The organism is Arthrobacter sp. MYb224, assembly GCF_002975455.1.
In the GTDB taxonomy this organism is placed as follows: Bacteria; Actinomycetota; Actinomycetes; order Actinomycetales; family Micrococcaceae; genus Glutamicibacter.
In genome coordinates this window covers 57,672-113,611 of sequence record NZ_PCPU01000004.1, presented here as the reverse complement: position 1 = coordinate 113,611, position 55,940 = coordinate 57,672, and the positions used below count along the sequence as shown (strand labels likewise).

Sequence of the window (55,940 nt, the reverse complement as noted above, 5' to 3'; positions counted from 1 at the left end):
CGCTGACCATGCGCCGCTGGTTGTCGCGTTCTTCGCCGCGGCTTTCATTGAACCGAATCGCCGCAACATTCCACGGCGGGAACTAATTGATGCTCTTGACGACGTGCTGTTTACGGTTCGTGAGGGACTGGGGGAAGGAAGCTTCCCACGCGCCGCAACGGAGTACCTTGATAACTGGGCCGCTCCGGAGAAAGCTTGGCTTCGAAAATTCTATATTGCCGGTCAGGACGACCCGATCTTCGACCTGACGCCTACCACCGAGGACGCGGTGCGTTGGGTTCAGGCGCTGCAAGGCAGAGAATTCGTCGCCACACAATCGAGGCTGACCGGGATATTTTCCCTGCTCAAGACACTCGTTCGCGGTTCAGAAACCGACCCTGAGGTCCGTCTGGCACAACTACGCGCCGAGCGCCTAGCGATCGATGTGAAGATCGAAGCGGTCGCTGCCGGTGATATGCCGGTAATGTCTGCTCCGGAAGCCCTAGACCACTACCAGCAATTGCGTGCTCAAGCCCAGGATCTGCTCTCTGACTTCCGCGAAGTCGAACAAAACTTCCGTGACCTAGACCGCCAAGTGCGTGAACGAATTTCCACCTGGGAAGGCACCCAAGGCGAGTTGCTGGATGCGATCTTCACGAATCAAGAAGATATCTCCGGATCGTTGCAGGGACGAACCTTCCAGGGTTTTTGGGACTACCTGATGTCGCCAGCGCAACGTTCTGAATTGAACGAGCTACTGGAACAGGCAACACAAATCCCTGCACTGCAGCGGATCGAAGGATTGGGCGAGATTCTGCATCTTCAACGCGACTGGTTGCCTGCGGTAGAACAGACCCAAGGCACGGTGCGTCGGCTGTCTCAGCAGATGCGCCGGCTGCTAGATGACAAGGTGTTTTTGGAGAACAAACGCATCATGCAACTGATCCGAAGCATCGAGTCGAATGCGTTGGTACTGCGCAACGAACCACCTAGCGGAATCATCGCCGAAATCCCTGCCCAACAAATTGAGGTAGTCCTGCCCTTCGAGCGGCCCCTGTATAAGCCAGGGACTCAAGTAGTAATCAATGATGAGGTAGAAATTTCCGAAGATAGCGAAGTCGATTCGAGCGCGCTTTTCGACCAGTTTTATGTGGATCGCAGCGAACTTCAATCGAATATCGAGGAGGCCTTGTCACAGGACTCGCAAGTGAGTTTGGAAGAGATACTTCAGTTGCATCCTTTAGAAAAAGGGTTGGCGGAGATCGTCACTTATTTCCAGATCGCGGCAGAGTCCAAATGGGCGAATATTGATGCGTCGCGGACCCAGACGCTGAGCTGGACGACAAATTCCGGTGCGCTGCGTGAAGCCACTGTGGAGCACATTACATTTGTGAGGGCTGACTAGAGATGACCGAAGCATTGCCATTCGATACCGACGCAGCAGCAACAGCAACCGCGGCCGCTCTGCCCACCGATTCGCTCTCCCTGGTGGTCACTCATCTGCTTAAAGGCGTGATCTACCGCGAGTCAGATGAAAAGTTGTGGCAAGAGCTAGGGGAGAACATCAGCTCGGCGCGGGATTACGTGGCGGTGCTTGGCCTAGAGCTATTCCATGATGATATCGAAGGCTACGCATTCTTGCGTTCGAAAGCCGCAGAAGACTCCAAGCTGCCACGATTGGTAGCTCGCAGGCAATTGACCTTTCACGTCTCCTTGCTGCTCGCGCTGCTGCGGGTGAGGCTGGCCGAATTCGACCAGCAGACCGCCGAAACGCGTCTGGTTATGACGCGCGAACAGATCGCTGAGCTGGTCTCGGTATTCATGCCCGAAACCAGCAATGAGGTCAGGATGTTCGATCAACTGAACGCCAGCATCAAGAAGGTGGCCGAGATGGGCTTCCTGCGTAAGCTTCGCGGCAGCGATGACAGCTTTGAGGTTGCGCGGATCATAAAGGCATTCGTCGATGCTCAATGGCTCGGGGAACTCGATGCACGCCTAGCTGATTACCGCACCGCCTTGGAGGAGAAATAATGGCATCGAAAAACACCTCGGATTTGCAAGACTCGCTCTTCAACTCCACACCCGATGTTGCCGCGGCGAAACCAGAGCCAACCAAGTCGAGCGAGCCCTTGCCCAAGGCGAACGGCCCACGCGTTGAACAGACCGAGACCTTGGAATTCGAAGGACATGACCCCGGTTTTCGATTGCGCCGGCTGGAGATCCTGAATTGGGGAACCTTCGATGGGGCGGTGCGTCGCTTTATTCTGGACGGTGAAAACAGTTTGCTGACCGGAGACATCGGCTCGGGCAAATCAACCGTCGTAGACGCGATCACGACTCTGCTGTTACCGGCCCATCGGATTGATTTTAATAAGGCCGCCGGGGCCCAGAAAAAAGAACGCAGTCTCATGTCCTACGTGCGTGGCTTCCATAAGTCAGAACGCGGTGGAGGAGACGCTTCAAAACCTGTAGCTTTGCGTAAACCTGGCAGCTACACCGTGGTACTGGGCATTTTCGGCAACGCCGAGATGGACAAGACCGTTAGCCTGGCGCTCACCTTATGGGCCACGCAAGAAGCCGGGCAACCTAACCGTTTCTATTCCCTTTCCGAGTCGGAGCAGTCAATCACCGGGAACTTCGCCGATTTCGGTGGTGACCCGCTGAAACTCAAACGACGGTTGCGCGGCGACGGCGTGACCGTCTTTGACACCTTCGACAGTTATGAATCGGCGTTTAAGCGACAGTTCGGCATTTCTGGTTCCCAAGCCATGGAACTGTTCCACCGCACGGTGTCAATGAAGCAGGTTGAGAACATCACCAGCTTCGTGCGCACAAATATGCTAGACGACGATGACGTGGCTGGTCGGTTGAAGAACCTGATCCTGCATTTTGATGATCTGAAGAAGGCCCACGATGCGGTGCGCCGGGCCAAAGACCAGATCGACATGCTTGTTCCGATTCGGGAACATGCTCAACGGCACCGGCAATTATCCGCAAAAGAATCCACGTACCGCTCGGTGCGCGAGGAACTGACCCCGTGGTTCATGTCCAGACAGCTGGAATTAAGCCTGGAACACCAAGCGGAGCTGGAACGTGCCGCGACCAGGCTTCGTCGGGATTCTGCTGCCAAGAAAGCCGGGGTTTTCAAAGCGCAGGAACAACTAGCTGTGATTCGCGAGGACATCAGAGTCCACGGCGGTGGCCGGCTGGCAACCATCGACAGCGAAATCCACGCGGCTACCGGTCGTCAAGAGTCCCAAAAGGCCAAAGCCGAATCCTATGCAAGCTCGGCTGCCCTGCTGGTGCTGCAGCCCGTCCGAGACCAAGTGGATTTCGATGCGAACGTGGCCGACTTACCTGAAGTTACCGTGCGATTGGAGCGGGAGGCTGCGGTACTCAATGACGGCCACGGAACGTTGCTGGCGTTAGTTGCGGAAGCCAAAGCCGAAGAACAGTCGCTGCACGAGGAACTCGCGTCCCTGCAGGCGCGAACGAACCTGCTTCCGCGCGAACAGCTTGAAATCCGCCGGCGACTTTGTGAGGCGACTGGGCTGGAGGAGACGAATCTGCCGTATATCGGTGAACTCTTGCGTGTGCGTCCCGGCGAACAGCTCTGGGAAGGCGCCGCCGAGTTGGCGCTGCGCGGGTTTGCACTGTCATTGCTGGTGCCCCAGCAGCATTATGCTGCGGTATCCGTTTGGGTAGACCGCAACAACCTTCGCGGGCGATTGGTCTACCGCAAGGTCGATTCGCAACCAATGCAAGCTGTGGAGCAACGTGCCGGAACGTTGGCGTCCAAGATTGAAATCAAGGTAGGGACGCAGTTCCGCCCATATCTGGCTGCACAGCTGAACACACGTTTCGACCACCACTGCTGTGAATCCCTGGATGAATTTCGTCGCCATGCCAAAGCCGTCACACCCAACGGCCAGTTAAAAACCGGTGGAGGGAGACACGAAAAAGATGACCGCCCTGCGCGCCGGGATCGGCGGAACTTCGTGCTCGGCTGGGATAACCACGAGAAAACCACCACGATCCGGCGGCTCGTGGATGAGGCGGTAGCCAAACGGCAGGGAATCGAACAGCGAATTGCTGTGGTGTTGCGGGAGCTTGGAAAACTTGGAGCGGCGCAGCGCGCGGTTGGCACGGTGGAGGCGGTTAAAACTTTCGCCGAAATCGGCTGGCAGCTCACCACCAGGGAAATCGACAGATTGGTGGCGGAGCACAGGCAGCTGTCTTCGGCCAATGACCAACTCGCATTGCTGGCCGAGAAAGAGTCCGAACTGGTGCTTGAGCTGAAAAAGCTGCAGGATCAGGCCGAACAGTTTGGCATTCGAATTGGTAAGAACGAGCAAGGGCTCGAGGATATCGCTGGGACCATCAGCTCATGCGCGAAATCCTTGGAGCTGCGTCCGGTAACCACCGATGAACAGGTACTGGCCGAGCTCGGGCGGCTTACGGGTGAGGCGTTGGGCGAGGCGGAACTGAGCTACAAGAACGTCCCGGGAATAGAAAGCTCGGTGAATAAACAGCTCACCGGACACATCGACAACCTGAACAAGCAGGTCATCAGGGCCGGTGAAAGAACCCTGAACTTGATGGGTGCTTTTCGGGCCAAGTACAAGGAAGAGTGCACCGAATTCGACGAGGCGCTGGAGGCTGCGGACGAGTTCATCGCGCTGCTCGAACGACTGCAGAAAGATGACTTGCCACGTTTCGCGAGCAAGTTCAAGGAAGCGTTGAACCAGAATACGATCAACGAGATTGTCGCGTTCAACGCCTTCCTCGATGCTCGGAAGACAGACATTACCGGCCGTATCGATCAGATTAATGAATCGTTGGCGCAGATCGAGTACGACCCGGCCCGGCACATTCAGCTCGAGCATCACCAGAGTTCGGACCAGGAGATTCGCGAATTCGTTGTCGACTTGCGGGCTTGCTCCGAAGGAGCATTGGGGGAAAGCGAGCAATACTCTGAGCTGAAATTCGCCCAGGTGTCCAAGCTGGTGGAGCGTTTCCGTGGACGTGACGGGCTTACCAGCCTGGATCAGCGCTGGACCGCGAAGGTCACCGATGTTCGCAACTGGTTTACCTTCAGTGCCTCCGAAAGGTGGAGCGAGACCAACGAAGAATTTGAGCATTTCACTGATTCGGGTGGAAAGTCAGGAGGTCAGAAAGAGAAACTGGCCTACACCATCCTTGCAGCGGCGCTGGCTTTCCAATTCGGGCTGGGCGGACGAAAGAGCGGGGGAACCGAAACCAAACGGAACTTCCGATTTGTCGTGATAGACGAGGCCTTCGGCCGAGGTTCGGACGCTTCGGCGCACTATGGCCTTCAGCTGTTCAAACGGCTGAAGTTGCAGTTGCTGATCGTCACCCCGTTGCAGAAGATTCACGTGATCGAGCCCTTCGTGGCGCATGTCGGATTCGTGGACAATCCTTCGGGACAGGCTTCGCAGCTGCGGAACATGACTATCGCAGAGTACCGGGCCGAGAAGGAACGCCGTGGCAACTAAGGAATCCGGGTGGACCACAGTTTCTGGCTTGCGGGCGGCGTCACTGAAAACCTGGGAGCGCGGACAGCTGCTGTGCGAGCTGCTGGAGCCAACGGGAGTTTATCCGCGCCGCAGGCCTTTGAAATCGCCAAATGCCGGGGAGTTGAGGCAGCGATTTGGCGAGGCGAAGAATTGGGTGAGCGAACTTCACCGGGCAGCTTCCCACTACCGCATTGAGTCCAAGAGCATCGGACACCAAAGCATTGGTGCCAACGATGTACCACAGGCGGCTTGGTTCGATACCGTGCACCAGGAGATCGCATTCCTGGGCAAGGGGCGGGAAGCTGCGGCATTCACGCATTTAGCCTCGGCACTATTGGGGAATGAACCGCAACTACGGCCCTGGGTGCTTGCTCGTCCCTTCCGGCTCGCGGCGTTGGGCTCCGAGTCGCTAGCCGCGGCAAAGGTGGCCCGATGGCTGGTGGAGAACCGCGAACCGGGAATTTACCTGCGACAACTTGCACTTTCCGGAGTGCACACAAAGTTTATAGAAAAGCATCTGCGCGAGATCGACGAGATGGCGGCGGTGCTCAGCGGCACGGTAACTCCCCGCAGTTCCACAATAAAGTCCTTCAAATTGCGTCACGGGTTCAAGCTGGAACCGGACACCGTGCGTGTTCGGGGGTTGGCCGAAACACTGGGCGCACCGGGTGGCGCCGAAGACCTTGAAATGACGGTCCAAGCCTTTGCCTCGATGTCACTTGCGGTGCGTACGGTTCTCGTGACCGAAAACCGGACCAATTTCCTGGCCATGCCGCTGATGCCGGAGAGCTTGGTCGTTTTCGGCGCAGGCTACGGGCTGGATGGACTGGCCGCAGCCGAATGGGTGAATGCCTGTGAGCTTGTGTATTGGGGAGACCTGGACACCCACGGTTTCGCAATTCTGAATCAATTGCGCTCGCACCACGGCCACGTTCGCAGTGTGATGATGGACCGGGAAACACTGGAAGCGCACCGCGAATTCTGGGGCACCGAAGGCAAACCGTCCAAGGCGCGGCTGGATCATCTCACTGCGGCAGAGGCTTCGCTCCTGGCAAGCCTCCGCTCGGATGCCGACAGCCCGCAGCTGAGGTTGGAGCAGGAACAGATTAATTGGAGCTATGCGGTGGAGGAGATTGCCAGGGCCTGCGGCTGGGATCTTTCCACCGTGGTCGAATAGCCGCCGCGGCTACCGCACCCTTGCGGGAACTTCGCAAATGAGGCTTGGCTACTCGTTCGCGTACTCATCCAAGACCTTCTTGCCGATCTTGAACGCGACATTCGCTGCCGGGACCGAACAGTAGATGGCGCACTGCAGGAAGACTTCCTTGATTTCCTCGGAAGTCATTCCGTTGCGCAGGGCGGCATGCACATGCATTTCAAGCTCTTCCCAGTAACCGCCGGCAATCATGGCGGTCAGCGTGATGGCGCTGCGCGTGGTGCGCGGCAAGCCGTCACGCGTCCAGATGGTGCCCCATGCGTAGCGGGTGATCATTTCCTGGAATTCGTCGGTGAACTCGTTTGAATTCTGGGTGGAGCGGTCCACGTGCTCGTTGCCGAGTACTTCGCGGCGAACCTCCATTCCCGCGTCGTAGGCATCGCCGGGCAGTCGTTGTGAATCAGGCATATCAGCGGCTCTCTTAATTAATTGGCCAGGAAGAACTCAGCCAGCAAGGCTGCGGTCTCTTCGGGTGCTTCGGCCGGGGCCATGTGGCCTGCGGAATCGATGACCGCCATAGATCCCTTTGGAGCAGTTTCAGCGATGAACTGAGCGTCCGCTGGAGGGCAGACCTGGTCCTGTGCGCCGTTGACGGCGATGATCGGATCGGTGGTTGCAATCAGCTGTTCGCGCACGTCGAAACCGGCCAGCGCGCCGCAGGCGTGTGCGTAGGCAAAGCGGTCCGCGTCCTGCAGGCTGTGCAGCAGGTCGGTGGAGATCACCGGCTCCTTCTCGATGAATCCGGGTGCGAACCAGCGTTCGGCGGACCCGGCGACCATGGTCGGGGTTCCGGCTTTGGCCACCAGTTCGGCACGTTCGGTCCAGCCCTCGGGGGTGCCGATCTTCGCTGCGGAGCAGATGGAAGACAGCGCGTTGAAGTAGCCCGGGTAGTCCACGGCCAGTTGCAGCGCGGTGGCGCCGCCGAGTGACACACCGGCGTAGTACAGCTTGCTGCCTTCGGCGATAATGCCATCGGCACGCAGTGCTTCGACTACCTTGGTGACACCGGTGGCCAGCTCAGACAGGGAGAATGCTTCGGTGGATGGCTTGCTTTCGCCATGCCCCGGAAGATCCCAGGCGATGACCTGGAACTTTTCCTTGAGGTAAGGCAATGCCGGGGCCCACAGCGGCAGGACGGCGGTGCCCAGCGACGGGCCAACGATGAGGGTGGGAAGTTCTTTGTTGGTGTGCAACAGGGAGGGGGTTAATTGTGGGACTGCCATAGTTCCTTCCGTGCCGAGTATTCGGCGAGTACGGTTTCGGTGAAACGATCCGCGGCACCGAGGTAGCCGGCGGGATCTAGTAATTCGAAGAGGTCTTGGTCGCTCAGATCATGCATTGGTATTTCCAAGCGCAATAGCTCGCGCAGGGAAATATCATCCTCCAGGCTGCGGCGCACCAGCGCCTGGATGGCGGGCTTGCCGCCGGAGACCAACGGTGCCAGAACGGTAGCGAGGCGTTCGGAGAGCACCGCATCCCCGCCCAGGGCGAGGTTCCGCTCGATGGCTGGAAGATTTACGATGAGCCCGTTGGCGAGGGAAGACCCATGGAACGCTGCGCCCGAAGCCAACCGGGCCAGTTCGCGCAGTGCGTTCCATTCGGAGTGCCAGCCGCCATCCGGACGTTCATCTACGGCGGTGCCGGCAGCGGTGAACAGCGTGGAGAGCAAACCGGGGGAGCTGAACGCAGCATTGCGCAGCAGTATCGAACGTACCGGATTCTGCTTTTGCGGCATGGCCGAGGACCCGCCCTTGCCGGCTTCGCGTGGTTCGGACAGCTCGCCGATTTCCGGCCGGGAGGCGGTAAGCACATCTGCGCCGAAGGTCCCCAGCGCGGCAATGGTTGCGGCCAGTGCTGAACCGATCTGCACAATGGGCATCCGGTTGGTGTGCCACGGGGTGCCCGGATCAGACAAGCCCATCAAGCGCGCCAAATCCGTGCCCAGTTGCTGGCTGGTCGCTGGTGCCCCGGTTCGGCTCGACAGGAACTGCTCGAGGGAAGCGAGGGTTCCCACTGCGCCGCCCCACTGCAGGGACAGCTGCTTCGATGCGGATTCCAGCTGCTGCTCGGCGCTGAGCACTGCCGACAACCAGCTGGCCGCCTTCCAGCCGAAGGTGGTTGGCAGCGCGTGCTGGGTCAGCGAGCGGGCAATGCAGATAGTCCCGCGATTGGCCTGCGCCAGGTGAGCCAGTCCCTGCGCGGCACGGCGCAAATCTGCCAACGTCTGGCCGGCAGTCTTGGACAGAACCAGCATCAAGGCGGTGTCGATGATGTCTTGGCTGGTGGCCCCGCGGTGCAATGAGGCACTTGCAGATTTTGGCGCACCATCGGCGTGGAGCAACTCGCGCATAGTGCCCAAGAGCGGGATCAAGGCATTGGCTCCATCAGGAGTTTTGGAAGCCAGCAAGGCCAGATCGTAGCGCTCTACCTTGGACACTGCCCGAACGGCCTGCGCGTCTTGGCCGGTGCACAGGCCTGCTTCAGCCTGGACTTGCACCCAACCGGCCTCAACATCCAGCATGGCCTGGACGAAAGCGGCATCGCTGGCCAGTGCCGCCACTGCGGTCCCGGCCCATGCGGGGGAGAGCACGCCGTAATCTGCGCCGTCCATTCGTTTCCTCGCTTCTTCTCTGCAAGGGCGCCTGCCCCTGCTCTAGAACTCTAGTGCCCTGCAACGGGCAAAACCCCGCGGGGTGCCCCGGCGCCCGTAACACTTCGGGCGTCGGGGCGAACCAGCGGGGTGTCGGCTAAGCCTTAGTTTTCGCGTGGGTAGGAGAGGAACACCGTTTCCAGATCTCCTTGCAGGCGAATATCAAAACGTAACGAACCATCTTCTTCGCGGGTTGCGATCAGCGTCTGGCGTTGTTCGTCATCCAGCGAGGCCAGCAGCGGATCGCTGGCCAGCGCCGCGGTGTCCTCGGGCAGGTAGATGCGGGTGAACAACCGGTTCAGCAGGCCGCGGGCGAAAACCGTGAGCATGATGAACGGCGCCTTGCCGGCCTCGGTGGCGCCCGGGTTCAGCGTGGTGAAGGTGTAGTGTCCGACGTTGTCCACCGCGGTGCGGCCCCAGCCGGTGAAGGTGTAGCCGTCGCGAACCAGCGAGCCGTCCTTGGAGACCACGTTTCCGTGCTCATCGGCCTGCCAGATTTCCAGCAGTGCGTCCGGGATGACCTCGCCCTTGCCGTCGGTGATGACCCCGTGCAAGCGGACGGAATTCGGGTTGGCCTGGTTGACCAGCTCGTTGTCGTTTTCGTATGGAAGCGCGTAGCCGTAGAACGGGCCGATGGTCTGTCCCGGGGTGGGGGCTAGCTTGAGTTCTGGTGCTTGAGACATTTAGTGATCTCCCTCTTCGTCTTCCATCCAGGTCCGGTTGGACCCGGTGAGCACGATGTCCCAGTTGTATCCGGTGGCCCATTCGTGGCTGGTGATCGAGTGGTCGTAGCTGGCGACCAGGCGGTCGCGGGCGTCCTTGTCCGTGATGGCCTGGTAGATCGGGTCCAGGCTGAAGAGCGGATCGCCCGGGAAGTACATCTGCGTGATCATGCGCTGGGTGAAGTCGGTGCCGAAGAGCGAGAAGTGGATGTGCGCCGGGCGCCAGGCATTGTGGTGGTTCTTCCACGGGTACGGTGCCGGCTTGATGGTGGTGAAGGAGTATTCGCCATTGGGTCCGGTGATGGCGCGGCCCACGCCGGTGAAGTTCGGGTCGATCGGGGCGGGGTGCTGGTCGCGCTTGTGGATGTAGCGTCCGGCGGCGTTGGCTTGCCAGATTTCCACGAGCTGCCCGGCGACCGGGCGGCCGTCGCCGTCGAGCACACGCCCGGCGACCACGATGCGCTCGCCGATCGGCTCGCCGTTGTGCTGGATGGTCAGATCCGATTCCAGGGCGTGCACGTCGCGCTCGCCGAAGGCCGGGGAGTGCAGCTCGATGGTTTCGGGATCCACGTGGTGCAGGTTCTTCGTGGGGTGGCGCAGCAGCGAGGAGCGGTAGGGCGCGAAGTCGATGCGCGGCTGCGTCTCGGCCTTCTTGCCCTCGACCACCGACTGGCGGTAGGCGGCGTGGATGTCGGTGATTTCCTGGCTGATGGATTCTTGCGAGAGCGTCGTGGCTGCGGGGTCCAGCACGTGCGAATCGTTGAACGTCTCGTTAGCTGTGGTTTCGGTGCTCACTGCGTGCTCCTTTCGAAGGGGGCGTACGGGTGTGGTGGAGAAAAGGCTGGGGTGAAGGCTAGGCGTGCGGCCAGCCGGTATAGGACTCGGCCAGGTACTGCATGCCATAGCGCGAGGAGGTCACGGTATCCAGCTCGCCGAGGGCGCGCCGGGCCATGAACGGATCGGCACCAACGGGGGTGTGCAGCATCGAGGTCATCCAGTAGGAGAAATTCTGTGCCTTCCAGACCCGCTTGAGGGCCAGCTCCGAATAGCCGCCCAGCAGCTTGTCGCTGCCGCTGGAGAAGTAGGAATCCAGCGCTTCGAAGAGCACCTTCACATCGGCAAAGGCGAGGTTCAGGCCCTTGGCCCCGGTGGGCGGAACGGTGTGCCCGGCATCGCCGATCAGGAACATCCGGCCGTGGGAGAGCGGCTCGCGCACAAAGGAGCGGAAGCCGAGCACGGTCTTATCGAAGATTTCCCCGGTCTGCAGCTGGAAGTTGTCCGGGCCAGCAACGCGGCGCTGCAGTTCGGACCAGATCCGGTCATCGCTCCAGGCGTTCACGTCTTCATTCGGGTCGCACTGGAAATACATGCGCTGCACGGTGTCGCTGCGCTGGGAGATCAGCGCGAAGCCGTGCGGGGAGTTCGCGTAGATCAATTCCGGTGAGGACTTTGGCGCCTTGGCGAGGATGCCGAACCAGGCGAAGGGGTAGGTGACCTTAAAATCCTTGCGCAGAGTTTCCGGCATCTGGCGGCGTGCGAAGGACCGTGACCCGTCGGCCCCGACGATCACCTCGGCGTGCACCTCGAAGAGGTTGCCTTCCGCGTCGGTGAAGCGGAACTTCGGGGTGGAGGCCTCCATCTCCAGGATCTCGGTGACCTCGCAGGAATAGCGCACATCCCCGGCATCGCGCTGGCGGGCCGCGGCGAGATCCACGAAGACCTCGTTCTGCGCGTAGAGGGTGACCGTCGCGTCGACCAGATCGCGGAAGTCCAGCGGGTGCGATGCGCCGTTGAAACGCAGGTCGATGCCGGCGTGTTCATCGCCTTCGGTGAGCACGCGGCCCTCAACACCGGAGTCGGTGAGCATCTTGACCGCCTGGGCTTCGAGGATGCCGGCGCGGTGGGTGTTGCGGATCGTCTCGTGGTCGCGCATTTCCACGACGAGGTTGTCGATGCCCGACTTCGAAAGCAGGTGCGAGAGCATCAGGCCTGCGGGGCCGCCGCCGATAATGCCGACCTTGGTCTTGATGATCCGTGGACTCTGAACCATGGGAACCTGCCTATCTGTGCGGGACCATCCGCATCGAATTTCGGCGGCGTTGCCGGAATTCCTGCGCGCGGTCGAGGAGGTGGAACTTCCTCAAGGATGCGGTGGAGTCCGTCGGGCCGGCACTCGATGTCTCATTGAACGAGAAAACTTGGTCTTTGGTTACGTCTGCTCATTTCGAGATTGCCACGAGCGGCTTTGCGCCTCGGTCGGACTGTCGGGCCGCCAATAGCGCGCAACGCCGAGCTGGCTTAGGGTGGGGTCGTAGAAACCCGGGTTGGCGGTGCGTGTATTCGCCAACTTCGGTCCGCGAATTATTCTGTCCCCGGCCCCAAGGCGCGGGAAATGCCACGGGCCGCGGTCCGCAGCGCCATGACGGCCGAAGGCAGCAGATCGGAACCCCGCGGAACCACCACGGACAGCACGGCCAGCGCGTGGCCATGGCTATCGAGGATCGGTGCGGCGGCGCCGGTGGACTCCGGGTCGATGAACCCGTCGAAGGTCGCGAACCCATTGCGCCGGATCTCCGCCAGCTCGTGGCGCAGCTTCGGGTGCCGGGAGAGCATGGCCTCTGCATGGCGTTCGAGATAGCCCTCCAGTACGCTCGCGGGGGAGTAGGCCAGCAATGCCATGCCCATGGAGGTCAGATGCACCGGCATCCGCCCGGCCACATTGGCCTGGTTGACCACGGAGCCGGGTCGGGAGAGCCGCTCGATAACCAATACGTCATCCTCGTGCAGCACCGCCAATTGAGTATTCTGGCCCACCAGCTGGTTGATGTCCTCCATGAAGGGCAGGGCCGCTTGGCGCAGGGTCAGCGTGGAAGCGCTGCGGTTGGCCAGCTCCCAGAGCCGCAGTCCCAGGCGCACCTGGCCATCAGGCTCGCGGGCCAGCAGGCCGTGGGCGATCATGCTTTCCAGCAACCGGTAGGTGGTTGCCCTGGGCACGTCCGCCCGGCGGGCCAGCGCATTGACCGTCAGCGTTGGATTTTGCGTGTCAAAGGAATCCAGGATCCGCACCAAGCGGTCCAACATTGAATCCCCGCTGGGCGAATTGGCCATGGCTCTACTCTATTCCAGCAGAATCGCTGAACCCGATTGCTTGGTGTTCCAGCTCGTTGATCAAGCATTCTCCCTGAATTTCCGGTGAACTAACTGTTCACTATTCATTCATCGATTTTAATCATTTAGGGGGATAGATTCTTTTCATTGAGAGAATCGACAGCGATAGCAGGGGAATGATGGGTCAGAAAAATGCACAGACCGTAGTGGCGCTCGCGATGGTCGGGGCACTAGCTCTGAGTGGTTGCGATAGTGCATCAAGCGATACCGAAGCCCAATCCTCGGCTGAATTGTCGAAGCAGCCAACTTCTGAGTCATCGACTATCCCAGCTGATCACCTGGAATCGCCCCCTGCGCAGCCGGCGAAGCCAGTAAAGCCTGCTGCGCTTGCTGAGAATACCGACAAGGGGTTGGGGGCGGCAGCCAACTACTGGGTTGAGTTGCGGAACTACGCTGTTGCAACTGGAGACACCGAGCCCTTCAGGGAATTCTCTGCTCAGGATTGCATTCTTTGCGAGAAGCTAGCTGTCCAGATCGATGATGCCTATGCTTCGGGTGGTCGCATCGAAGGCGGTGAATTCTCTGTTGTAGAAGTTTCAGGTGTTACGGACCAATTCGGCGAAGAAGACGGGGCCGAGCAAGTCTCCATGGCGATTCTCAAATTGGAGCGAGCCGCCGGCGAAGTGATTGACTCTGATGGCAAAACAACAAAAAGGATTGAACCAGTCTCATGCGATGAAGTCGATTCGAACTGGGACGAGGTTGCCTACGATCAAGACGGAGAATTCATCGGATCCATCTGCAGTTTGGTTGCTTCGAATCCGGAATTCGTCGATTCAACTGGCTGGCAGCCGTTGGATGTGATGGTCAACGCGCAGTGAAAGTCTTGGATCCCACGGAGCCCTAATCGCCTCGCTCGATTAGGGCATTTTTGCCACGTACCGGCAGTTTTGCAAAGTGAAGAAGCCTTGAAGCTACGCTCGCCAACTGCTAAAGTTCATACTACGAACAGAAGTTCACAATGTGAACAATACGCAGCGATGGAGCAGTGGATACATGCAGCAGGCCTACCTATACGACGCAATCCGTACCCCGTTCGGCAAAATCGGCGGAGCCCTTTCCTCCCACCGTCCGGACGACCTCGCGGCGCACGTAGTGCGCGAGCTGGTAGCCCGTGCTCCCAAGCTGGATGTTGCAGACATCGACGAGTCGATCTTCGGCAATGCCAACGGCGCCGGCGAGGAAAACCGCAACGTGGCCCGCATGGCCACCCTGCTCGCCGGGCTGCCAACCTCGCTGCCGGGCACCACGATGAACCGCCTGTGCGGCTCCTCGCTGGATGCCTCCATCGCGGCCTCCCGCCAGATCGCTACCGGCGACGCGGACCTGGTACTGCTCGGCGGAGTCGAATCGATGAGCCGCGCCCCATGGGTGCTGCCGAAGACCGAGCGCCCCTTCCCGATGAGCAATCTCGAGCTGGCGAACACTACCCTGGGCTGGCGCCTGGTCAACCCGGCCATGCCGGGACAATGGACCGTCTCGCTGGGCGAGGCCACCGAGCAGCTGCGCGAAAAGCACAGCATCACCCGCGAGGATCAGGACGAATTCTCCGCACTTTCGCACCAGCAGGCGGCAGCGGCCTGGGACGCGGGCAAGTACGACAATCTGGTCGTTTCGGTGCCGCCGGCGAACAAGCGCGGCACCGAGTTCACCCGGGATGAAACCATCCGCGCGGATTCCACCGCCGAAACCCTGGCCAAGCTGCGCACCGTCTTCCGCACCGGCGAGAACGCCACGGTCACCGCCGGCAACGCCTCGCCGATGAACGACGGCGCCTCGGCTGCCTTCATCGGCTCGGCGCGTGGCGGCGAGCTGCTCGGCGCCGCCCCGCTGGCCCGCATCGTGTCCAACGGCGCCTCCGCGCTGGATCCGCAGTTCTTCGGCTTCGCACCGGTCGAGGCCGCGAACAAGGCCCTGTCCAAGGCCGGGCTGAAATGGTCGGATATCGCCGCCGTCGAGCTGAACGAAGCCTTCGCGGCGCAGTCCCTTGCCTGCATCCGCGCCTGGGATATCGACCCGGCCATCGTCAATGCCTGGGGCGGCGCCATCTCCATCGGCCACCCATTGGGCGCCTCGGGCCTGCGCATCCTGGGCACCGTGGCCCGCCGCCTGGCGGAATCCGGTGAGCGCTACGGCGTGGCAGCGATTTGCATCGGTGTCGGCCAGGGCCTGGCGGTAGTCGTCGAGAACGAAAACGCAACCAAGTAGTTCCGCTGCTTGGGTCTGGAAACTTCGAGAAAGGCAGAATTATGGCACCACGTATTGCCACCTCGGCGGCCGACGCCGTCGCCGAAATTAAGGACGGCTCAACCGTCCTGATCGGCGGCTTCGGCAACGCCGGCCAGCCGATGGAACTGATCGACGCGCTAATGGAGTGCGGCGCCAAGGAGCTGACCGTGGTCAACAACAACGCGGGCCAGGCCGACGCCGGGCTCGCGCTGCTGATCAAGGAACGCCGAGTCAAGAAGATCATCTGTTCCTTCCCGCGCCAGTCCGACTCCTGGCACTTCGACGAGGCCTACCGGGCCGGCGAGATCGAGCTCGAACTCGTTCCGCAGGGCAACCTGGCCGAGCGCATCCGCGCCGCAGGCGCCGGGATCGGCGGCTTCTTCACCCCGACCGGCTACGGCACGCTGCTGGCCGAAGGCAAGGAAACCCGCGTCATCGACGGCAAGGGCTATGTCCTGGAAACCCCGATCAACGCGGATTTCGCATTGATCAAGGCGCTGAAGGCCGACACGCTGGGCAACCTGGTGTACCGCAAGACCGCCCGGAACTTCGGCCCAATCATGGCCACCGCGGCCAAGCAGGCAATCGTGCAGGTGGACGAGGTTGTCCAAGCTGGCAGCCTTGACCCGGAGAACGTCATCACCCCGGGCATCTACGTGGATACCGTCGTGGCACTTGGAGGAACTAAGTAATGAGCAACTACTCCAGCACCGAAGAAAAACTGAGCCGGGACGAAATGGCCCAGCGCGTCGCCGCAGACATTCCTGCCGGTGCCTACGTCAACCTCGGCATCGGCCAGCCGACCAACGTATCCAACTTCCTGACCGGTGAACAGGGAGTTACCCTGCACACCGAAAACGGAATGCTGGGCATGGGGCCGGTGGCCACCGGAGAGGATATCGACGAGGATCTAATCAACGCCGGCAAGATCCCGGTGACCGAACTTCCCGGGGCCTCCTTCTTCCACCATGCCGATTCCTTCGCCATGATGCGCGGCGGGCACCTGGATGTCTGCGTACTCGGAGCTTTCCAGGTATCCGGTGCCGGAGACCTGGCCAATTGGCACACCGGGGCAGAAGGCGCGATTCCTGCCGTCGGCGGAGCCATGGATCTGGCCATCGGCGCGAAGCAGACCTGGGTGATGATGAGCCTGTTCACCAAGACCGGTGAATCAAAACTTGTCGAAGCGCTGTCCTACCCGGTGACCGGATTGGGCTGCGTCTCGCGGATCTACACCGAGGTGGCGATCTTCGAACTGCGCGATTCAAAGGTCTTCGTGCGCTCCAGCCATGGACTCAGCTTCGAGGAACTGCAGGCCAAGGTGCCGGTAGAACTAACCAAGGCCTAGAACACAGTAGATTAGTGGGGGTGCTTCCGAATGATTTCGGGGCACCCCCAATTTTCATAACCCGCGCGCCGCACGGTAAGGCGCGTGCAAGGAGCACGGTGAGCGAGCAGGCAGCAAATAGTACGTCCGTCCAGTCCCTGGCGCGCGGTCTCCAGGTGATCAGCAGCTTCGACGCGGAGCACCCGTCGATGACGCTCTCCGAGGTCGCGGTGCGCACCTCGCTATCGCGCGCCACCGCACGCCGCTTTCTGCTGACCCTGCAAGATCTGGGCTACGTCCGTTCTGACGGCAAGCATTTCGAGCTGACCTCCAAGGTTTTGCAGCTTGGCTACGCCTATCTGTCCAGCGCCACGTTGCCGCAGCTGATCGAGCCGGTATTGGAAGAGCTCTCGGCCACGGTCCATGAGTCGGCCTCGGCCTCGGTGCTGGACGGAACCGAAATTGTCTATATCGCCCGCGTGCATACCCGCTCGATCATGCGGGTCGGGATCTCGGTGGGCACTCGGTTCCCCGCGGTGAATACCTCGATGGGCCGGGTGCTCCTGGCCTACCAGCCCGAAGCGGTGCGCGAATCAGTGCTGGCTGCCGGGGTTCATGCGACCACCGGGCTGGGCATCGGCAGCGCGGATCAGTTGCGCGTGGAGCTGGAGCGGATCCGCGCGCAGGGGTTCGCCGTGGTGGACCAGGAGCTGGAAATCGGGTTGCGCTCGGTGGCGGTCCCGGTTTTCACTTCGGAGGCAAGCGTGGCGGCCGCGATGAATGTGTCGATGAGTGTGCACCCCAATTCGGCGTTGAGCGCCGAACAGGCGGCGGAAGCCGTCCTTCCCGAATTGCTGAGGGCCGCCGAGCAGGTGCGCGAAGCCCTGGCCGCGAGCCGCTGAGCAGCTACAGCTCGCGCGCATCGCGCCGGATCGGGTGGTGCTCGGGAACCTGCACGAGCACGATGCGGGTCCCATCGGGATCCTGGATCCAGCCTTCGATGAGCCCCCATGGTTCTGTGAGCGCTTCGCGGAGGATCGGCACTCCCTGGCCAGTCAGCCGCTCCAGCTGGGCCTCCACATCGCGGACCTGGATCCACAACACCAGGGAGGAGGCAGTCGCCGGGTCGCGTTGGCCGGAGACCTCCAGCAGTCCGTTGCCGAGGAAAAACACCACGCCGCGGTGCTCGGGCGGGCCGAATTCGCGGGACACCGCCAACTGCAGCACGTCGCGGTAGAAGCTCTGGGTTTCGGCCAGGTTCACGGGCCGCAGCAGCACTCGGCTTGAAAGAATTTCCATGGGCACCAATCTATCCGGCGGCCGCTGTGCAGCCTAGCGCCGCGGAGGCGCAGATCTCCGGTGGAGAATATGGAGGCTGACAAAATATTTGTTGTAACTTCAACTAAAACCTGTAATGTTGTCATAGCGGAGTCCGTTGCCGCGACTAAGCGGCCACGGAATCCTAGCCATCGCCGGGCCCGGCCCGGACGCAAATCAAGAGGAGTTGATCCGCCATGACCGACCTACTGAGCGACATCCGTTCGGCAGACTGGAACCACACCGCCGAACCCGGCGCGGTAATCCTGTTCTTGCACGGCTTCGGCTCCAACGAAAACGATCTGAGCTCGCTGGCGGAGCCGCTCGGGTTCAAGCTGCCTTGGGCATCGCTTCGCGCTCCGCTGGAACTCGGCAACGGCGGCGCCGCCTGGTTCCAGATCACCACCCCGGGAGTGCCCGACGCGGCTCCCGTCGAGGCGGCTACCGCGGCCATCTGGGCTTGGATCGATGAAAACGTCGATGCCGGCACGAAGGTCATCCCGATCGGGTTCTCGCAGGGCGGTCTGATGGCCAGCCAGCTGCTGCGCACCCGTCCGGAGCGCGTAGTTGCCACCACAATCCTCGGCGGATTTGTGCTCGGCGGCGAACAGCCGGCCGATGCCCGGCTCGCCGCTCAGCGTCCGGCAGTGTTCTGGGGCCGCGGCACCGAGGACCGGGTGATCGCCCCGGTGGCGATCGCGCGCACCACCGACTTCCTGCCCCAGCACTCGTCGCTGACCGAGCGCACCTACCCGGGCCTGGCCCACGGGATCAACATCGAGGAACTGGACGACGTGCGCAGCCACGTCACCGAGGCGCTGGCCGCCTTGCCAGCCGCCAAGGGCTGAGCCCGCTGGCGCCTTTCACGATCGGGACCTTCGATTTCGGTGAACCGGCCAGCGGCGCCCAAAGCCAGTTGCCGGAGCGCTACGGCGAATACTCTGAAGAGAAGCTGGATCTGCTGTTGCGGATAGGTGCGGAAGAACACGGACATCTGGATCGTGAATCCTTTTAAGCTATGAGGCATCCCTTTTTTCTGGCCCGGAGTAGGGCTTGGTGGGCTGTCGCCGGGGCAAGCGCTGAGCTGAATCGGGCCGCTGGCCACGGATGTTCTGCCAGCGGTGCGCGCAGTGCCGAAGCAGTAGCCTTGGCGAGCACGGGTAATCTTGGTTCATGGCCACGGTAGACCGAACGTTGATTGAAATCCGCGAGGCAATCGCGAAACTGCATCGCGCCGCGGCACACGACCAGGATCCGCAGCGCGCCCATGCGGCACACTGGCTCGATGGACTCTTTGAAAACGTTGAATCCCGTGCGCAATTGCGCGAGGCGGCCAGGCAGGCCCTGGAGCTCTATCGTGGCGGAATGGGTTCTTTCCAAGACGTGGGTACCGCGGTCATGGCCGAGGCCGTGGACGGACTGCGCCGTGCGCTTAGCGCAGCCCGCTCGTGGTTGCTGCGGGACTAATCGCGGCTCGTTGAGCCCGCTGGAAGAATGAGGCAAATTTACCGGCAGCGCATTGGCGCGACGGCCGAACGCCGCGGCAAACCCCGACAACTCCAAACCGCCTAGGGTGCGGTCGGTTCGGGTCTCCTGTCGGTGGGTGAAGTGCGAATCGGATTGCCAGTTCCGCGCATTTGATGACTGCGCCGCAACGTTGAACGCTCAACACAGAAAATGCAGTCCCAAGGGAAAGCCCGTGGGACTGCATTGGCAGGGTGTGAAAGAGCTTAGGCGGTTACGGCCAAGGCATCGATTTCCACGAGCATAACCTCGTGCGGCAGGTCGACAAACACCGTGGTGCGGCTCGGAAGCTGGCCGCTTGGGACGTTCTCCTTGATGAACTCGCCGTACACCTCGTTCATGGCGGCAAAGTCATCGCGCGTGGTCAGGTAAACACGGAACATGATGACATCCTCTACTGAGGAACCGCCAGCTTCCAAGATGGCCTTGACGTTTTCCAAGGTACGCCGAGTCTGTCCCTTGACATCGCCGGCGGCGATGTATTCGTTGCTCACCGGATCCATTGGGCCTTGGCCGGATACCTGAAACATGCCACCTTTCTTGATTCCTTGGCTGAAGGTATGCGCCGGGGCAGGGGCGTTGTCAGTCCGGACGATTTCCTTATTCATAAGGTTTTCCTTTCGGTTGGGATGAAGCCAAGGTCGGCGGAAATCGCCTCGGCAACGGATTTGATCTCTGGCACTAGGGCCAGCAGCTCTTCCTGGCTCAGCAATACCACCGGTACCGAGCATGAGACGGCGGCCACGACATGGCTGCTAGCGTCCCGGATTGGCACGGCGACGCAGTGCACAAATTCTTCATGCTCTCGGTTGTCGAAAGCGAAGCCCTGTCGTTCGACGGTATCCAAGGCCGTCAGAAAATCTTCGGCGTTGCTTATCGTGTGCTTTGTGTAGCGGTGGTAATTCAGCGACTCGGCAATGTGCTGACGTCGTTCCACGGGCAGCTCCGAGAGCAGCACCTTGGCCACCGCGGTGGCATGCAGCGACGCGGTCAAGCCGATGCGGGAATACATGCGTACCGAGTGCCGGGACTCCAGCTTGTCGATGTACACCACCTCGGGGCCTTCGAAAGCGGCCAGGTGGATGGTCTGTCCCGTTAGCCGGTTTAGTGCGGTCAGATGCGGATGGGCTACCTGAACGATATTTCGCTGTTCCAGGGCGAGTGAGGATAGTTCAAAGAGCTTGGACCCCAATTGGTACTTGCCTTGGTCGTTGCGCACCACGAAGCGGCATTCTTCCAAGGTGTGCAACTGGCGCATGATTGTAGTCTTGTGCACTTGGCTATCGGCCGCGATGTCGTCCAAGCTTTGCGGTTCAGTGGCGATAAGGTTCAGTAGCCCTAGCGCGCGCTTGAGTGTGGCGCTCACGATATTCCTTTACGGTAGATCTGTTCACCGAAAACACTAATGCCTTCAGCTGAAAGGACTGTACCGCTCCACTGGGATTCCTGAAGCTGCAGCAGGTGCGAAATCACCTCTGCCGGGGGGAGATCGCCGCGGTCAGCGCGCACCGTGAGGGTGCAGGCTGCCGCAAGGTGGCCGCGGCGCAAGGCCCGGGGTGTGGTGAGTCCAGCCAGCAGGCCGGAGAGGAAGCCGGCCGCAAAGGAATCTCCTGCCCCGACGGGCTCGATTACATCAACTTGTAAGGAAGGCACTTCAAAGCGTCCTTCCGGGGTTAGCACGATAGCGCTGGTGGATTCATTTTTCAGTACCAGGATCGAAGGATCTGGTAGCAGCTGGCGAATGCGTTGTTCATCGCTGGTGCCGAAGGCCAGTTCGGCCTCGTCCAGCCCCACCATGACGACATCGGCCTTATTGGCCAACTTCTGCAGCAGCGAGGCATCGCGGCCCTGCCACAGCTGAGACCTCCAATTGACATCGAAGCAGATCCGGGCTTGGCGTGGTGCGGAGCAGAGCTCGAGCATCATCTCAGCACAGGAGTCCGAGAGCGCTGCGGTAATTCCGGAGAGGTGGATCAACTTCACGGCGCGCAGTGCAGTCGCCCGGGACGGGTGGCGGAGGAAGGCGCGATCCATGGCGCTCGCTGCCGAACCGGCGCGGTAGTACAGGACCTTGGCGGGGGATCGATCGTGTGCCGGAGCCTTGACATAGAGCCCCGTGGGACGACGATCGTCAGACTCAACGAGGGAAGTGTCCACGCCCCCGGCGTTTAGTTCTTCGGTGATTCGCGACCCGAAATCATCGGCCCCCACCCGTGATACCCAGGAAACATCCACACCCATGGCTGCCAAGCCGAGTGCCACGTTGGATTCGGCCCCGCCCATGGCCAAAGCCATCTCGTGGGCGTGATGCAAGGCTGAGCCGTTGGCCGGAGTCACCATCGCCATGGTTTCTCCGAGGCAAATCACATCGCTCATGCGCTACTTCCTTATGGGTTGAGGGTTTATCGGTGATCGACGCCGGGTGGTGAGTCAAGTCTCGATAAAGCATTGACGGGATCACGGGATCAATGCTAAACATATCCAGGCAACATTTGCAATCATGATTGCGATATACGCAATGAAGGGGTTTTAGTAATGGTTTCATCCAGCAACGAGCAGATCGACGTCCAGCACGTCGCTGAGCTGTCCGCGGAAACCCTCGATTGGCGGCATCAGGCGATCCCGGCGGCTTTCCACGGCCGTACCGTCGACGAATTCCTGGCTGCGGAGCCACATCTGGGCAACCTGCAGACCCCGGTGCTGACCCTCGACGAGGCGGCCATGGCGCATAACCTCCAGTTGCTGGCCAGCTGGTGCAAACGGCACTCGGTGCTGTTGGCACCCCATGGCAAAACCACCATGGCCCCGGCACTGTGGAAACGCCAGCTCGAGTTGGGCGCCTGGGGCTTGACCTTGGCCAATGCCCACCAATTGCGCACCGCCCGAGCCTTCGGCGTGCAGCGGATCATGATCGCAAATTCAGTCACCGATCCACAGGCCATCGCGTATCTAGCGGCCGAAACCGCCAAGGGCGCGCAGATCATTTCCTGGGTCGACTCGGTGCGGACGGTCCGGCTGCTGGAGCGTGAATTGGCCACAACGCCGCAGATTGTCCTTCCAGTAATCGTCGAGCTCGGCGCCCTGAATGGACGCACCGGCGCACGTGCCAACACCGAAGCGCTGGAGATCGCACGATCCGTTGCCGCCTCGCCGCAATTGGCGTTGGCTGGCGTAGGCGGCTACGAAGGCTCACTGGCGCATACCACCGACGAAGTAGCACTCGGTGCCGTGCGTGGTTACCTGCGCCGAGTCGGAGAATTGCACCGATCCGCGCTGGATGAAAAGCTCTACGGCACGGACGAGGTGATCATCACCGCCGGCGGCAGTGCCTATTTCGACGAGGTTGCCTCCGAATTGTCCGAACTGAGCCAAGAAGCTACCGATCAGGTCCCCGCGGTGCAGGTGGTGCTGCGATCGGGTGCCTATGTGATTCACGACGACGGCTTCTACCGGATGATCTCCCCATTGGGGCGACAGGATCCAGAAGCTCCCGAAGCCCTGCGTTCGGCCATGCATGCCTGGGTCCGAGTGGTGTCCCAGCCTGAGCCGGGCCTTGCCATCCTGGACGCCGGTAAGCGTGACCTTCCCTTTGACGAGGGATTGCCCGTGCCACAGGCAGTCGGCACCGGGTTAGGCAGAGAGATGACAGCACTGGAATCGGCGGCAATCACTGCGGTCAACGACCAGCATGCTTTCCTCAGCTTTGACCCGTCGCTGAAGATCAACCCCGGGGATGTAGTCCGTCTGGGACTCTCCCACCCGTGTACGGCACTGGATAAATGGACCCTGCTGCCGGTGCTCGATACGGCTGCCAACAGCAACCCGCGCATCGTTGATGCCGTGCGCACCTTTTTCTAAGGAACATCAATGAGCGAACCGACACTTTTCAGCAATGCCACGATCGTGGACGGCACCGGGGCACCGCGCTACCGTGCCGACGTCCTGATCTCCGAAGGCATCATCAAACGCATTGCCTCGGCCGGCGCCCTGGCGGCTTCCGCGGAAATACGCCAAGTAGACGCCGAATCGCTGGTGCTTAGCCCCGGATTTATCGACATGCACGCGCACTCGGACCTCTACCTGTTGACCGCCCCGGAGCATCTGCCCAAGATTACCCAGGGAGTGACCACCGAGGTGCTTGGCCAAGACGGGATCTCCTATGCGCCGGTCAATGACGAGATCCTTCCGCAGATCCGCGAAAAGATTGCCGGATGGAACGGTAACCCGCAGGATTTCGATTTCTCCTGGCGCAGCGTAGCCCAATACCTCGATCGGCTGGATGCCGAAGACGCGCAAGGCCAGCGCATCGCCACCAACGCCGCCTATCTGATCCCCCAGGGCACCGTGCGCGCGTTGGTTATGGGATTCGGGGACCAGCGCGCCGACGGCGCTCAGATCACCGCCATGCGACAGGTCATTGCCGAAGGCATGGAGCAAGGGGCGGTGGGTCTTTCCAGCGGCCTGACCTATACACCGGGCATGTATGCGAGCACCGCCGAGCTCGGAGAACTGTGCGCCGAGGTAGCCGCACACGGCGGATTCTACGCCCCGCACCACCGCTCCTACGGAAAGGGTGCGCTGGATGCCTATGCGGAGATGATCGAGCTTTCGCGATCCTCCGGATGCGCACTTCACTTGGCACACGCCACGATGAATTTCGCAGAAAATAAGGGTAAGGCGCCAGCCTTGCTCGAACTCATCGACCAGGCCTTGTCCGAAGGGGCAGATATCAGCCTCGACACCTATCCTTATCTGCCAGGCTCCACCACGCTCTCCGCAGTTCTGCCCAGCTGGTCCTCGGCCGGATCCGTGGATGACACCCTAGCGCGTCTAGCAGATCCGCAAGACCGGGCCCGCATCCGCCAGGCCTTGGAAGTCACCGGATCAGATGGCTGCCACGGAGTCGTGGCCGAGTGGGAGACCCTGGAAATTTCATCGGTGCAGAACCCAGCGCTTGCCGACTATGTGGGGCGAACTATCCAGGACATCGCCGCCACAGAACGCCGCGAACCCTTCGAGGTCTTTTGCACGATCCTCACCGAGGATCGGCTGGGGGCAGGCATCCTGCAGCATGTGGGCCACGAGGAGAACGTGCGAGCCATTATGACCCACCGCGTGCACACCGGCGGATCGGACGGGTTGCTGCACGGCGCCAAGCCGCATCCGCGGGCCTGGGGCACCTTCCCGCAATACCTAGGACGGTACTCCCGCGAACTCGGGGTGATGTCGCTGGAGGAAACCGTGCACCACCTCACCGGGCGGCCAGCGCAGCGGCTGAAGCTGGTAAAACGTGGCGAGATCCGCGAAGGCTACGCGGCGGACTTGGTGCTTTTTGACCCGCAGACCGTTGCTGCTGGATCGACTTTTGACAATCCCAAGCAACCCGCCATTGGCATCCAGGCCGTCTATGTCAACGGTGTGGCCGCACTACGCGACGGCCGGCCCACCGGAGCACGGGCCGGACGCGCCCTGCGTCGCACTACAGAAGGAACGCAAGCGTTATGACAACTACTTTGAACCAGCTGCTAGCAGCAGACAAGACCCTTGCAGTGGTGCGCGCGGAGCGCATCTCGGACGCTGCGGAACTAGCGGGGGCACTGGCTCGCGGAGGAATCCGCACCATGGAATTGACGTTCACCACCCCGAATGTACTGGAGCACATCCGCCGTGTGGCAGATACCGCACAGGAGCACGGGGTCATGATTGGCGTGGGAACGGTGCTCAGCGCCGCACAGGCAGAGGCCGCGTTGGATGCCGGGGCCCAGTTCCTGGTCACCCCGGGGCTACGCACCGAGGTCGCCGCGGTAGCCCGAGAACGCCAAGTGCCCTTCAGCCTTGGAGCGCTCACTCCCACCGAAGTTGCCCAGGCTGTTGATCTAGGTAGCGAAATCGTGAAGATTTTCCCAGCTCGTCATGTGGGGCCGGGATATCTCAAGGATCTGCTGGGTCCCTTCCCAGAGTTGAAATTGCTGCCATCTGGCGGCATCAACGAGCAGAATGCGGCGGATTTCTTAGCCGCCGGGGCGCTAGCGGTATGCTGCGGAACCTCCGTCGTGCATCCAACGTTAGTAGCCGAAGGCGCATGGGAGCAGATCACCCAACGCGCACAAAAATTTACCTCTTCACTCGGATAATTAATAGCTTAGAAACGAGGTGGCACCGTGGCCACATTCCTTGAATGGCTCAGACACGATACACTCGGCCTGCTGTTGCTGGCCGCTGCTGGCATCGCCCTGCTGCTAACCCTGATCATCAAGTCCAAAATTGAACCTTTTATTGCCCTGGTGGCTACCGGTGTGCTCGTCGCCCTTGTCGGCGGAGTCTCCCTGACAGATCTAGTCGGAACCCCGGTCAAAGCCTCAGACGCCTTGATCGAAAAGGGCTTCGCCGGCATTCTGGGCCACATCACCCTGATTATCGGTCTGGGTACCGTGTTGGGCGCCATCCTTGAACACTCTGGCGGCGCGCAAGTTCTGCTGGACAGGCTGATCAAGGTTTTCGGCGAGAAGGGGACGCCTGTGGCCATGGGCGTTACCGGTTTCCTATTGGGTATTCCGGTATTTTTCGACATCGGTATTTTCGTCTTGGCGCCATTGGTCTACGTTGCCGCGGTTCGCGGGGGACGTTCGCTCGCGCTGTACGCCTTGCCGCTTCTGGCAGGCTTGTCCGTGACGCATGCCTTCCTGCCGCCGCATCCGGGTCCGGTGGCAGCCGCCGGGTTCTTTGGCGTCTCCCTAGGCTGGATCATTGTTATGGGGCTGGCTTGTGGTATCCCGGCATGGTTTGCTTCAGGCATCATGTGGGGACGCTGGATCGGTGCTCGCGTGCATGTTGAGGTGCCAGGTGAGCACGTGCGCAATACCAAGGAAGGATCTCAGCTGCAGGCACCTGGAATTGGCAGTGTTTCCTTAGCCATTGGCCTGCCGATGGTGCTAATCCTGTGCGCAACCTTCGGCAATGTTCTACTGCCGGAAGGGTGGCTGAAAGACCTGCTGATCTTCACCGGAAATCCAGCTATCGCACTGACAATCGCGGTGTTGCTAGCCATGTGGATTCTTGGTACCCGGCGGGGGATGACCCGTGCGGAACTTTCAAAGGTCACCGGCGAGTCGCTGCGCCCGGTAGGCATGATCCTGCTCGTGGTGGGTGCTGGCGCGTTCTTCGGTGCGGTATTGGCCGCCACTGGCGTGGGGCAAGCCGTAGCCGGTTCGCTGTCACAAGCAGGCCTACCGCTGATATTGTCGGCCTACGTAATTTCCTGCGGTATGCGCATCGCGCAGGGTTCTGCCACCGTGGCTATCGTGACAACGAGCGGCATCCTTGCCCCGACTATGGCATCCGGTGATTTCAGCCAACCCCAGCTGGCGCTGATCGTCATTGCGATTTCTTCCGGTTCCATCATTGCCAGCCATGTCAACGACGGTGGCTTCTGGATTATTGCCAAGTACTTCAACATGTCGGTCAAGGACACTTTGAAAACCTGGACGGTGCTGGAGACAGTTCTGTCGGTGGTTGGTTTCGCCGTGGCCGCGACACTATTTGCGATCGTGTCTTAGCTAGGGAAGCGGACTTTGATTTGCCCCGGAGCCATGAGGGTTCCGGGGCAAATTTTATGTGTAGCTTCAAACCATGAATTACGACGGGGTGACGTCGACGTACCAGTGTTCTACCAACTCCGGCGCATGATCACCGGTTGGACCAGTGGATGCCTCCGGAACTTCGAAGAGCCCTTCGCCGGAGGCCCGTCCAAGAATCAAATTTCCGCAACCGTGATAGGCATCGGGTGCTGAGCCGAACCTAAGATGTGGCCAATTCGCCTAAGGCAACTGCACTGCTGCAGCAGCTAGGCGATCCGGTTGAAACGCGGCCCGCGATAGCCCTCGCGCTCTACCACTTCCTCGAACATTGACAGCGGTCGGGCCCAAAAGCTGTAGTCATCGTAGAGCTTGCGATAGAACACCAGCGGTTCCTCGGTTTCACTGTGCCTGCCCACGGCCAGCACCTCGTAGCGCTGCCCCTTAAAATGTTCGTAAATGCCGGCTTCAACGCTCAACGGGTGGCCTTTCCTGCCAGTAGGTGCAAATTAGCGCGGACCATGTTCGCGAGCACCGCTGCGCTGGTCCAAGAGGTGATTCAAAATAGGGTCCAGCACGGCCAGACCATCGGCCACGCCACCGGTGGATCCGGGCAGGGTCAGCACAAAACTGTTCCCGGCGAACCCGGCGACGCCACGGGTCATGATCGCCATCGGGGTCATCGCTTCGCCGCGCCGGCGGATGGCCTCGATGATCCCGGGTAGCTGCACATCCAGCAGCGGGGCAACCATCTCCGGTGACTGATCATCCGGGGAAACTCCGGTTCCTCCGGTGACCACCACCACGCGGGCTCCGGCGGCAAGCTGCTCTTCCACGGCAACGCGCACCGGCAGCCCATCGGCGGCCACCAGCGGCTGGGCGGCAGCAAAGCCGCGTTCGACGAGCCACCGGGCAATGACCGGGCCCGTCTTGTCCGTGGCGGTTCCGGCCGCGCAGCTGGTCGAGGCAACAACGACCGCGGCTCGGTCACCGGGGACTTTACCGCTCATTGTCACGAGTCCAGTCCCCGCTCTTTCCGCCGGACTTGGACAGCACCTTGATGCCGGTGACTTCGGCGTGCTTGTCTACCGCCTTGGTCATGTCATACAGGGTCAAGGCCGCGACGCTGGCAGCGGTTAGTGCTTCCATTTCCACCCCGGTGACCCCCTTGGTGGTGACCTGTGCGGTGATGCGCACGGTGTCTGCCTCGGCCGTAAAGTCCACCGATACCTTGGAGATCGGCAACGGGTGGCACAGCGGCACCAGTTCCCAGGTGCGCTTAGCCGCCATGATGCCTGCCACGCGGGCGGTGCCCAGCGCCTCGCCTTTGGGCAGGTTCCCGCTCATCAGCTGCTCGATGACATCGGGGCGGGTAACGAACAGCGCCTCGGCCGTGGCCACCCGCTTGGTGACGGTCTTGTCGCTGACATCCACCATGTGGGACGTGCCATCGGCGCGCAGGTGGGTGAGGCGTTGGTTCTCAGACATTAAAGCTCCAGGTTTCAATTTCTGCGCCGGCGGGCAAATGGGTCAGCCCCACCGGTAGATGGACTAGCGCATCGGCTCGGGCAAGATCATGGATCAGGTGCGAGCCCGGAGCGAGCACGGTGACCTGCCCATCTGCCAGCATCGCGCGGCGCACCTGATGTTTGGACTCGGGGGAGCTGACCTCATGGGCAAGCACTCCGCGCGTTGCCCGCGGCTGTGGAAGTGCTGCGAAGGCGCGCAGCAACGGGGCGAGGAAGAGCTCGGCGGAAAGCAGCGCGCTGACCGGGTTCCCGGGGAAGCAGAGTACCGGGGTACGCGAACCATCTGGGTTTTCCAAGCTCGCATGTCCCTGGGGCCCACCGGGTTGCATCGCCACATGGTGGAAGTCGCCGCCCAGGGGTTCGAGCACCTGGCGAACTACTTCGAATGCCCCGGCACTGATCCCGCCAACGGTGAGCAGCAAGTCAGCCTGCGCGGCATGCTTCAAGAGATGTTCTGAGAAAGCCTGCGGATCATCGGGCAAACGTGCCACCGAGACCTCGGCACCGTAGTCCCGCAAGAGGGCGGCGAGCATCGGGCTATTGGCATCCGGGATGCGAGCCGCCGCGACCTCGGAACCGGGGGCGGCCAGCTCGTCGCCGGTGGTGCACAGCAGCACCTGTGGTCGAGCTTGCACCGAAACTCGATGCACGCCGCTGGCCGCCAGCGCGCCTATCAAGGTGGGGGTCAGCAACTCGCCGGACTCGGCCACGACCGCGCCGCCGGCCAGTTGTTCGCCGGCCTCGCGGATGAAACGCCCCGCGCCGCTCGGCCGTGTAAAGGTGGCCGTGCCGCTCGGCGTGCCGGCTCCTGCCCGAACCAGCACAGGGAAAGCTGCTGAAACCGTCTCCTCGATGGGAACCACGGTGTCTGCCCCATAGGGGATGGGAGCGCCGGTCATCACCGGGATGACGGTACCGGGTTCAAGCTTCAAACGCGGGTCGCCGGCCGCGGCGGTGAAACCGAGCGGGAAGGTCAGCGGGGATTGACTACTGGCCGCGGCGAGCTGCTGCGAGTGAAGGGCGTAGCCGTCCATCTGCGAATTGGTAAAGGCGGGGATCGGCAGGGTGGCGGTCATTTGCGCGGCGGTGACCCGACCGGCGAGCGCAGGGTGGCCGACGCTCAAGAGTTCCGGCGCTTCGCCGCGAAGGCGCTGCAGCATTGGCGCCAGCAGATCGCGCACATGGACGCGGTGGGATTCGAGAGTGCAACTCATGAAGGGTGGTTACCCGCCGGCGAAGGGTGGAAGCACATCAACGGTCAGCGGTTTGCCGTCTGTTTCATCCCCGGCGGTGCGCAGCGCACCGGTATCGCGGCGGACCGTGCCGTTGACCAAGAAACTTCCGGCGTTGAGCACTTTTGCCATCTCTTGGCCGTACTTTTCCTGGAGTCCGGCGCGTAATTCCGCGAGCGTTGTCACGGTTGGCCAATGCTCCTCTTCGGTGCCGGCGGCCTGGGCGGCGGCGGCGAAGTAACGGATCAGGATCGAGGTCATATCTCCATGCTATCTTGTGCGTAGCGGGCAGGTAAGTCGATAAACGCGTAGGATCCCAGTATGAATCAAAGCGTATCTCCGGGTGGTGCCACGCCTCCTGCCGCGGTGCAGGTGGGCGCGGAACTCAACGACGAACAGCGCGCTCGTGCCCAACGGCAGCTCTCATTGCCCGGCTTCGGTATTGAATCCCAGTGCAGGCTCGCCCACGCGCGGGTTTTGGTCATCGGCGCCGGTGGACTCGGGTGCGCGAGCGTGCCGTATCTGGTCGGGGCCGGGGTGGGGACCATCGGGCTGGTTGATGATGATGTGGTCGAACTTTCGAATCTGCATCGGCAGGTTGCGCACACCACGGCGAACCTCGGCGTGGCCAAGACCTCGTCTTTGGCGCAGGCGGCCAGGGCGCTGGACCCGAGCATTACGGTTGTTGAACACAACCTGCGGTTGACCGCCGAGAACGCCTTGGAGATCTTTGCCGGCTATGACCTGGTAGTTGATGGGAGCGATAATTTCCCCACCCGCTATCTGGTTAATGATGCGGCTCAGCTCAGCGGGATTCCGTTGATCTGGGGATCCATCCTCGCCCATCATGGGCAAGTCAGCGTGGCTTGGCATGAGTACGGCCCGGGCTACCGGGATCTGTTCCCGAGTCCGCCGGAACCGGGCACCGTGGTGAACTGTGCCGTCGGCGGGGTGCTGCCGGGGCTCTGCGGAACGGTTGGTTCCTTGTTGGCCACCGAAACCTTGAAGGTGATCACCGGACTAGGCGATCTGCTCATTGGCCGGGTGCTGATCTATGACGCACTCGCCGGCCGCACCAGGGAAATCGCCTACGGCCGTGACCCGCAAGGAAATCCGGTGAGCGAATTGATCGACTACGAACTGTTCTGTGCCGGAGCGGAACCGCAACCCGAGGCGATCTCGGCCTCCGAGCTCGCGGGAATGATGCGTTCCGGTGATGCCCCGCGCTTGCTTGATGTGCGGACCTTGGCAGAACGCGAACAGCTGCGCATCGCCGGATCCCAGTTTGTGCCGTTGGATGAGCTTGAAGCGGCTTCCCAAGCGGAGCAAGCATTGGTCCTGCCCGGTAGCGGCGAGCTGATTGTCTATTGCGCCCGTGACCCCCGATCCATCCGTGCCGCACAGCTATTAGCCAAGCGCGGGGTGCCGGTGCGCTACCTTTCAGGTGGTATTCACGAGTTCGCCCCGCTTGCCCCGGAATTCACCGCGACGGATGCCGCGAAGGCATCAACAGACAGCTTGAAGGAGAACTCATGACCGAGTTGAACAATTCACTAGCCCGCATCAGCACTGAGGCCATCGATGAGTCCGCGGTTCGAGCGGCGGTGGACGGTCCGGACGCCGGAGCGGTGGTGATGTTCCATGGCATCGTACGCAACCATGACGGCGGCGAAAAGGTCCTGGGACTGGACTACTCAAGCCACCCGCAGGCCGAAGAGTTTCTGGCCAAGATCCTGGCCGAAGAGCAGGAACGCTCCGGGGTGCGTATGGCGGCGGTGCACCGCGTGGGGGAACTGAAAATTGGCGACGCCGCCTTGGTCGCGGCGTCCGCCGCCGCGCACCGTGGTGAGGCCTTCGCCGCCATCGAGGCTTTGGTTGAGCGCATCAAGCACGAGGTGCCGATCTGGAAGCGTCAGCATTTCGAAGCGGGAACCAGTCAATGGGTGGGTCTCTAAGCACGGAGACATCAGCCACCCGTTTCAGTCTTCTCGGCGCGGCTGAGGTGGCAGCAAAGCTAGATCTGCAGCCAAATTCGAGGGATATTCTCTTAGACCGGTGGTTTTCTGGCTTGGCGCACAGCGACAACAACCCACAAGGAAGCAAGCGCCAGCATCGCACCGCCTGGCCAAACCGTGCCGGTCGCCAACTGCCAAACACCCACGAGCAGGAAAAGCGCCGCGAGCACCGAGGCAGTTGTGGGTGAAACCGTGGATTTCTTCATGTCGCCAATTTCCGCTAAGTCCTAGATCCAGAGAGCTTCGAAAACGCCTGATTTTGCCACTCCCAGCAAACCGCCAGCGGCAGCAGCCAGTCACATGATATCTCTAGCTGCGGCGCATTTCCGTGTCCGGGTCAGCCACCGCCGCGGGTGTCGGCGCGGCCCGGCAATACGGGGTTTCCGCCATCGAGCCAGAGCCTGAAAACATATGCGCCAGCTCGCCGCACAGTGATAACCGTTCGAGAGTTGTAATTTGTACGGCACCGCCGGCGAGATGGCCGCACCTCGGCTTAGCGCCACGCGGCCGCAGGCCGTGCCGGCATCCTCGGACGAGCAACTGTGATGGATCGTGAAGTCGGCGCGGAAATAACTCGTGACGCGCGCGACATCGGCGGTAGCATGGCAAAGTACCGTTTTTGAAGGAGCCGAGCATGCAACTACGCCCAACGCTGGCGTTAGCCGGACTTCTTGTTCTGGCATTAAGCTCATGCGCAGCTAATGGCGGGATGGAAAACGCCGCACAGCCGCAGACCCAAATCAACATTTCGGCAGCAACCTCATTGCATGAGCCCTTCGAACAGTTGGCTCAGGAATTCCGGGAGCAGCACCCCGAAATTCTGCTCTCCGACATTAGCTACGACGGCTCCTCAACGCTTGCGACGCAGATCCTCGCCGGAGCGCCAACAGATGTTTTTGCCTCCGCAGATGAACCCAACATGGACGCGGTCCAAGAAGCCGGCTTGGCGACCACCGCGAGCATCTTCGCTACCAACACGCTGGTGATTGCCGTTCCCCATGGGAACCCGGGCAATATCAATGAGCTGGCGGACCTGGCAAAAGGCACCACGGTGCTCTGCGCTCCCGAAGTGCCTTGTGGCTCCGCGGCCAAGAAATTGCTAGATCTTGCCGGCGTGCAGGTTGAAGCTGCAAGCCTGGAACAGAACGTAGGCACCGTACTGGTCAAGGTTGCCACCGGGGAAGCTGACGCGGGGCTGGTATACCGCACGGAAATTGCCAATGAGCCGACCGTGGAAAGCATTATTCCTCCCGACGCTCACAAGGTCGTCAACTCGTATCCCATCTCGGTAGTCGACAATGCCAGCGATGACGAACAGGAAGTTGCCAAGCGCGAGGCTGCCGAAGTGTTCGTGGACTATGTCCTGAGCGAGCATGGTCAACAGGTGATGAGCGAATACGGCTTCGGAAGCCCGTCGACCTCCGCACAGCTGAAGACCGAGCAGAAATGACCGCCCAAGTAGATGTCGGCACCCGGGCGCCGAGCCTGGTATTGCTGCCCGCCGTATTGGCTGTGGCCTTGCTCGTATTGCCCCTGATGGCATTGCTGACGCAGGCCTCCTGGAGCACCTTGTGGGCGGATGTGACCAGCCCCCAGGCCTTGCAGGCCCTTGGCCTGTCGCTGCGCACCGGGCTGCTGGCTACGGTGCTGTGCACGCTGCTCGGAGTGCCACTGGCACTGCTCATTGCCCGCAGCTCCCCGCACGTTGCGCAGGTTCTCCGTGCATTGGTGGCGGTGCCCCTAGTGCTCCCGCCTATGGTCGGCGGAGTCGCGCTGCTGTTGCTCTTCGGCCGGACTAGCGGCATTGGACAGCTGCTGGAACAGCTCTGGGGGTTCACTCTCCCGTTTTCCACCGCCGCGGTGGTGATGGCGCAAATGTTTGTCGGACTGCCTTTTCTGGTGCTCACCGTCGAAGGGACCCTGCGTACCAGCGGCGCAGCCTATGAGCAGACCGCGGCCACGCTTGGTGCCGGACGCTGGATGGTGCTGACCCGAATTAGCCTGCCCTTGGCCGCACCGGGGTTGCTCGCCGGGATGATCCTCTGCTTCGCCAGGGCTCTGGGCGAGTTTGGGGCTACCGCGCTTTTCGCAGGCAATGCGCCGGGACGCACCCAGACCATGCCACTGGCAATCTATACGGCTTTTAATGGGGCAGGCGCCGGACGAGAATCAGCTGTGGCGCTTTCGTTGTTGTTGCTCGCGGCCGCGGTACTGGTCCTGGTTTGCCTGCGGGCGTGGCGTCCGGGGGCGTTGAAATGACCACCGGGCTTCAGGCAGCAATCCGTGTGACGCGACCAAGCTTCGAAATCGACGTGCAACTGGATCTTGAACCCCGGAAGATCCTCGCGTTGATGGGCCCCAACGGAGCTGGCAAGTCCACGATTGTGCATGCAATAGCTGGAATTCAGCACCTTACAGCCGGGCAGATTTCCCTGAACGGTACGGTGCTCTCCGGTCCCGGTGTGCACCTGCCGCCACACCGCCGAGCGATCGGACTGCTCGGGCAGCAGCCCAGGCTCTTCCCGCATTTTGACGCCGCGGAGAATATCGCCTTCGCTGCCCGCGCGGCTGGCCTAAGCAAACGTGCCGCCCAGCAGGTGGCGCACGACTGGCTTGAACGCTTGGGGCTCATGGCATTCGCGACGCAACGACCCGCCGCGCTTTCCGGTGGACAGCAGCAGCGTGTCGCGCTGGCTCGTGCCTTGGCCGCAGGACCGAAATTGCTGCTGGTTGATGAGCCGTTCTCCGCACTTGATGTCCAAGCGGCGGTGGAGATGCGCGAGCTGGTCCGTGAAGAACTCTCCCGTACCGGAACCACTGCGGTTGTCGTCTCGCATTCGGGGGCGGATGCGCTGGCCCTGGCAGAGCGATTATTGGTAATCGAACGCGGCGTGGTCGTTCAACAGGGGCATACGCGGCAAGTGCTTGCGGAACCCGCTACGGAGTTTGTGCGGGCCGTGGCCAATAGCGTTCCGGCGGGCTACGAGAGCGAACCGGAGAAGAGATGTTCCCCTTAGCCATGAAGCCAATGATTGCTTCGTCTGGCACCTTTCGAATATTTCTTGTTTCCGGGACTCAACAACTTTTGAAGGCAATGAAGGATGAGGAACGATGGGGATAAGCCCTGCAGAACATCTGGCGTGGATTCTTGACCGAGTCACTCCGGTAGCCACCAGCACGGTTGGCCTAGCCGAGGCGCGCGGAACGGTGCTTGCCGAGGATGTGTTCGCCGCTCACCCGCTGCCGCTGTGGGAGAACTCGGCCATGGACGGCTACGCGGTGCGCAGCTGCGATACGTCGAACGCTAGCGAGCAGCAGCCGATAGCGTTGAGCGTTGTGGGCGAAGTAGCCGCGGGAAGTTCCTGGGATGCGCCGCTGGAGCCGGGCCAGGCGGTGCGCATTATGACCGGTGCTCCCATCCCCACCCGCGCCGACGCGGTAGTGCGCGTCGAATCGACCATTGGCGATCAAGGCGAGAGCACCTGGGCCGATGACCTCGTGCGCGTATTCAAACCGGTTCAGCCCGGCCAAGAGATCCGCGCCCGGGGAGAAGACCTGGCCCGAGGCGCATTGGTGGCCCGCGCCGGAGACCAGCTGACCGCGGTGCGCCTATCGGCATTGGCCGCGGCCGGAATAGCCAAGGTGCTGGTTCGGCGAGCGCCGCGTGTTGCGGTGCTGGTCACCGGTGCCGAACTGCGGCCCCTCGGTGCTCAGCTGACTCGCGGTCAGATCCCGGAATCAAACTCCTTGCTCATTGGCGGGCTGCTGGCCGAGGCGGGCATCATCGAGGTCAGCGTGCAGCATTGCCCCGATGAGGTAGCCGAGGTGAGCGAAAGGCTGGCCGAACTGGGTTCGAGCTACGACGTCATCGTGAGCACCGGCGGGGTGGGCCCGGGCACACGGGACGTGATGCGGTTGGCGCTGGCAGATGAGGCAGAAGTTCGTGCCGTGAGGTTGGATGCCCGTCCCGGACAGCCGCAATGCACCGGGCGTTTGGCCGCCGGTGCGTTTGTCTTCGCGCTGCCGGGCAATCCGGTCAGCGCGGCGGTCGGCTTTGAACTGTTCGTAATCCCGGCGCTGCGTGCCATGCAGGGCCACGAGACATCCGAGCGTCCGAGATTGACCGCTACCGCCGGGATTGGATGGCGTGGATTCACCGGGAAGCTGCAAGTGCTCCCGGTTGAATTTGAATACGGGCAGTCTTTGCGCTGCTATCCGGTGGTGCACTCCAAGCGGGTGTCGCATTCCGTCGGTGGTTTCGGCGCTGCCCAAGGGTACGCCTTGGTCGAACCTGAACGCGGGGACATCGCCGAAGGCGACAGCGTGCAAGTAATCCGGATGCTTCCATGATGGCCGCCGACGCTTTGATTCTTGCCGGTGGCCGTGGGTCCCGGCTCGGTGGCCTGGATAAGGCCGAACTGCTCCTTGGCGGGCAGCGGCTGGTGGATCGCGTGGTGCGCGCTTGCCGGGAAGCGGTCAATGGCCAGGTGATCGTTGTGGGTCCCGAATCCGCTGGAACCCAAGCGGACGTGGTGCTGCGCGAAGAACCGGCATTCGCCGGACCGTTAGCCGCAGTTGCGGTGGGGCTTCGCGCGGTGACGGCTGACTGGGTAGTGGTTCTGTCTTGCGACCTGGAATATCCGGCCGCGGTCTGCGAGGCGCTTTCCGCGGCCATCGATGCTTCTGGGACGGATGGCGTGGTGCTGGTAGACGACAACGAGCGGACCCAGTGGCTTGCGGGTTGCTACCGCACCGAGCCGTTGCGCGAAGCCTGCGAGGCGCTGGGCGATGGCGTCGTCAATGCACCGGTCAGGCGGGCCTTCAACAACCTTCGGCTGAGCAGGGCCAATATTTCGGTGGAGAAATCGGCGGATATTGATACCCCCGAAGCCCTGGAAGAAGCCCGCCTGCGGCAAAAGGATTCAAGTAAATCGACGAAGCCAACTAAGTCTTAGCGAGCAAAGGAAAATAATCATGGCACAGCATCTCCCACCCGAGGCACTCATTCCGTGGCTGGAGGCCGCGGCCGAGGAACTCGGCTTGGACGCCAACGAGGTATCTATAGGCACGCTGCTCGACGTGGCCAAACACGTTGCCCACGACGTCGCAAGGCCAGCGGCCCCATTGAGCACTTTTCTCTTGGGCTTGGCTCTTGGCCGCGCGGAACCGGGCACCGAGCTGTCGGCGCTCGCCGAGAAGCTCAACGCACGGGCCGCGCGCTGGGCGGCCGAGCAGGAATAATCCCGCGTTGCTGGAGTTCCATCGCGTGCCTCAGCTCAACGCGTTGTAGCCACCCAATGGCAAGGTAGGCATCACCGGCTTCAGCGGACTAAGCATTGCCGTGTACCGCCTCCGGGCGCACAATCGGGAGATGACTAAATATCTGATCTCGTTTCCGAGCCGGGCCATGGTGGTTGCGGACGAAGAGTTGCCGCGTGTCGCCGCCGATGCCCGTGCGGTGATTTCCGAGGCCAAAGCGGCAGGCGTCTATGTCTTCGGTGGTGGCATCGAGGAACGCGTCGATCCGGTACTGGTATCGGCAGATGGTTCGGTGAGTGACGAAATCTATTCGGGCTCGGAGCTCAAAGGCGGATTTACCGTGCTGGAGGTGCCCACCCGCGCGGAAGCGCTGGGTTGGGCTCGAAAGATCGCGGTGGCCTGCCGGTGTGCGCAAGAGCTGCGCGAATTCGCCTATGACTCGGCGAGCTAGCCCCGCACCACTGTAGACTCGTGACTTATGGCAATCGGCGCGACAATACAAACTTTCGAAGTCCAACTGGCTGATGTGGATCGCGGTGTTTACGAAGATCTCTCATTGCGTGTGGCACAGCAAGCCTCGGAGACCGACGCCTATCTGGTGACCCGGGTTCTCGCCTACTGCCTCGAAGCGGAGGAAGGCATTGCATTTTCTGCCGGAGGGGTATCCACAGGGGAGGAACCGGCGGTGCTGGTCAAGGACCTCACCGGAAGCATCTTGGCCTGGATTGAGGTAGGCGCCCCGGATGCCCAGCGCCTTCACCAAGGCAGCAAACGCGCGGAGCGTGCCGCCGTGTACACGCACCGCGAACCGGCGAAGCTATTGGCCTCGTGGAAGGGCAAGACCATCTACCAAGCCGATGAAATTGTTGTCCGTTCCTTTGACCCGGGCTTCATCGATTTGGCGGCCAAGGCCCTCACCAGACGCAACACCATGTCGGTTTCGGTGACCGAGGGGCAGATCTATCTCGAACTCAACGGCAGCAATTTTGAGACGCAAATTCACGAGCATCACATCGAGTAGCGACCGCAGAAGGTAAAGCACGCCTCCAGCGTAAATATCATTCTTGACCGAATGAATTGGCCTGCAAAGGCATCCGGCATGGCAATCGAACTCCAGCCCAATCCAAAGACCGATTGCCTCCGTTTTATAGAATATTAGCCCGCGGATTCAAGAGGAAGAGGCTATGGCCGTGCGACCTCGATCGCTATATCGCGGGCCCCTCATCTTCCATATCTTTGACTCTGGTTTTCCTTTTTTACGCCCCGGACCCCGTGGCGAGGTTTGCCGACCATGAGTCCAGCAGTGAGCGCAGTTGCTCCGGCTGCACATCGCTGACCTTCGCCTCGCTCATCGCAAGCCCGAAGGCAGCCCAAGGCAAGTTGGCGTTCTCGGTGCGCACCATGGCGCTGTGTTCATCGAGCGGCCGGATCTCGAACCACCGGCCGATGCGCGGTGCCAGCTCCTCGGCGCTGGCATGCACTCGCGCGCTGATCTGTTGCTGTCCGGATCCGCGCAGCCCTTCGCGGACAAACTGGGCTGCATCGCCGCCGGGAATCTCCCGCGGCGCAAAGCGCAGTGCCCGCGCCACGGCGTTCTCGGCTCGATCCACCCGAAAGCTGCGCCAATCCGCGCGATCCAGGTCATAGGCCACCAGATAGTAGCGGTTGCCCACATTGACCAGTTTGGCCGGTTCCACCCGCCTTGAACTGGCGATTCCCTTAGCGTCGCGGTAGTCGAAGGCCACCCGTTCGCGGTCGCGGCATCCCTGGGCGAACACCACCAGCACCTGGGGGTCCACCGGTTCTGGAACAGAGTGCTGCGAGTTCAGTGGGACGGTGCTGGCAGCCAATGCCTGGGCCCGCTGCCGTAACCTGGCCGGCAGCACCGGGACGACCTTGGACAGGGCGCGCAATGCGGCTTCGGCTACCGCGGAAGAACCGCCATGCACGGTAGATTGCAGGCCAATGACTAGCGCCACGGCTTCCTCATCGTCGAGTACCAACGGGGGCAGGGCAGCGCCGGAAGCCAGCTGGTAGCCGCCACCCACCCCGCGGTCAGCCTGCACCGGGTAGCCGAGGTCGCGCAGCCGGTCGATATCCCGGCGCACGGTGCGCAAACTGACTTCCAGCCGCTCGGCCAACTCGTCGCCGGACCAGTAGCGGTGGGTCTGCAGCAAGGAGATCAAACGCAAGAATCTGGTGCTGGTACTCATGTAACCAGTCTGCCTTGATTTAGGACAAAAACTGACACTTATTGCTTTTAAGCTTGTAGATATCAGCTGGAAATACCGGCTGAAGCTGATGCCAGGAGGCAACAATGAGCACCATGGCCACCACCGAAACCACCCTGAGCGGGGAACGCGCCGACCTATTCCAGGCGTTGGCCAACGCCCGGCACTTCCTGCGCTTCACCGTCCGCGGACTCAGTGATTCACAGGCTGCACAGCGCACCACGGACAGCGAACTGACCCCGGGCGGCCTAATCAAACATGTGACCGCAGTGGAAAAGCAGTGGCAGGAATTCATCGTCAAGGGCCGGGCCGCCATGGCCTGGGACGGGGCAGACTTCAGCAAGATGCCACCCGAAGCAATGGAAGCTTTCCAGAACGAATTCCGCATGTCGCCCGAAGAGAGCTTGGATGAGCTGCTGGAAAACTATGCGCGGGTCGCAGCCCGCACCGATGACCTGCTGGCAGAGGTAGACATGGACACCGTCCACGAATTGCCCCAGGCCCCATGGTTTGTCGATACCCATTGGACGGTGCGCCGCACATTGCTGCACATCATCGCAGAAACCACCCAACATGCCGGGCATGCCGACATCATCCGCGAATCCTTGGACGGACAAAAAACAATGGGCTAACCGCCGAAGCCGTTTGCGTCCCGACATTGGCGGCAAAGAAGGATGGGTTCATCGGGTTGATCTGCGAACGTGCATTGCAAGTAACCTTAGAGAGTTCCGCATTACCCAGCCTCGAATGTTGCCTTGCCAGCCTTCGCGAACTAGCTACTGGCAAAGAAAAACCCCGAGAATTCAATGATTCTCGGGGTTTTCGCTGGCGGTGACGGTGGGATTTGAACCCACGGTACGGGGTTACCGTACACAACATTTCGAGTGTTGCACCTTCGGCCGCTCGGACACGTCACCAGACCTGATAACTCTATAACGAACCTTTCGAGAACACCAAAACGAACGAGGCGAAAAGCGCGGTTAGTGGCTCGAAACACATATGCGTGCTTGGTCAGCCGCGTTTGGATCGGAAGAACTCGCGCAGCAGGTCCGCGCACTCTTTTACCTTGACCCGTGGGTATACCTCGACCCAGTGGTTCAAGCGGGGTTCGCGGACGATGTCGAAGACCGAGCCGCAGGCTCCGGCCTTCTCATCCCATGCGCCAAACACCAGCCGGGGGATGCGCGAAAGCACGATGGCTCCGGCGCACATGGCGCAGGGCTCGAGCGTGACGACCAGGGTGCAGTCTTCTAATCGCCATCCGTCGGCGTTGCCGTCTGCCTGTAGTTTTTTGACTGCGTTGCGGATGGCCACGACTTCGGCGTGAGCCGTCGGGTCAAAGTTTGCTTCGCGCTCGTTGCGTCCGGTAGCCAGCAGCTTGCCTTCGGGGGAGATGATGACCGCCCCGATCGGGACATCATCGGTGTCCAATGCGGCTCGGGCCTCTGCGAGGGCGAGGTCCATCCAAGTCTCGTGTTCGTGCGCCATAGTGCCTTTACCTTACGTGTTTTAGCGTCGTCGGCGCATGCGCTTGGGGACTAGCTCTCCTCAAAACACCGATAGGCCCTGGCCATAGGGACCGCAATCCCGCTGATTCCTGTTTAGTTGGGCACATCAAGGAGTTTTTCCGCCGGAATTTCGCGCTTTTATCTCGTTTGCTTCATTGGTGGGCTGATAGATTTCTACTTATGCGCGTACAGGTAGTCGACCACCCATTGGTGGCACATAAGGTTTCAGTTCTTCGAGACAAAGATACTCCGTCCCCGATCTTCCGCCAGCTGACCGACGAACTGGTCACCCTGCTGGCCTACGAAGCAACCCGCGAGGTGCGCACCGAAGAAGTCGAGGTAGTCACCCCGGTAGCCACCACCACCGGAATCACCTTCGCCAAGCCAACCCCTTTGGTGGTGCCGATCCTGCGTGCGGGCCTGGGCATGCTTGAAGGCATGACCCGACTGGTGCCCACCGCCGAGGTCGGCTTCCTGGGCATGGCTCGCAACGAAGAGACCCTGGACATCATCACCTACGCCGACCGCGTGCCAAACGACCTGTCCGGTCGCCAGGTTTTCGTGCTGGATCCGATGCTGGCCACCGGCGGCACCCTGGCCGAGGCGATCAAGTTCATCTTCGAGCGCGGCGCCGAATCGGTGACCTGCATCTGCCTGATCGCGGCCCCAGAAGGCGTGGAGCGCTTGAAGGAAATTCATGGTGCCGACGAGCGCGTTCACATCGTGCTAGCCGCGATGGACGAACGACTGGACGAGAAGTCCTACATCATCCCCGGGCTCGGAGATGCCGGCGACCGTCTGTACGGCGTCACCCCACCGATCGTCTAGGCGCTCGTCGCTTAGCCTGCGGTTTCGCCGCTGGCGGGCTTTTCGCCCGCCAGCGGCAAGCGCACCTCGAAGAGCGTATGGCCGGGCTCTGAAGTCACCGAAATGGTGCCCCGGTGTGCTTCGACAATGCTCTTGGCAATGGGCAGCCCGAGTCCGGTAGTACCGTCCATTCCGGAGCGGGCCTTGTCGGCGCGGGTGAATCTTTCGAAGACCTTGGGCAGGAACTCCTCGGAGATCCCCTCTCCGGTGTCCTGCACCTGCAGCACCGCCTCGCCGCTTTCGAGATCTTGCCCCACGCTGACGGTTACGGAGTTGCCGGCCGAGGTGTGCTTGCGTGCATTGGCCAGCAAGTTGGTAATCACTCGGCGCAGGGAGGACGAATCGGCATTGACTGTGGTCCCCGGTGCCTGGCAGGCGAATTCCCAGAGATGGTCATCCGCGGTGGCCTTGAAATCTTCGGTGATATCTGAAGTTAATGCACAAAGATCCAGCGGCTTCATGGTGAACGAGGTCTCCTCGTCCAGCCGGGCCAAGAGCAACAGATTTTCTACCAGTGAACCCATGCGATTGCTTTGCTGCAGTACTCGATCCACCGAGCGCCTGCCATCGGGGGAGAAATGCTCGGTTGCCGACAGCAATTCGGTGTAGCCGCGAATTGCCGATAGTGGAGTGCGCAACTCATGCGAAGCATCCGCCACGAATTGACGCATCTGGTCCTGAGATTTTTCACGTGCGGTCAGCGCGGTAGATACGTTGTCTAGCATGGCGTTCAGGGCGCGTCCCACATTGCCAACTTCGGTGCCTGGAACGGCATCCTCGGAAGCGACTCGCTGGGTCAGCTCGACCTTGCCCGATTCAAGTTCTTCGGCGGCTACCGAGGAAGCCACCGCCGCGACGCGTTTGAGCGGGGCGAAGGAACGGCTAATGAGCCAGGTTCCCACCAGACCGGTGCCGATCACCAGGCTGATCGCGATGAACAGCGTCAGCCACGCCATTTCGAGCAGCGTTTGATCCGTGGAATCCAGCGGCAAGCCAACAATCAGCACGCCTCCGGAGCCAGGATCTGGAACCGCCGAGAGCAGATAGTCGCCCACGGACAACGAGCGGCGTACGGGTTCTGCATTGACCTCGATGGTCACCAGGTGGATGGCGTCATCCTGAGAGAGCATGACTCGTTCGCCATGCTGGTCAAGCACGTCTCCGGAGAAAACATAGCGATCCACGAAGCGCGCGGTGAGGGTGCCCGCGGCCTGTCCGGGCGCATAGAGGCGTTGATCCGGACGGGCTAGACCCACCGAGTAGCTACTGGCTCGTTCCACCGAGGCCTTGAGCTGTTCGTCCAGCTGGTCCATGAGCGTCTGGCGCATGCCGGCATTGTAGAGCAGCCCGAGCAAGACGCAGACTGCGGTCAGCGAGCCCAGGAGGATCATCAGCAGTTTGCGCTGCAGCGCGAGTGGTGAACTTGGCCTGAGGCCGGTGGGAAATGAACTCATGCAGCGGGCTTGAGGACGTAGCCCACACCACGCACCGTGTGGATCATTGATTCGGCGTCGACATCGATCTTTTTGCGCAGGTAAGAGATGTAGAGCTCCACAATATTTGCTTGGCCGTCGAAGTCGTAATGCCAGACGTTATCGAGGATTTGCGACTTGGAGACCACCCGGCGGGCGTTGTTCATCAGGTAGCTGAGCAGATCAAACTCTGTTGCGGTCAACGAGATCGAGCGTCCGGCGCGGGAGACGTCGTGTGAATCCAGATTCAGCACCAGATCGCCAACTACGAGTTCTGCGGAGTCCGCGGTAGAGGCACCGGAGCGTTCAACTAGACGGTGCAGGCGAATGAGTACTTCTTCAAGGCTGAACGGTTTCGCCACGTAATCATCGGCGCCGGCGCCCAAACCTTCGATCCGGTCCTCGACCGCATCCTTCGCGGTGAGAAATAGTACGGGGACTTCTGGCAGATAACTGCGAACCTTGCGCAGCACCTCGGGGCCGTCAAACCCTGGGAGCATCCAGTCCAGAACCAGAACATCCGGGGAGAGCGAGCGCGCTGTGGCTACGGCTTCCGGTCCGTCGTGGGCCATCGTTGCTTCCCAGCCAAGCATGCGAGTACCCATGGCCACCAGTTCCGCCAATGATGGTTCATCATCGACGACTAGGACCTTGATGGGTGTGCCATCTGGATGGGTCAGCCGGGGTAATTGCGCGGGAGAAAAACGTGAATCGCTCATGTTAACCAGCTTCTCCTATTGTCATTGGGCTACTTTATGATTCAGCTGTGCAACAGCTATGACTGTATGTCGAGTTTATGCGGGAATATTCCGTTCGGGTAGCGGTTAATTTGGTCAAATGCCGCAATGCACGAATGTTTGACCTATGGACTACCCGTGAACCTGAATGAATATTCATGACTGTGAATGGTATGGTCATTCTGCATATTTTGGCGGCTGATATTGATCATTCCGATTAGTTAAGCGCTTAGATACCCGATAATTGCCCAAAGTGTCCTCCATCACTTTTGGACGGATCTGTCTCACATGCTGAACAGTGGCGACCTTTGTTACTTGCAAGTTTCGAATGTTACGGGGAATACTTGGTGTGTGAGTACGGCGCAGATCAACAACAGCAATCAGGGTAGAGGCCCTGAGGGTACGCTTGCGTGCTGTTGTCGAATGCTCGGCGTCGGTGAAATTGGATCGATCGGCTGAAGTAATAAGCGATTGAGTCCAGGTGCACCGACGGGAAACCCAACTGCTGTTCGTGAAAGAAGGTCGCGGGCGGCGCAAGCAAAACCCGAAGCATTAACGCCAAATCACTTGGCCTTCGCACGAAAAGGAAGTCATCATGTCGGCTGGATCCGGATACGTACACGTTTCAATTCGCAACGCTCAGAATCGAGCGGCGGCGGCACAGCGCGCCGCTGCTGGTAGCGGAAGCTATGCTCCGGCCGGCTATCGCCCGCTGCGTGCGGTCAACAACGTTCATGAAACGCGTGAACCGATGACTCAAACTATCGCCACACCAGTGCAGTCCTCTGGCACGCCTAGCGCGGACACCAGCGCTCGTGGTTTCGTGCTGTATGTCGGTTTGGATGAAGCTGCTGCCCAGGCTCAGGGAACCTCGCTGGGAAAGCTGGCAACCCAGGTTCGCGCATTCCTGGCGACCTTGTCACCGCAGGCGCAGACCCATGCCGCAGTAGCGCTGGCGCCAACCAGCGCGCAAGGCGAGCCAATTGACGTCGTGCGCCAGGCGCTGGGCGATCCCACCCTGTCACGCCGCCCGCGTGCCGAAGCGCGTCCAAGTGCGCCACGCCCATCCGGCGTGCTGATCGATCTGTCCCGCCGAGAGGTTTACCTCGATGGTGAAACGCTGAACCTGACCTTCAAGGAATTCGAACTGCTGAATTTCTTGGTGGAGAACGGCACCCGCACCGTGGGCCGTGAAGAATTGCTGGAAAACCTGTGGCGCAATGCCGAGGAGATCCCGAATGAGCGAACCATCGACGTGCACATCCGCCGCTTGCGCTCGAAGCTGGGTCGCCTGGCTAACACCGTGCGCACCGTGCGTGGACAGGGCTACCGCTTCTACGAGCACCCAGAGGTAGTCGTCTGGGCCGCTCCGGAGTACTCAATCTAAGTAGAACGTTTTTTCGCTGAGGCGAGCAAACCACCCTGGTTTGTTCGCCTCAGTTTTTTTTAAGTTCCGCGCATCTAAGCTTGGACTATGAATACTATGCAGCGCCGTCGGCTGATTCTCATGCGCCATGGAAAGTCTGACTACCCGCTGGGAGTGAGCGATCATGACCGCCCGCTGGCCGCTCGCGGCAACCGCGAAGCCCCGGCCGCCGGTGCCTGGCTGGTGGAGAATGATCTGATACCGGATTACATCATCTGCTCCGACGCGTTGCGCGCTAGGGCAACCTGCGCCTGGGTGCTCTCGGAGCTCGGCGAAAAAGGTCCAACTCCGTACGTCGACTCGCGCGTTTACGGCGCAGGGGCCACCGCCTTATGCTCAATTATCAACGAGGTCCCTGATACTGTCTCCACCTTGCTGGTCATCGGACACCAGCCGACGCTCCAGGACCTCGCGCTGCGTCTGGCCTCGGCGCAATCCGATGAGGAAGCAGTCTACGAACTGGCGATGAACTATCCGACATTGGGCACCACGGTGCTGGAAACAGACCATTCCTACTCACATTTGGATGCGCGTGATGCGCGGGTCACACATTTCATTGCCCCGCGGCCTGAATGAGAAGATTCTCATGAGGAATTTTTAAAGACCCTTGTCAGTCTCGTAATACGAGCTGTGTTGGCTTTATGAGGCGTTCATGAGAACGCCCTCATCATTTTCTTCCCAAGGCCTCAGGATTGATTCATCTTCGGTTCATCTTCGCTCGCTTGACTGATATTCATCGAGCCAAACGGCCGACTGAAGATGACGGTTTTCCGCTCCCCGGGAACCGAAGTGAGAAAGGCCGAAGCCATGGGCATCATTGCAGAGATCATCCCGAACGAGAGCACCGAAACCTACACCATCAAAGAAGCTCGGATTGCGATCGATGCCCTCCGAGCCAGCACCATCAAGGCGGCCTACACCACGCGCTTTGTCGCAGCCGAACTCTCCCGCAATCCACAGGACTTTCAGATTGTCTCCAGCTCGGGCATGGCTCCGCGCTCGGGTGATGTGGTGATCGCCAAGGTTTCCGAGCTTGGCAAGCACAAGGGCCTGCAGTCGCCGCACGCGCGCCGCCAAAAACTCTTTGTCGGCCAGGAAATCATGGTGGCCTACGGCCACCGCTACGCACCGGACCAGTTCCTTTCCCATGTACCGACGGATCTTGGGCCATGCGAGCTGGTTGCCGGTGGCGGACTAGCCTCACGCGTGGAGCAACAGCACGCCTCGATTGACAAGGCCACCGAGATTGAGCCGGTCGGTCTACTGACGCGTGGCGGCAAGGTCGTCACGCTCAGCGATTTCGCTCCGCTGAGCGTCCAGAACCCCTCGGTTAACGTCACCTCCCGCATCGCGGGTAAGCGTCCACCGGTGATCGCGGTGCTCGGAACATCGATGAACTCCGGAAAATCCACCACCCTCGGTTGCCTGGTCAACGGGTTGAGCAACGCTGGACTGCGGGTCGCCGCAGGCAAGGCGACCGGAACAGGCGCGGGGAACGACCCGAACCTGTTCACCGACGCCGGCGCTTTCAGCGTCTGCGACTTCACCGACTTCGGCTACCCCACCACCTACCGGTTGGACTATGAAACCGTTCGCGAACTGCTGATCTCGATGATCAATGAGCAGAGCGCCTCCGGCGCCGATGCGGTCATCATCGAGATCGCCGACGGCTTGTTCCAGGGCGAGACCTCACGACTGCTCCGGGACCCGGTATTCAAGGAACACGTAGACCGTGTGCTGTTCAGCGCCCAGGATGCGCTCGGCGCGAAGGCGGGAGAAAAAATTCTCCTGGACGCAGGGCTCGACCTCGCCGCGGTTTCCGGGGTGCTCACCGCTTCCCCGCTGGCGGCCTCGGAAGCGCGAGCCCACATGGACACCGAAATTATCGACACCTATGACCTGTGCGACCCACAGGTGGCCAGCGCCCTGCTGCCGACCCGCTAGGAGGCCCAATGACCGGCTCGCAGCCAGTAGACCCACCCGCCAAGGAACCTTCGCTCCCGGCGTTGCTGGCGCCGGGGCGACGCGGGCTGTTGGCTGCCCTGCTGGCGCTGGCACTGGGTGTCGGGGTGCTGTCCATCGCCATCGCTTGGCAGGTAGGCCAGCTAGCTTCGGCCTTCAGCCTCGGGGCACTGTCCTGGGTCATCGTCCTGTCCCTGGCATTTTTCTGTGCGAAGTTTATCGAACGAGTGCTGGCCGAAAGGCTTGGCCAGCACTATGTGGCTCAGCTGCGCGGATCATTGATATCGCATGCCCTCAAGGCTCGCCGGGGACCCTCGGTGGGGATCACCGTGGCGCGTTCAAGCAATGACCTGTCCTCCATCCGCAATTGGGTCACCCAGGGAATTGTGCCGTTGATCGCGGGCATCCCGCTGATCGTTTTCGCCGCGCTCGGCTTGGGAGCCCTGCACCCACTGCTGGCCGCGGCGCTGGTACTTCCGGTCCTGCTGGAAGTTGGGTTGCTCGCGTTCTTGGCCCGAGGGGCCTTGCGCACCGCACGAGTGCTGCGCAGGCACCGGGGGAATCTTGCGGCACGGATCGCCGACACGGTCACCGCGGCCACCACCATCGCCGCGGGCGGAGGCGTGCGCCGCGAGGTCGAGCGAGTCGACCGAAGCTCGCAGAAAGTCGTTCAGGCCGCCGTGGATCGCGCAAAGTATGCCGGCGCCTTGCGGGCCGGATCGCTGACGGTGCCGTTGTTGGGCACCGCGCTGGTGGTGGCTGCCGGCTCCTGGGCGGGCCTTGGCGCGGGGACCTTGGCCAGCGCCTTGACGTTGATGGGGATCTGCGCAGGGACCATGGGCGAATGGGGGCGCATCGTTGAGTACCGGCAAAACTATCGAGCCGGCCGACGGATTATTGCTCCGCTGCTGCACGCAGAGAAATCCTGGAGCATCGCGGAGCAGAAAATGATCTCCACCCGAGAGGTGAAGGACCTGAACCGCAAAGAAATCACCGTGCGGATCCGTCCCACGGCACCGGGCTTGGAGAACTGGCCGGTGCTTCGAGCGCACGCAGGGCAACGGATCCAGGTGGTGGGGCCCGGGGCAGAATCCGGAGCACTGCTCGAATCTTTGGCCACCGGCAGGATCACCGCCCACGGCGATTCGCTCGGCGGGTTGTGGATCGCCGAGGGACGCAGCGAGGACCTTCCGGCTACCGAACGACGTAAGCTGATAGGCGCAGCGTTGAGTTCCATGGTTCCCGAACGCGGCACCATCATCCGTGCGCTGACCTACCGGCATCCGGGGTCTTCGGTGAAACGCGCGCTGCGCGTGGCCGCCGACTGCGGGCTAGAGCTCGGCCCGCTCCCCGCCGCGGAGCGCACCATGTTGCGTCGTGGGGGAGAACCTCTGGACTCCGCACAGCGCGCCTGCCTGATCATGGCACGCGCCCTGCTGAGACAGCCGCCGGTATTGATCCTCGACCCGGTGCTCAACCGCCTGCCGAGCGCCGCCCGCGAAGCGGTGATTCGAAAACTCAACGAATATCCCGGAGTGGTGATTTTCCAAGGAGAAATTCCGGGGCTCGAAGCAACCGGCACGTGGCAGGCACCGCTGCGCGTCGGAGCCCATGCCGAGAACCCGGCCCCGCTGGAAGACGCGGAATAGCCAAGCCGAGGATGCTCGCCTAGGACGCCACATGCTGGTGGGTGGCAAGCAAACCGTCAACGCTGTACAGCACCGCGTTGAGGGTGGCTTCGCGATCGGCCACGTTGTCCGAAACGGTGCGCATACGTGCGGAGAACAAGGCCGCGCCGAAGATCGCCGTCGCGGCTGGCTGCTTTTCCTCGGGAGCCAGGATGACCAGGCGATCCAAGACTTCAATGAGGGTCGAGGTGACCCGTGAATACACCGGGGTAATCTGGTCGCCCCAGTCGCTTTCGGGCCGCAGCTGTTCGCTGATCCAGATTTGCGCGAATGACGGGTATTTCTCGACGAATTCAACGGCGATAGTGGCCATTGCCCGCAAAGCCTCGCGGGGGTCGGGCTTTGCCGCGGCCTGATCCAGCTCGGCGACCAGCATATCGGCACCGAATTCCAGAACCTGGCCGATCATCTCGTCCTTGGAACCAAAGTTGTAATACACGGTCCCCTTGGAGACCCCTGCCATTTGCGCGATCTCGTCCACCGACACGGCGTTGGGGCCACGGGCGCCGAGCAGCTGCATCGAGGCCGCGAACAGGCGCTTCTTGGAGGCGGTGGCCCGCACGCGGGGCCGCCCGCTAGGTGGTGTGGTCATACCGTCAGCTCCGGTTGTAGCGTCTTCAACGTCCAGGTCTTGTGCTTGCGCACCGCTAGGAAGCTCAACAGCAGACCCAGCAGCGTGTAACCGATGACCGGGAGGATGGTGGCGCCGAGCATTCCCAAGTCTGCACCATACATCACATGTCGCAACGCCACCACGACATTGCTCATCGGCAGAACCTGGTGCAATACCTGCAGTGGTGCCGGCAACGTTTCCCAAGGGAACGTGCCGCCAGCGGTCACCAGCTGCAGGACCATCAGCAATAGCACCACAAACTTACCTGCAGCACCCAGCAAGGCGCAGATTCCCTGGATCAATGCGCTGAAGCACAGTGCGGCGAGAAGGAACAAGCCCAAGGTCAACCATGGGTGTGCGGGTTCCAACCCGACGGCGAACACCACCACCGCGTAGAGCGCGGTGCACTGGATGAGCGAAATGAAAGCAAAGGGAAGCCATGCGCCCAACGCGATCTTCCAGCTGCTGCCGTTGGAAGCCAACGCACGGTTATTGACCGGGCGCATCACCTGGGTGAGGATGAACGTGCCAATCCAGGTAGCGAGGGTCATGAAGAACGGTGCGAGCCCCGCACCATAGGCGCTGGCCTCGGATTGCGCATGGGAGTTCACCCGCAGCGGGTCACCGATGACGTCGGCTAATTGCGCCGAAGTTGGCGAGTCGGGGTTTGGCACCTGGCCCACACCGCTGTCCAGGCCCTCGGATAGATCGCCCGAGCCGTCTTGCAATTCGCTTGCGCCATCGCCGAGCTCGCTGACTCCTTGGTCCAGCGTGATAAGTGAATCGTGCAAGGTGGTGGTTCCGGCGGCCAGGTCCTTGGCCCCGGCATCGAGCTTGGCGCTGCCTTGGGCCGCGTCTTCGGTACCTGCTAGTGCGGATTTCTGGCCTTCTGCCAGGGTGGAGCTTCCCGAAGCGAGCTTTGCGGCTCCGTCGGAGAGTTTGCTGCCTCCATTCGCGGCGGATGAGATGCCATCGGCAAGAGCGGGAACGGCATCGTTGAGCTTGCCGGTGCCTTGGGCCAGGGTGTGCAGTCCGGAAGCCAGCTGCTTATTGCCGTCGGCAACCTGTTCGGAGCCATCGGCGAGTTTATCCAGGTCGTTTTGCGCCGCGGTGAGTTTCACGTTGACGTCTTTGACCTTGGAGTTCAACTGCTGGGTGACCGTGGAATTCTCCACGGTGGATTGCAGCTGAGTGCCGATCTGGTCGGCCTGCGCCTGGGTGAGCGTTCCGGATTCGACCTGCCGTGCAAGGAACGCGTTGGTGTTTTGCTGCACCTGGTCCAGCCGGGATTCGGCATCCGCCTGCAGATCCCGGATGACCGCAATTGCCTCGTCGGCCGTGGCGCTGAGCTCGGCGTTTCCATTGGCTACCTGACGCGATCCGGCGGCTAGTTGATCTGCCGAGGCAGCGGCCTGCTGGGCTCCGTCGTTGAGCTTGGAAACCGAGCTGGGCAGGGGGGCCGTCTTTGACTCCAGGGTGTCTAGCCCGCTGCTGAGCGTTTTCGCCCCGGAATTGAGCTCGGCGCTGCCACTGGCCAAGTCATCTGTGCCAGCTACGAGCTTGCCTTGCCCGTCAACGAGTTTCTTGAGGCCGCCGGATAGCTGGCCGGTACCGTCATGCAGGGTTTGTGCGCCAGCTTCAAGTTCGGCGCTGCCGGTCACGAGCTGCGTGGTGCCGTCTTGGAGGGTGAGGACCCCATCCGAAAGAGAAATCGTGCCGTCGTAGAGTTTCTTCGCGCCATCGGCCGCCTCGTCCATCGAATCGTGGATGTCGACAAAGCCGGCAATCATCCCTTCGGCGGTTTCGGTGCCGACTTCTTTGGAAACCGAATCACGCACTTCATTGGCCAGGGTCTTTGCGAAATTGCCAGCCATGAAATTATTGGCGTCATTGGTAGTTAGCTCCAGATTTGCCGCATTCGCGCTTTTCAGCTCCGCCGGGGAAGTCAACGAGGCGGAAAAGTCTTTCGGAATGGTCATCGCGAATGCGTAGTCACCGTGCGCAACTCCGTCCAAGGCGGCTTCTTGCGAGTCGACTACCTCCCAGCCGAAGGTGGAGTCTTCGAGCAGGGAATCAACAACTTCGTCGCCGACATTTGTGGCTTCACCCTCGCGTTCGGCGCCTTCATCGAGGTTCACCAGAGCTGTTTTGACGCCATCCAGATTCGACTGCGGATCCCAATTGCCATAGAGGTAGAGGGCTCCGTAGAGCAGCGGTACGCAGGTGACCGCGATCAGTGCCAGCTTTGGCAAGGTTCCACGGGTCATGCGCTTGAGCTCGGAGAGAGCTAGGCCCAGAGTCGTCATGAGTTAGTCCTTAGTCGTGGGTGGTTCAAGTGGAAGCTCGGCTTCCTGGGAAGGCAGAGCTACTCGCGCTTCGGCGGCCACGGTTTCCCCCTCCGGGGCTTGGCCTTGCTCGGCCGGAGCTTCGTCGGAAGAGGATTCGTCCGAAGTATTTTCCGCCGGGTCTGCCGCCGGCAGTTCCGCCATCTCGGTGCTGGGTTCAGGGTGCTGCGCGAGCGGCGCCCGGCTAGTTTCCGCGTCTTCAGCCTCAGACCCGGTAGCGGAATCGTGCACCGGTAGTGCTGAATCCAGCTGTGGAACTTCGTCGGTAAACGAAGCGTTTTCTGGCATGTCTTGGGTTTGCCCGATGAAGGCCACCGGCCCATCCCAGCAATCTGGAATGCGTGAGACCACGGCAATAACCGCGAGGTTCCGGCGAGTTCGGGTAAACCGCTCGAGGGTTTCCAACCAGCTGGTTTCTTCGATGCCATGGCGGTCGGGGGAGTCGAAGACCAGAGCATCAACGTCATGGTTCTCTAATGCCAAGCGCGTGAGCAAGTTGATGCGAGTCAGCGCATCGACCGCGTCGATCCAGCTGCTGGCGATGTCTTCGAAACCATGCCGAGCCAACCATTTCTTGCTCCGGGCGCGGCGCCAAAGGGGTGCAGGCACCAAGGAGAGGTCTTCGCTGACAACATCGCGAACCTTCAGATGGGCCTCTGGTTCATTGATCTGGGGTGCGTCGAGTAGCGCGCTGTGTGAGCGTATTTCCTTGAGTCGTGAAGCGCCATCCCAACTCAACTCACCTGCGCTGGGCTTCATGCGGCCGGAGAGCATCAACGCGGTGGCGGTGCGCGCGCTCTGCGAGTCTGCGACGACGAGCAGCAGCGAACCGCGGTTGGCTGTCAGCGAGGTGGCATCGACAAGTTGGCTGTGGCGCCCTTGGAAGCTCATTGAATTAGCAATTAACACACTTCCACACTAATTGAACTGACCGGTCAGTTCAATTAGTGTGCTAGTTTCTTTGCTCACCTCTGGACGTGACGTGGCTCATGGACTTGGATAGTTCATGGACCAACAACCGGTCGCTGTTTATAGATTCACCAAGAGTTCATAACTGGCTGATTGAATCGTTTGCGGGTCGACCGCGCGCTACCGCGCTGCGGTACTTACAACGAATTAGGACTATCCATGAAGAAGCGCGCTACAACAGCGTTCGCGGCTACCTGTTTGGGTGCCGCGCTGGTGACCGGAACGATGGCTCCAGCCTCCGCCGTCGAGCCCGAAGTCGAGCTGACGTCCATCGAAGAAATCCAGGGCACCGAAGATGCTACCGGCATGGCTGGCCAGCAGGTCAGCGTCCGAGGAGTAGTAACCGGCGCCTACCCCGAAGGCGGCATTCGCGGTTTCTATGTGCAAACTGCAGGCTCGGGAAGCGAAATTTCCCCGGCCGGAAGCTCTGCAATCTTCGTATATTCTCCCGGCGGCGTGGGCAAGGTAGCCGTAGGTGATCACGTTCAGGTCTCCGGCGAGGTCAGCGAATACTACGGCATGACCCAAATCAGTGCCTCGGACCAAGCGGTCGAGGTGCTGGTCGAACCAGCCGAAGCCATCAAGCCTTTGGCCATCGACATCCCGGCAGCCGATGCCGAGCGCGAGCGTTTCGAGGGGATGCTGATGGATCCGCAGGGACAATGGACCGTGGCCGACAACTACCGGCTGAACCAGTACGGTGAAGTAACCCTTGCCGAGGGAACCAGCTCAATTATCGAGGGCGAGCGCACCTTGCGCCAGGCCACCGACGTCTTCGCTCCTGGAAGCGACGAAGCCCAGGCGCTGGAGGCCGAGAACCAGGCCCGTGAGCTGGTCTTGGATGACGGGGCCACATTGAATTTCCTGGGGGCGAAGGCGAACAAGCTCGTCGAGCTGCCGTATATCTCCGCGGATCAGCATGTCACCGTGGGCAAGCAGGTGAGCTTCACCGGCCCGGTAATCATGGATTACCGCTATGATTTGTGGCGCCTGCAGCCGCAGGGGCAAATTGTCGGTGCCGAGGACCCGGATATCCCGGTGAGCTTTGAGCAGGTCACGCAGGATGCCCCGGCAGCCGTCGGCGGCAACGTGAGCGTGGGCAGCTTCAACGTGCTGAACTACTTCACCACCACCGGCGATCAGCTTGATGGGTGCAATTACTATACCGATCGCGAAGGAAACCCGATTTCGGTACGAAGCGGCTGCGATGCTCGCGGTGCGGCCAGCGCCGAAAGCCTCGAGCGCCAGCAGTCCAAGATCGTCACGGCGCTGAACAAATTTGATGCCGACGTGGTCGTGCTGGAGGAAATCGAGAACTCCGCCCGCTTCGCTCAGGACCGCGACGCGGCGCTGAAGATCCTGGTAGCTGCCTTGAATGAGGCTTCAGGGCAGGAGCGTTGGAGCTTCGCGCCAAGCCCCGAAGAACTGCCAGCCGATGAAGATGTCATTCGAACCGCAATGATCTATCAGCGCGACGCGGTCAAGCTGATCGACGAGTCGGTGGTCTTGGACGATGCGGCCTTCGACAACGCGCGTGATCCACTGGCCCAGGCATTCCAGCGCGTGGGCGGCAATTCGAAGACTCGCTTCCTCGTGGTCGCCAACCACTTCAAGTCCAAGGGGTCCGATCCAAAAGACGGTTCGGCCAATGCCGACCAGGGCGACGGCGCCGGAGCATGGAACGCAGCGCGCGTGGAGCAGGCTCACGCGGTAGTGCGTTTCGCCGAAGGGCTGAAGGATTCGCGCAACACCGACAAGGTGCTGCTGGCCGGCGACTTCAACTCCTACTCGGCCGAGGATCCCATCAAGGTGATGACCGATGCCGGCTACGTTAATCTGGGTGCCGAAGCGAGCACTCAAAGCTACCTCTTCGGCGGTCGCACCGGTTCGCTTGACCATGTTCTGGGTTCGGCCGAAATTGCCGACAAGGTCACCGGAGAAACGATTTGGAACATCAATGCCACCGAATCGGTCGCCTTTGAGTACAGCCGCTACAACAACAACGTCGCCCAGCTGTTCTCGCCTGACCAGTTCCGCTCCTCGGATCATGATCCGGTGCTCGTGGGGCTGCAGCTGAACAAGAAGTAGGCCTTGAAAATCCGGCGGGCCCACTTGGCTCGCCGGATTCTCTTTGCACTGATTTATTTTCGCGACAGCGTGCCGCCATGTTCTGCAAATCCTAATTTGACCTGTGGGCTTTGCTAGGGCCGATGGCACCATGGAACGTCAGGGGTGACGGGCTCTGGCGGTGGAATGCAAATTCGTTCTTGACATCGCCTCGCAATCGGGCAGAATAATGGAAGGTGATTTGTGAGAGCGCTCACACGGGTTCGATTCAAGCGCTTTTATACTTCATGGCACGGATGGAAACTCGCAAGAGTTGGACACTTGTTTTATTTTGAGAGCGCTCTCATTTTGAATGTGCACGAGTCTCTCGAAACCCGCACTCACACCTGGAGACCCCATGAAAACCTCGCGCAAATCGAAGCTCGCGCAGTCGGCAGCCCTGCTCGGCACCATTGCCCTGCTGGCCACCGGATGCGGCGGAGCAGATAACGCGGCCGATGCCGAGCCTGCCTCGGTGGATAATCCGGTCACCCTGACCGTGACCACTTTCGGCACCATGGGCCTGGAAGCCCTGTACGAGAAATACGAAAAGGAAAATCCTGGCGTCAGCATCGAGGCGACGAATATCGATACCGGTGGAAACGCCCTGGTTGATTGGAAGACTAAACAAGCCTCGGGTGCGGGCCTGCCCGACCTCCAAGCCGTTGAAGAAGGCTGGCTCGGGCAGGTAATGGCCGTTTCCGATTCCTTCACCGACCTGCGCGACTACGGCATAGA

57 protein-coding genes and 1 tRNA gene (2 of these 58 cut by a window edge) are annotated in these 55,940 nt (G+C 61.1%); 33 read left to right on the top strand and 25 right to left on the bottom strand.

Translation table 11 applies throughout. The features are described 5' to 3' along the window. The 4 genes in view from CQ017_RS09090 to CQ017_RS09075 are tightly spaced (at most 2 nt apart) and all read left to right on the top strand, a layout consistent with a single transcriptional unit that may run on beyond the window. Positions 1–1,384 carry the 3' portion of a DUF3375 domain-containing protein gene (locus CQ017_RS09090; protein ID WP_105553450.1) on the top strand. The gene continues 59 nt to the left of window position 1, outside the view, so only the last 1,384 of its 1,443 coding nucleotides appear in the window; its start codon lies off the left edge, out of view; it ends in the stop codon at positions 1,382–1,384. A 2-nt stretch (positions 1,385–1,386) separates the two neighbouring features. Continuing rightward, the gene (locus tag CQ017_RS09085) at positions 1,387–2,010 is read left to right on the top strand and encodes a DUF4194 domain-containing protein (protein WP_105553449.1); all 624 of its coding nucleotides are present in this window, start codon (positions 1,387–1,389) and stop codon (positions 2,008–2,010) included. Beyond that, on the top strand, positions 2,010–5,495 hold the full coding sequence (locus CQ017_RS09080; RefSeq protein WP_105553448.1) for an ATP-binding protein: 3,486 nt from the start codon (positions 2,010–2,012) through the stop codon (positions 5,493–5,495). The genes CQ017_RS09085 and CQ017_RS09080 overlap by 1 nt, the downstream gene beginning before the upstream one ends. After that, positions 5,485–6,693, top strand: a complete 1,209-nt coding sequence (locus tag CQ017_RS09075; protein WP_105553447.1) for a Wadjet anti-phage system protein JetD domain-containing protein — start codon at positions 5,485–5,487, stop codon at positions 6,691–6,693. The genes CQ017_RS09080 and CQ017_RS09075 overlap by 11 nt, the downstream gene beginning before the upstream one ends. A gap of 48 nt (positions 6,694–6,741) precedes the next feature. Here CQ017_RS09075 and pcaC read toward each other — a convergent pair whose 3' ends face one another. The 7 genes from pcaC to CQ017_RS09040 form a co-directional block, all read right to left on the bottom strand. Further along, positions 6,742–7,140, bottom strand: a complete 399-nt coding sequence (pcaC, locus tag CQ017_RS09070; protein WP_105553446.1) for a 4-carboxymuconolactone decarboxylase — start codon at positions 7,138–7,140, stop codon at positions 6,742–6,744. A 17-nt stretch (positions 7,141–7,157) separates the two neighbouring features. Further along, a complete protein-coding gene (locus CQ017_RS09065; RefSeq protein ID WP_181150523.1) occupies positions 7,158–7,955 on the bottom strand; it encodes an alpha/beta fold hydrolase in 798 nt (265 codons plus the stop codon). After that, positions 7,937–9,343: a lyase family protein gene (locus CQ017_RS09060; protein ID WP_105553445.1), complete on the bottom strand. Its 1,407-nt coding sequence runs from the start codon at positions 9,341–9,343 to the stop codon at positions 7,937–7,939. Before CQ017_RS09060 ends, CQ017_RS09065 begins: the two co-directional genes overlap by 19 nt. A 143-nt stretch (positions 9,344–9,486) precedes the next feature. After that, positions 9,487–10,065, bottom strand: coding sequence for a protocatechuate 3,4-dioxygenase subunit alpha (gene pcaG, locus CQ017_RS09055; RefSeq protein WP_105553444.1), 579 nt, complete (start codon positions 10,063–10,065; stop codon positions 9,487–9,489). Continuing rightward, entirely contained in the window at positions 10,066–10,899 is an 834-nt protein-coding gene (pcaH, locus tag CQ017_RS09050) for a protocatechuate 3,4-dioxygenase subunit beta (RefSeq protein ID WP_105553443.1), read from the bottom strand. A 58-nt stretch (positions 10,900–10,957) separates the two neighbouring features. Further along, complete coding sequence (locus tag CQ017_RS09045) at positions 10,958–12,154, bottom strand: 4-hydroxybenzoate 3-monooxygenase (RefSeq protein WP_105553442.1); 1,197 nt, start codon at positions 12,152–12,154, stop codon at positions 10,958–10,960. 311 nt (positions 12,155–12,465) lie between these two features. Then, positions 12,466–13,212, bottom strand: a complete 747-nt coding sequence (locus tag CQ017_RS09040) for an IclR family transcriptional regulator (protein ID WP_105553441.1) — start codon at positions 13,210–13,212, stop codon at positions 12,466–12,468. A 176-nt stretch (positions 13,213–13,388) separates the two neighbouring features. Here CQ017_RS09040 and CQ017_RS09035 point away from each other — a divergent pair, with 176 nt between their 5' ends. The 5 genes from CQ017_RS09035 (at position 13,389) to CQ017_RS09015 (ending at position 17,730) form a co-directional block, all read left to right on the top strand. Beyond that, entirely contained in the window at positions 13,389–14,093 is a 705-nt protein-coding gene (locus CQ017_RS09035) for a DUF6318 family protein (protein ID WP_105553440.1), read from the top strand. A 175-nt stretch (positions 14,094–14,268) separates the two neighbouring features. Beyond that, on the top strand, positions 14,269–15,480 hold the full coding sequence (locus tag CQ017_RS09030) for a thiolase family protein (RefSeq protein ID WP_105553439.1): 1,212 nt from the start codon (positions 14,269–14,271) through the stop codon (positions 15,478–15,480). A 41-nt stretch (positions 15,481–15,521) separates the two neighbouring features. After that, positions 15,522–16,193 carry a 3-oxoacid CoA-transferase subunit A gene (locus tag CQ017_RS09025; protein WP_105553438.1) on the top strand — a complete coding sequence of 224 codons (672 nt, stop codon included), beginning with the start codon at positions 15,522–15,524 and terminating at the stop codon, positions 16,191–16,193. Continuing rightward, entirely contained in the window at positions 16,193–16,849 is a 657-nt protein-coding gene (locus CQ017_RS09020) for a 3-oxoacid CoA-transferase subunit B (RefSeq protein WP_105553437.1), read from the top strand. The genes CQ017_RS09025 and CQ017_RS09020 overlap by 1 nt, the downstream gene beginning before the upstream one ends. Before the next feature lie 98 nt (positions 16,850–16,947). Continuing rightward, on the top strand, positions 16,948–17,730 hold the full coding sequence (locus tag CQ017_RS09015; RefSeq protein ID WP_181150521.1) for an IclR family transcriptional regulator C-terminal domain-containing protein: 783 nt from the start codon (positions 16,948–16,950) through the stop codon (positions 17,728–17,730). A 4-nt stretch (positions 17,731–17,734) separates the two neighbouring features. On the opposite strand, the gene CQ017_RS09010 is transcribed toward CQ017_RS09015, so the two are convergent. After that, positions 17,735–18,127, bottom strand: a complete 393-nt coding sequence (locus CQ017_RS09010; protein ID WP_105553436.1) for a VOC family protein — start codon at positions 18,125–18,127, stop codon at positions 17,735–17,737. 215 nt (positions 18,128–18,342) lie between these two features. Between CQ017_RS09010 and CQ017_RS09005 the strand changes: the two genes are divergently transcribed. Beyond that, positions 18,343–18,993: an alpha/beta hydrolase gene (locus CQ017_RS09005; RefSeq protein ID WP_105553435.1), complete on the top strand. Its 651-nt coding sequence runs from the start codon at positions 18,343–18,345 to the stop codon at positions 18,991–18,993. A gap of 325 nt (positions 18,994–19,318) precedes the next feature. Next, positions 19,319–19,612 carry a DUF6966 domain-containing protein gene (locus CQ017_RS09000; protein WP_105553434.1) on the top strand — a complete coding sequence of 98 codons (294 nt, stop codon included), beginning with the start codon at positions 19,319–19,321 and terminating at the stop codon, positions 19,610–19,612. Positions 19,613–19,875: 263 nt separating this feature from the next. On the opposite strand, the gene CQ017_RS08995 is transcribed toward CQ017_RS09000, so the two are convergent. Genes CQ017_RS08995 through CQ017_RS08985 form a run of 3 tightly spaced genes read right to left on the bottom strand, consistent with a single transcriptional unit; the run spans position 19,876 to position 22,045 of the window. Beyond that, entirely contained in the window at positions 19,876–20,277 is a 402-nt protein-coding gene (locus CQ017_RS08995) for a RidA family protein (RefSeq protein WP_105553433.1), read from the bottom strand. Beyond that, the gene (locus CQ017_RS08990) at positions 20,274–21,035 is read right to left on the bottom strand and encodes an IclR family transcriptional regulator (protein WP_105553432.1); all 762 of its coding nucleotides are present in this window, start codon (positions 21,033–21,035) and stop codon (positions 20,274–20,276) included. Before CQ017_RS08990 ends, CQ017_RS08995 begins: the two co-directional genes overlap by 4 nt. Further along, positions 21,032–22,045, bottom strand: a complete 1,014-nt coding sequence (locus CQ017_RS08985; protein WP_105553431.1) for a sugar kinase — start codon at positions 22,043–22,045, stop codon at positions 21,032–21,034. Before CQ017_RS08985 ends, CQ017_RS08990 begins: the two co-directional genes overlap by 4 nt. A 159-nt stretch (positions 22,046–22,204) precedes the next feature. On the opposite strand from CQ017_RS08985, the gene CQ017_RS08980 reads away from it, so the two are divergent. From CQ017_RS08980 to CQ017_RS08965, 4 genes are read left to right on the top strand one after another with little or no spacing between them, the layout of a single operon-like run. Continuing rightward, complete coding sequence (locus CQ017_RS08980; protein ID WP_105553430.1) at positions 22,205–23,527, top strand: alanine racemase; 1,323 nt, start codon at positions 22,205–22,207, stop codon at positions 23,525–23,527. 9 nt (positions 23,528–23,536) lie between these two features. Further along, the gene (locus CQ017_RS08975) at positions 23,537–25,174 is read left to right on the top strand and encodes an amidohydrolase family protein (RefSeq protein ID WP_105553429.1); all 1,638 of its coding nucleotides are present in this window, start codon (positions 23,537–23,539) and stop codon (positions 25,172–25,174) included. Beyond that, positions 25,171–25,803, top strand: a complete 633-nt coding sequence (locus tag CQ017_RS08970; protein ID WP_105553428.1) for a bifunctional 4-hydroxy-2-oxoglutarate aldolase/2-dehydro-3-deoxy-phosphogluconate aldolase — start codon at positions 25,171–25,173, stop codon at positions 25,801–25,803. The genes CQ017_RS08975 and CQ017_RS08970 overlap by 4 nt, the downstream gene beginning before the upstream one ends. Before the next feature lie 27 nt (positions 25,804–25,830). Continuing rightward, entirely contained in the window at positions 25,831–27,225 is a 1,395-nt protein-coding gene (locus CQ017_RS08965; protein ID WP_105553427.1) for a GntP family permease, read from the top strand. Between the two features lie 287 nt (positions 27,226–27,512). On the opposite strand, the gene CQ017_RS08960 is transcribed toward CQ017_RS08965, so the two are convergent. From CQ017_RS08960 to CQ017_RS08940, 5 genes are read right to left on the bottom strand one after another with little or no spacing between them, the layout of a single operon-like run. Next, positions 27,513–27,722 carry a DUF1653 domain-containing protein gene (locus CQ017_RS08960; RefSeq protein ID WP_105553426.1) on the bottom strand — a complete coding sequence of 70 codons (210 nt, stop codon included), beginning with the start codon at positions 27,720–27,722 and terminating at the stop codon, positions 27,513–27,515. 30 nt (positions 27,723–27,752) lie between these two features. Next, the gene (locus CQ017_RS08955; protein ID WP_105553425.1) at positions 27,753–28,253 is read right to left on the bottom strand and encodes a molybdopterin-binding protein; all 501 of its coding nucleotides are present in this window, start codon (positions 28,251–28,253) and stop codon (positions 27,753–27,755) included. Beyond that, the gene (moaC, locus tag CQ017_RS08950; protein WP_105553424.1) at positions 28,243–28,731 is read right to left on the bottom strand and encodes a cyclic pyranopterin monophosphate synthase MoaC; all 489 of its coding nucleotides are present in this window, start codon (positions 28,729–28,731) and stop codon (positions 28,243–28,245) included. Before moaC ends, CQ017_RS08955 begins: the two co-directional genes overlap by 11 nt. Then, entirely contained in the window at positions 28,724–29,986 is a 1,263-nt protein-coding gene (glp, locus tag CQ017_RS08945) for a gephyrin-like molybdotransferase Glp (protein ID WP_105553423.1), read from the bottom strand. Before glp (CQ017_RS08945) ends, moaC begins: the two co-directional genes overlap by 8 nt. Before the next feature lie 9 nt (positions 29,987–29,995). Then, entirely contained in the window at positions 29,996–30,265 is a 270-nt protein-coding gene (locus tag CQ017_RS08940) for a MoaD/ThiS family protein (RefSeq protein WP_096285432.1), read from the bottom strand. 60 nt (positions 30,266–30,325) lie between these two features. Here CQ017_RS08940 and CQ017_RS08935 point away from each other — a divergent pair, with 60 nt between their 5' ends. Both CQ017_RS08935 and CQ017_RS08930 read left to right on the top strand, forming a co-directional pair. Further along, entirely contained in the window at positions 30,326–31,540 is a 1,215-nt protein-coding gene (locus CQ017_RS08935) for a ThiF family adenylyltransferase (RefSeq protein WP_105553422.1), read from the top strand. Continuing rightward, on the top strand, positions 31,537–31,959 hold the full coding sequence (locus CQ017_RS08930; protein WP_105553421.1) for a molybdenum cofactor biosynthesis protein MoaE: 423 nt from the start codon (positions 31,537–31,539) through the stop codon (positions 31,957–31,959). Before CQ017_RS08935 ends, CQ017_RS08930 begins: the two co-directional genes overlap by 4 nt. Positions 31,960–32,051: 92 nt before the next feature. Here CQ017_RS08930 and CQ017_RS18095 read toward each other — a convergent pair whose 3' ends face one another. Next, on the bottom strand, positions 32,052–32,225 hold the full coding sequence (locus tag CQ017_RS18095) for a hypothetical protein (protein WP_181148428.1): 174 nt from the start codon (positions 32,223–32,225) through the stop codon (positions 32,052–32,054). A gap of 503 nt (positions 32,226–32,728) precedes the next feature. Here CQ017_RS18095 and modA point away from each other — a divergent pair. From modA to CQ017_RS08890, 8 genes are all read left to right on the top strand, one after another. Further along, a complete protein-coding gene (gene modA, locus CQ017_RS08925; RefSeq protein ID WP_258133562.1) occupies positions 32,729–33,469 on the top strand; it encodes a molybdate ABC transporter substrate-binding protein in 741 nt (246 codons plus the stop codon). Then, positions 33,466–34,278, top strand: coding sequence for an ABC transporter permease (locus tag CQ017_RS08920; RefSeq protein WP_105553419.1), 813 nt, complete (start codon positions 33,466–33,468; stop codon positions 34,276–34,278). The genes modA and CQ017_RS08920 overlap by 4 nt, the downstream gene beginning before the upstream one ends. Continuing rightward, positions 34,275–35,036 (top strand): sulfate/molybdate ABC transporter ATP-binding protein, encoded by a 762-nt coding sequence (locus CQ017_RS08915; protein WP_105553418.1) that lies wholly within the window; start codon positions 34,275–34,277, stop codon positions 35,034–35,036. Before CQ017_RS08920 ends, CQ017_RS08915 begins: the two co-directional genes overlap by 4 nt. Before the next feature lie 94 nt (positions 35,037–35,130). Beyond that, positions 35,131–36,369 carry a gephyrin-like molybdotransferase Glp gene (gene glp / locus CQ017_RS08910; protein ID WP_105553417.1) on the top strand — a complete coding sequence of 413 codons (1,239 nt, stop codon included), beginning with the start codon at positions 35,131–35,133 and terminating at the stop codon, positions 36,367–36,369. Further along, on the top strand, positions 36,369–36,974 hold the full coding sequence (locus CQ017_RS08905) for a molybdenum cofactor guanylyltransferase (RefSeq protein WP_181150520.1): 606 nt from the start codon (positions 36,369–36,371) through the stop codon (positions 36,972–36,974). Before glp (CQ017_RS08910) ends, CQ017_RS08905 begins: the two co-directional genes overlap by 1 nt. Before the next feature lie 19 nt (positions 36,975–36,993). Beyond that, entirely contained in the window at positions 36,994–37,260 is a 267-nt protein-coding gene (locus CQ017_RS08900; RefSeq protein WP_105553415.1) for a DUF6457 domain-containing protein, read from the top strand. A 130-nt stretch (positions 37,261–37,390) separates the two neighbouring features. Continuing rightward, on the top strand, positions 37,391–37,729 hold the full coding sequence (locus tag CQ017_RS08895) for a YciI family protein (RefSeq protein ID WP_105553414.1): 339 nt from the start codon (positions 37,391–37,393) through the stop codon (positions 37,727–37,729). Between the two features lie 27 nt (positions 37,730–37,756). Then, a complete protein-coding gene (locus CQ017_RS08890) occupies positions 37,757–38,299 on the top strand; it encodes a YaeQ family protein (RefSeq protein WP_096285421.1) in 543 nt (180 codons plus the stop codon). Between the two features lie 235 nt (positions 38,300–38,534). Here the strand turns inward: CQ017_RS08890 and CQ017_RS08885 are convergent, their stop codons facing one another. Beyond that, on the bottom strand, positions 38,535–39,491 hold the full coding sequence (locus CQ017_RS08885) for a YafY family protein (RefSeq protein WP_105553413.1): 957 nt from the start codon (positions 39,489–39,491) through the stop codon (positions 38,535–38,537). Positions 39,492–39,595: 104 nt separating this feature from the next. Between CQ017_RS08885 and CQ017_RS08880 the strand changes: the two genes are divergently transcribed. Next, positions 39,596–40,141 (top strand): DinB family protein, encoded by a 546-nt coding sequence (locus CQ017_RS08880; RefSeq protein ID WP_219843924.1) that lies wholly within the window; start codon positions 39,596–39,598, stop codon positions 40,139–40,141. A gap of 194 nt (positions 40,142–40,335) precedes the next feature. Here CQ017_RS08880 and CQ017_RS08875 read toward each other — a convergent pair. Together CQ017_RS08875 and tadA are read right to left on the bottom strand one after the other, a co-directional pair. Further along, a tRNA-Ser gene (locus CQ017_RS08875) sits at positions 40,336–40,426 on the bottom strand. 94 nt (positions 40,427–40,520) lie between these two features. After that, positions 40,521–40,997, bottom strand: a complete 477-nt coding sequence (tadA, locus tag CQ017_RS08870; protein WP_105553412.1) for a tRNA adenosine(34) deaminase TadA — start codon at positions 40,995–40,997, stop codon at positions 40,521–40,523. A gap of 200 nt (positions 40,998–41,197) precedes the next feature. Here tadA and upp point away from each other — a divergent pair, with 200 nt between their 5' ends. Next, the gene (gene upp / locus CQ017_RS08865) at positions 41,198–41,845 is read left to right on the top strand and encodes a uracil phosphoribosyltransferase (RefSeq protein WP_096285410.1); all 648 of its coding nucleotides are present in this window, start codon (positions 41,198–41,200) and stop codon (positions 41,843–41,845) included. An 11-nt stretch (positions 41,846–41,856) separates the two neighbouring features. Here the strand turns inward: upp and CQ017_RS08860 are convergent, their stop codons facing one another. Next, positions 41,857–43,338: a cell wall metabolism sensor histidine kinase WalK gene (locus CQ017_RS08860; protein ID WP_105553411.1), complete on the bottom strand. Its 1,482-nt coding sequence runs from the start codon at positions 43,336–43,338 to the stop codon at positions 41,857–41,859. Beyond that, on the bottom strand, positions 43,335–44,075 hold the full coding sequence (locus CQ017_RS08855; protein WP_096285408.1) for a response regulator transcription factor: 741 nt from the start codon (positions 44,073–44,075) through the stop codon (positions 43,335–43,337). Before CQ017_RS08855 ends, CQ017_RS08860 begins: the two co-directional genes overlap by 4 nt. 613 nt (positions 44,076–44,688) lie before the next feature. Here CQ017_RS08855 and CQ017_RS08850 point away from each other — a divergent pair. The 4 genes from CQ017_RS08850 (at position 44,689) to CQ017_RS08835 (ending at position 49,130) form a co-directional block, all read left to right on the top strand. Then, positions 44,689–45,480: a winged helix-turn-helix domain-containing protein gene (locus CQ017_RS08850; RefSeq protein WP_105553410.1), complete on the top strand. Its 792-nt coding sequence runs from the start codon at positions 44,689–44,691 to the stop codon at positions 45,478–45,480. Positions 45,481–45,567: 87 nt separating this feature from the next. Continuing rightward, positions 45,568–46,095, top strand: a complete 528-nt coding sequence (locus CQ017_RS08845) for a histidine phosphatase family protein (RefSeq protein WP_105553409.1) — start codon at positions 45,568–45,570, stop codon at positions 46,093–46,095. Between the two features lie 213 nt (positions 46,096–46,308). Beyond that, positions 46,309–47,463 (top strand): DUF1611 domain-containing protein, encoded by a 1,155-nt coding sequence (locus CQ017_RS08840; protein WP_258133561.1) that lies wholly within the window; start codon positions 46,309–46,311, stop codon positions 47,461–47,463. Positions 47,464–47,471: 8 nt separating this feature from the next. Beyond that, positions 47,472–49,130, top strand: coding sequence for an ABC transporter ATP-binding protein/permease (locus CQ017_RS08835; protein WP_105553408.1), 1,659 nt, complete (start codon positions 47,472–47,474; stop codon positions 49,128–49,130). A gap of 19 nt (positions 49,131–49,149) precedes the next feature. On the opposite strand, the gene CQ017_RS08830 is transcribed toward CQ017_RS08835, so the two are convergent. The 3 genes from CQ017_RS08830 to CQ017_RS08820 are packed head-to-tail and all read right to left on the bottom strand — an operon-like array spanning position 49,150 to position 53,018. Then, positions 49,150–49,761 (bottom strand): TetR/AcrR family transcriptional regulator, encoded by a 612-nt coding sequence (locus CQ017_RS08830; RefSeq protein WP_105553407.1) that lies wholly within the window; start codon positions 49,759–49,761, stop codon positions 49,150–49,152. Continuing rightward, a complete protein-coding gene (locus tag CQ017_RS08825; RefSeq protein ID WP_105553406.1) occupies positions 49,758–52,088 on the bottom strand; it encodes a YhgE/Pip domain-containing protein in 2,331 nt (776 codons plus the stop codon). The genes CQ017_RS08830 and CQ017_RS08825 overlap by 4 nt, the downstream gene beginning before the upstream one ends. Positions 52,089–52,091: 3 nt before the next feature. Beyond that, a complete protein-coding gene (locus CQ017_RS08820) occupies positions 52,092–53,018 on the bottom strand; it encodes an ABC transporter ATP-binding protein (protein WP_105553405.1) in 927 nt (308 codons plus the stop codon). Between the two features lie 237 nt (positions 53,019–53,255). Between CQ017_RS08820 and CQ017_RS08815 the strand changes: the two genes are divergently transcribed. Together CQ017_RS08815 and CQ017_RS08810 are read left to right on the top strand one after the other, a co-directional pair. Further along, the gene (locus CQ017_RS08815) at positions 53,256–55,184 is read left to right on the top strand and encodes an ExeM/NucH family extracellular endonuclease (RefSeq protein ID WP_105553404.1); all 1,929 of its coding nucleotides are present in this window, start codon (positions 53,256–53,258) and stop codon (positions 55,182–55,184) included. A 376-nt stretch (positions 55,185–55,560) separates the two neighbouring features. Further along, on the top strand, positions 55,561–55,940 hold the beginning of the coding sequence (locus tag CQ017_RS08810) for an ABC transporter substrate-binding protein (protein ID WP_105553403.1). The gene runs 952 nt beyond the window's last position; the window shows 380 of its 1,332 coding nt (coding positions 1–380); the start codon lies at positions 55,561–55,563; its stop codon lies off the right edge, out of view.

Coding starts and splice junctions, on each gene's coding strand:
- CQ017_RS09085 (WP_105553449.1), top strand. CDS start 1,387: ATGACCGAAGCATTGCCATTCGATACCGACGCAGCAGCAACAGCAACC.
- CQ017_RS09080 (WP_105553448.1), top strand. CDS start 2,010: ATGGCATCGAAAAACACCTCGGATTTGCAAGACTCGCTCTTCAACTCC.
- pcaC (WP_105553446.1), bottom strand. CDS start 7,140: ATGCCTGATTCACAACGACTGCCCGGCGATGCCTACGACGCGGGAATG.
- CQ017_RS09065 (WP_181150523.1), bottom strand. CDS start 7,955: ATGGCAGTCCCACAATTAACCCCCTCCCTGTTGCACACCAACAAAGAA.
- CQ017_RS09060 (WP_105553445.1), bottom strand. CDS start 9,343: ATGGACGGCGCAGATTACGGCGTGCTCTCCCCCGCATGGGCCGGGACC.
- pcaG (WP_105553444.1), bottom strand. CDS start 10,065: ATGTCTCAAGCACCAGAACTCAAGCTAGCCCCCACCCCGGGACAGACC.
- CQ017_RS09045 (WP_105553442.1), bottom strand. CDS start 12,154: ATGGTTCAGAGTCCACGGATCATCAAGACCAAGGTCGGCATTATCGGC.
- CQ017_RS09040 (WP_105553441.1), bottom strand. CDS start 13,212: ATGGCCAATTCGCCCAGCGGGGATTCAATGTTGGACCGCTTGGTGCGG.
- CQ017_RS09035 (WP_105553440.1), top strand. CDS start 13,389: ATGATGGGTCAGAAAAATGCACAGACCGTAGTGGCGCTCGCGATGGTC.
- CQ017_RS09030 (WP_105553439.1), top strand. CDS start 14,269: ATGCAGCAGGCCTACCTATACGACGCAATCCGTACCCCGTTCGGCAAA.
- CQ017_RS09025 (WP_105553438.1), top strand. CDS start 15,522: ATGGCACCACGTATTGCCACCTCGGCGGCCGACGCCGTCGCCGAAATT.
- CQ017_RS09020 (WP_105553437.1), top strand. CDS start 16,193: ATGAGCAACTACTCCAGCACCGAAGAAAAACTGAGCCGGGACGAAATG.
- CQ017_RS09010 (WP_105553436.1), bottom strand. CDS start 18,127: ATGGAAATTCTTTCAAGCCGAGTGCTGCTGCGGCCCGTGAACCTGGCC.
- CQ017_RS09005 (WP_105553435.1), top strand. CDS start 18,343: ATGACCGACCTACTGAGCGACATCCGTTCGGCAGACTGGAACCACACC.
- CQ017_RS09000 (WP_105553434.1), top strand. CDS start 19,319: ATGGCCACGGTAGACCGAACGTTGATTGAAATCCGCGAGGCAATCGCG.
- CQ017_RS08995 (WP_105553433.1), bottom strand. CDS start 20,277: ATGAATAAGGAAATCGTCCGGACTGACAACGCCCCTGCCCCGGCGCAT.
- CQ017_RS08985 (WP_105553431.1), bottom strand. CDS start 22,045: ATGAGCGATGTGATTTGCCTCGGAGAAACCATGGCGATGGTGACTCCG.
- CQ017_RS08980 (WP_105553430.1), top strand. CDS start 22,205: ATGGTTTCATCCAGCAACGAGCAGATCGACGTCCAGCACGTCGCTGAG.
- CQ017_RS08975 (WP_105553429.1), top strand. CDS start 23,537: ATGAGCGAACCGACACTTTTCAGCAATGCCACGATCGTGGACGGCACC.
- CQ017_RS08970 (WP_105553428.1), top strand. CDS start 25,171: ATGACAACTACTTTGAACCAGCTGCTAGCAGCAGACAAGACCCTTGCA.
- CQ017_RS08955 (WP_105553425.1), bottom strand. CDS start 28,253: ATGAGCGGTAAAGTCCCCGGTGACCGAGCCGCGGTCGTTGTTGCCTCG.
- moaC (WP_105553424.1), bottom strand. CDS start 28,731: ATGTCTGAGAACCAACGCCTCACCCACCTGCGCGCCGATGGCACGTCC.
- glp (WP_105553423.1), bottom strand. CDS start 29,986: ATGAGTTGCACTCTCGAATCCCACCGCGTCCATGTGCGCGATCTGCTG.
- CQ017_RS08940 (WP_096285432.1), bottom strand. CDS start 30,265: ATGACCTCGATCCTGATCCGTTACTTCGCCGCCGCCGCCCAGGCCGCC.
- CQ017_RS08935 (WP_105553422.1), top strand. CDS start 30,326: ATGAATCAAAGCGTATCTCCGGGTGGTGCCACGCCTCCTGCCGCGGTG.
- CQ017_RS08930 (WP_105553421.1), top strand. CDS start 31,537: ATGACCGAGTTGAACAATTCACTAGCCCGCATCAGCACTGAGGCCATC.
- CQ017_RS18095 (WP_181148428.1), bottom strand. CDS start 32,225: ATGAAGAAATCCACGGTTTCACCCACAACTGCCTCGGTGCTCGCGGCG.
- modA (WP_258133562.1), top strand. CDS start 32,729: ATGGAAAACGCCGCACAGCCGCAGACCCAAATCAACATTTCGGCAGCA.
- CQ017_RS08920 (WP_105553419.1), top strand. CDS start 33,466: ATGACCGCCCAAGTAGATGTCGGCACCCGGGCGCCGAGCCTGGTATTG.
- CQ017_RS08915 (WP_105553418.1), top strand. CDS start 34,275: ATGACCACCGGGCTTCAGGCAGCAATCCGTGTGACGCGACCAAGCTTC.
- glp (WP_105553417.1), top strand. CDS start 35,131: ATGGGGATAAGCCCTGCAGAACATCTGGCGTGGATTCTTGACCGAGTC.
- CQ017_RS08905 (WP_181150520.1), top strand. CDS start 36,369: ATGGCCGCCGACGCTTTGATTCTTGCCGGTGGCCGTGGGTCCCGGCTC.
- CQ017_RS08900 (WP_105553415.1), top strand. CDS start 36,994: ATGGCACAGCATCTCCCACCCGAGGCACTCATTCCGTGGCTGGAGGCC.
- CQ017_RS08895 (WP_105553414.1), top strand. CDS start 37,391: ATGACTAAATATCTGATCTCGTTTCCGAGCCGGGCCATGGTGGTTGCG.
- CQ017_RS08890 (WP_096285421.1), top strand. CDS start 37,757: ATGGCAATCGGCGCGACAATACAAACTTTCGAAGTCCAACTGGCTGAT.
- CQ017_RS08885 (WP_105553413.1), bottom strand. CDS start 39,491: ATGAGTACCAGCACCAGATTCTTGCGTTTGATCTCCTTGCTGCAGACC.
- CQ017_RS08880 (WP_219843924.1), top strand. CDS start 39,596: ATGAGCACCATGGCCACCACCGAAACCACCCTGAGCGGGGAACGCGCC.
- tadA (WP_105553412.1), bottom strand. CDS start 40,997: ATGGCGCACGAACACGAGACTTGGATGGACCTCGCCCTCGCAGAGGCC.
- upp (WP_096285410.1), top strand. CDS start 41,198: ATGCGCGTACAGGTAGTCGACCACCCATTGGTGGCACATAAGGTTTCA.
- CQ017_RS08860 (WP_105553411.1), bottom strand. CDS start 43,338: ATGAGTTCATTTCCCACCGGCCTCAGGCCAAGTTCACCACTCGCGCTG.
- CQ017_RS08855 (WP_096285408.1), bottom strand. CDS start 44,075: ATGAGCGATTCACGTTTTTCTCCCGCGCAATTACCCCGGCTGACCCAT.
- CQ017_RS08850 (WP_105553410.1), top strand. CDS start 44,689: ATGTCGGCTGGATCCGGATACGTACACGTTTCAATTCGCAACGCTCAG.
- CQ017_RS08845 (WP_105553409.1), top strand. CDS start 45,568: ATGAATACTATGCAGCGCCGTCGGCTGATTCTCATGCGCCATGGAAAG.
- CQ017_RS08835 (WP_105553408.1), top strand. CDS start 47,472: ATGACCGGCTCGCAGCCAGTAGACCCACCCGCCAAGGAACCTTCGCTC.
- CQ017_RS08830 (WP_105553407.1), bottom strand. CDS start 49,761: ATGACCACACCACCTAGCGGGCGGCCCCGCGTGCGGGCCACCGCCTCC.
- CQ017_RS08825 (WP_105553406.1), bottom strand. CDS start 52,088: ATGACGACTCTGGGCCTAGCTCTCTCCGAGCTCAAGCGCATGACCCGT.
- CQ017_RS08820 (WP_105553405.1), bottom strand. CDS start 53,018: ATGAGCTTCCAAGGGCGCCACAGCCAACTTGTCGATGCCACCTCGCTG.
- CQ017_RS08815 (WP_105553404.1), top strand. CDS start 53,256: ATGAAGAAGCGCGCTACAACAGCGTTCGCGGCTACCTGTTTGGGTGCC.